The sequence below is a fragment of the Streptomyces sp. NPDC039609 genome (assembly GCF_055596705.1).
In genome coordinates this window covers 779,308-820,554 of record NZ_JBVIUJ010000002.1, presented here as the reverse complement: position 1 = coordinate 820,554, position 41,247 = coordinate 779,308, and the positions used below count along the sequence as shown (strand labels likewise).

At 71.2% G+C, this 41,247-nt stretch carries 37 protein-coding genes, 2 pseudogenes and 1 riboswitch; of the genes and pseudogenes, 18 read left to right on the top strand and 21 right to left on the bottom strand.

All coding sequences use genetic code 11. The features are described 5' to 3' along the window. Positions 1–293 (bottom strand): FAD binding domain-containing protein (locus ACZ561_RS09155; protein WP_470991281.1); only part of this gene is annotated, 293 nt, incomplete at its 3' end. Between the two features lie 354 nt (positions 294–647). Between ACZ561_RS09155 and ACZ561_RS09150 the strand changes: the two genes are divergently transcribed. The 3 genes from ACZ561_RS09150 to ACZ561_RS09140 all read left to right on the top strand — a co-directional run bounded on the left by ACZ561_RS09150 (position 648) and on the right by ACZ561_RS09140 (position 3,691). Next, positions 648–2,309: a PucR family transcriptional regulator gene (locus ACZ561_RS09150; protein ID WP_470991279.1), complete on the top strand. Its 1,662-nt coding sequence runs from the start codon at positions 648–650 to the stop codon at positions 2,307–2,309. A gap of 117 nt (positions 2,310–2,426) precedes the next feature. After that, positions 2,427–2,975 carry a cysteine hydrolase family protein gene (locus ACZ561_RS09145; RefSeq protein WP_470991277.1) on the top strand — a complete coding sequence of 183 codons (549 nt, stop codon included), beginning with the start codon at positions 2,427–2,429 and terminating at the stop codon, positions 2,973–2,975. A gap of 80 nt (positions 2,976–3,055) precedes the next feature. After that, positions 3,056–3,691, top strand: a complete 636-nt coding sequence (locus ACZ561_RS09140) for a class I SAM-dependent methyltransferase (RefSeq protein WP_470991275.1) — start codon at positions 3,056–3,058, stop codon at positions 3,689–3,691. Positions 3,692–3,734: 43 nt separating this feature from the next. Here the strand turns inward: ACZ561_RS09140 and ACZ561_RS09135 are convergent, their stop codons facing one another. Continuing rightward, positions 3,735–5,315 (bottom strand): hypothetical protein, encoded by a 1,581-nt coding sequence (locus ACZ561_RS09135; RefSeq protein WP_470991273.1) that lies wholly within the window; start codon positions 5,313–5,315, stop codon positions 3,735–3,737. 441 nt (positions 5,316–5,756) lie between these two features. On the opposite strand from ACZ561_RS09135, the gene ACZ561_RS09130 reads away from it, so the two are divergent. From ACZ561_RS09130 to ACZ561_RS09120, 3 genes are all read left to right on the top strand, one after another. Then, a complete protein-coding gene (locus ACZ561_RS09130; protein WP_470991271.1) occupies positions 5,757–6,629 on the top strand; it encodes an N-acetylmuramoyl-L-alanine amidase in 873 nt (290 codons plus the stop codon). Between the two features lie 90 nt (positions 6,630–6,719). Beyond that, a complete protein-coding gene (locus ACZ561_RS09125) occupies positions 6,720–7,535 on the top strand; it encodes a DUF5336 domain-containing protein (protein ID WP_470991269.1) in 816 nt (271 codons plus the stop codon). A 95-nt stretch (positions 7,536–7,630) separates the two neighbouring features. Next, on the top strand, positions 7,631–8,641 hold the full coding sequence (locus ACZ561_RS09120; RefSeq protein ID WP_470991267.1) for an LLM class F420-dependent oxidoreductase: 1,011 nt from the start codon (positions 7,631–7,633) through the stop codon (positions 8,639–8,641). A 49-nt stretch (positions 8,642–8,690) separates the two neighbouring features. Here ACZ561_RS09120 and ACZ561_RS09115 read toward each other — a convergent pair whose 3' ends face one another. Then, positions 8,691–9,233: a hypothetical protein gene (locus tag ACZ561_RS09115; protein WP_470991265.1), complete on the bottom strand. Its 543-nt coding sequence runs from the start codon at positions 9,231–9,233 to the stop codon at positions 8,691–8,693. Positions 9,234–9,623: 390 nt separating this feature from the next. Here ACZ561_RS09115 and ACZ561_RS09110 point away from each other — a divergent pair, with 390 nt between their 5' ends. Beyond that, positions 9,624–10,880, top strand: coding sequence for an IS701 family transposase (locus ACZ561_RS09110; protein ID WP_470991263.1), 1,257 nt, complete (start codon positions 9,624–9,626; stop codon positions 10,878–10,880). Positions 10,881–10,963: 83 nt separating this feature from the next. Here ACZ561_RS09110 and ACZ561_RS09105 read toward each other — a convergent pair whose 3' ends face one another. Beyond that, positions 10,964–12,916 carry a helix-turn-helix domain-containing protein gene (locus ACZ561_RS09105; RefSeq protein ID WP_470991261.1) on the bottom strand — a complete coding sequence of 651 codons (1,953 nt, stop codon included), beginning with the start codon at positions 12,914–12,916 and terminating at the stop codon, positions 10,964–10,966. Between the two features lie 282 nt (positions 12,917–13,198). Between ACZ561_RS09105 and ACZ561_RS09100 the strand changes: the two genes are divergently transcribed. After that, positions 13,199–13,846, top strand: a complete 648-nt coding sequence (locus ACZ561_RS09100; RefSeq protein ID WP_470991259.1) for a methyltransferase — start codon at positions 13,199–13,201, stop codon at positions 13,844–13,846. Between the two features lie 139 nt (positions 13,847–13,985). Beyond that, positions 13,986–15,545, top strand: coding sequence for a class I adenylate-forming enzyme family protein (locus ACZ561_RS09095; protein ID WP_470991257.1), 1,560 nt, complete (start codon positions 13,986–13,988; stop codon positions 15,543–15,545). Positions 15,546–15,617: 72 nt separating this feature from the next. Here the strand turns inward: ACZ561_RS09095 and ACZ561_RS09090 are convergent, their stop codons facing one another. The 8 genes and pseudogenes from ACZ561_RS09090 to ACZ561_RS09055 form a co-directional block, all read right to left on the bottom strand. Next, positions 15,618–16,151 (bottom strand): thiamine pyrophosphate-dependent enzyme, encoded by a 534-nt coding sequence (locus ACZ561_RS09090; protein WP_470991355.1) that lies wholly within the window; start codon positions 16,149–16,151, stop codon positions 15,618–15,620. A 33-nt stretch (positions 16,152–16,184) separates the two neighbouring features. Beyond that, positions 16,185–16,691, bottom strand: a pseudogene (locus tag ACZ561_RS09085) (thiamine pyrophosphate-binding protein); the annotation flags it as partial. Between the two features lie 197 nt (positions 16,692–16,888). After that, positions 16,889–18,100 (bottom strand): MFS transporter, encoded by a 1,212-nt coding sequence (locus tag ACZ561_RS09080; RefSeq protein WP_470991255.1) that lies wholly within the window; start codon positions 18,098–18,100, stop codon positions 16,889–16,891. Between the two features lie 97 nt (positions 18,101–18,197). Further along, a complete protein-coding gene (locus ACZ561_RS09075) occupies positions 18,198–18,680 on the bottom strand; it encodes an RrF2 family transcriptional regulator (RefSeq protein ID WP_385142655.1) in 483 nt (160 codons plus the stop codon). Between the two features lie 38 nt (positions 18,681–18,718). Continuing rightward, positions 18,719–19,261, bottom strand: a complete 543-nt coding sequence (locus ACZ561_RS09070) for an SRPBCC family protein (RefSeq protein WP_470991253.1) — start codon at positions 19,259–19,261, stop codon at positions 18,719–18,721. A 138-nt stretch (positions 19,262–19,399) separates the two neighbouring features. Beyond that, positions 19,400–20,476: a prenyltransferase/squalene oxidase repeat-containing protein gene (locus ACZ561_RS09065; protein ID WP_470991251.1), complete on the bottom strand. Its 1,077-nt coding sequence runs from the start codon at positions 20,474–20,476 to the stop codon at positions 19,400–19,402. Beyond that, positions 20,473–21,225 (bottom strand): class I SAM-dependent methyltransferase, encoded by a 753-nt coding sequence (locus ACZ561_RS09060; RefSeq protein ID WP_470991249.1) that lies wholly within the window; start codon positions 21,223–21,225, stop codon positions 20,473–20,475. Before ACZ561_RS09060 ends, ACZ561_RS09065 begins: the two co-directional genes overlap by 4 nt. A 108-nt stretch (positions 21,226–21,333) precedes the next feature. Continuing rightward, positions 21,334–22,677 (bottom strand): glycosyltransferase family 4 protein, encoded by a 1,344-nt coding sequence (locus ACZ561_RS09055; RefSeq protein ID WP_470991247.1) that lies wholly within the window; start codon positions 22,675–22,677, stop codon positions 21,334–21,336. A 207-nt stretch (positions 22,678–22,884) separates the two neighbouring features. Between ACZ561_RS09055 and ACZ561_RS09050 the strand changes: the two genes are divergently transcribed. Then, positions 22,885–23,559: a TetR family transcriptional regulator gene (locus tag ACZ561_RS09050; RefSeq protein ID WP_470991245.1), complete on the top strand. Its 675-nt coding sequence runs from the start codon at positions 22,885–22,887 to the stop codon at positions 23,557–23,559. 8 nt (positions 23,560–23,567) lie between these two features. Here the strand turns inward: ACZ561_RS09050 and ACZ561_RS09045 are convergent, their stop codons facing one another. The 5 genes and pseudogenes from ACZ561_RS09045 to ACZ561_RS09025 form a co-directional block, all read right to left on the bottom strand. Next, on the bottom strand, positions 23,568–24,104 hold the full coding sequence (locus ACZ561_RS09045) for a hypothetical protein (RefSeq protein ID WP_470991243.1): 537 nt from the start codon (positions 24,102–24,104) through the stop codon (positions 23,568–23,570). A 102-nt stretch (positions 24,105–24,206) separates the two neighbouring features. Next, positions 24,207–24,794 carry a hypothetical protein gene (locus tag ACZ561_RS09040; protein WP_470991241.1) on the bottom strand — a complete coding sequence of 196 codons (588 nt, stop codon included), beginning with the start codon at positions 24,792–24,794 and terminating at the stop codon, positions 24,207–24,209. A gap of 63 nt (positions 24,795–24,857) precedes the next feature. Further along, positions 24,858–25,091 carry a ferredoxin gene (locus ACZ561_RS09035; protein WP_470991239.1) on the bottom strand — a complete coding sequence of 78 codons (234 nt, stop codon included), beginning with the start codon at positions 25,089–25,091 and terminating at the stop codon, positions 24,858–24,860. Then, a complete protein-coding gene (locus ACZ561_RS09030) occupies positions 25,091–26,560 on the bottom strand; it encodes an aldehyde dehydrogenase (protein ID WP_470991237.1) in 1,470 nt (489 codons plus the stop codon). Before ACZ561_RS09030 ends, ACZ561_RS09035 begins: the two co-directional genes overlap by 1 nt. Before the next feature lie 133 nt (positions 26,561–26,693). Next, a pseudogene (locus ACZ561_RS09025) lies at positions 26,694–27,299 on the bottom strand (tyrosine-type recombinase/integrase); the annotation flags it as partial. 163 nt (positions 27,300–27,462) lie between these two features. Here ACZ561_RS09025 and ACZ561_RS09020 point away from each other — a divergent pair. Further along, entirely contained in the window at positions 27,463–27,696 is a 234-nt protein-coding gene (locus ACZ561_RS09020) for an HAD family hydrolase (protein ID WP_470991235.1), read from the top strand. Between the two features lie 100 nt (positions 27,697–27,796). Here the strand turns inward: ACZ561_RS09020 and ACZ561_RS09015 are convergent, their stop codons facing one another. Beyond that, positions 27,797–28,636 carry a macro domain-containing protein gene (locus ACZ561_RS09015; protein WP_470991233.1) on the bottom strand — a complete coding sequence of 280 codons (840 nt, stop codon included), beginning with the start codon at positions 28,634–28,636 and terminating at the stop codon, positions 27,797–27,799. A gap of 26 nt (positions 28,637–28,662) precedes the next feature. Further along, positions 28,663–29,595: a TIR domain-containing protein gene (locus ACZ561_RS09010; protein ID WP_470991231.1), complete on the bottom strand. Its 933-nt coding sequence runs from the start codon at positions 29,593–29,595 to the stop codon at positions 28,663–28,665. Positions 29,596–30,310: 715 nt separating this feature from the next. On the opposite strand from ACZ561_RS09010, the gene ACZ561_RS09005 reads away from it, so the two are divergent. Next, positions 30,311–31,348 carry an MBL fold metallo-hydrolase gene (locus ACZ561_RS09005; protein WP_470991229.1) on the top strand — a complete coding sequence of 346 codons (1,038 nt, stop codon included), beginning with the start codon at positions 30,311–30,313 and terminating at the stop codon, positions 31,346–31,348. 21 nt (positions 31,349–31,369) lie between these two features. Here the strand turns inward: ACZ561_RS09005 and ACZ561_RS09000 are convergent, their stop codons facing one another. Continuing rightward, positions 31,370–32,989, bottom strand: coding sequence for a serine/threonine-protein kinase (locus ACZ561_RS09000; RefSeq protein ID WP_470991227.1), 1,620 nt, complete (start codon positions 32,987–32,989; stop codon positions 31,370–31,372). Between the two features lie 180 nt (positions 32,990–33,169). Continuing rightward, positions 33,170–33,250, top strand: a riboswitch (cobalamin riboswitch). Between the two features lie 95 nt (positions 33,251–33,345). On the opposite strand from ACZ561_RS09000, the gene ACZ561_RS08995 reads away from it, so the two are divergent. From ACZ561_RS08995 to ACZ561_RS08970, 6 genes are all read left to right on the top strand, one after another. Next, a complete protein-coding gene (locus ACZ561_RS08995) occupies positions 33,346–34,602 on the top strand; it encodes a prenyltransferase/squalene oxidase repeat-containing protein (protein ID WP_470991225.1) in 1,257 nt (418 codons plus the stop codon). Further along, positions 34,599–35,336 (top strand): SCO2322 family protein, encoded by a 738-nt coding sequence (locus ACZ561_RS08990; RefSeq protein WP_470991223.1) that lies wholly within the window; start codon positions 34,599–34,601, stop codon positions 35,334–35,336. Before ACZ561_RS08995 ends, ACZ561_RS08990 begins: the two co-directional genes overlap by 4 nt. Further along, positions 35,333–36,430, top strand: coding sequence for an energy-coupling factor transporter transmembrane component T (locus ACZ561_RS08985; protein ID WP_470991221.1), 1,098 nt, complete (start codon positions 35,333–35,335; stop codon positions 36,428–36,430). Before ACZ561_RS08990 ends, ACZ561_RS08985 begins: the two co-directional genes overlap by 4 nt. After that, positions 36,427–38,178, top strand: a complete 1,752-nt coding sequence (locus ACZ561_RS08980) for an ABC transporter ATP-binding protein (RefSeq protein WP_470991219.1) — start codon at positions 36,427–36,429, stop codon at positions 38,176–38,178. The genes ACZ561_RS08985 and ACZ561_RS08980 overlap by 4 nt, the downstream gene beginning before the upstream one ends. Next, a complete protein-coding gene (locus ACZ561_RS08975) occupies positions 38,142–39,041 on the top strand; it encodes an ECF transporter S component (RefSeq protein WP_470991217.1) in 900 nt (299 codons plus the stop codon). Before ACZ561_RS08980 ends, ACZ561_RS08975 begins: the two co-directional genes overlap by 37 nt. Before the next feature lie 285 nt (positions 39,042–39,326). Further along, positions 39,327–39,734: an aggregation-promoting factor C-terminal-like domain-containing protein gene (locus ACZ561_RS08970; RefSeq protein WP_470991215.1), complete on the top strand. Its 408-nt coding sequence runs from the start codon at positions 39,327–39,329 to the stop codon at positions 39,732–39,734. Positions 39,735–39,870: 136 nt separating this feature from the next. Here the strand turns inward: ACZ561_RS08970 and ACZ561_RS08965 are convergent, their stop codons facing one another. Beyond that, positions 39,871–41,040, bottom strand: coding sequence for a steroid 3-ketoacyl-CoA thiolase (locus ACZ561_RS08965; RefSeq protein ID WP_470991213.1), 1,170 nt, complete (start codon positions 41,038–41,040; stop codon positions 39,871–39,873). Positions 41,041–41,247 lie beyond the last annotated feature (207 nt).

Below are 41,247 nucleotides of genomic sequence, written 5' to 3'. Positions count from 1 at the left end.
ATCTGCGGGGAGGCCACGGTGTGCGAGGCGAGCGCGAGGCCCGGCAGCTCGGCCCGCAGGTTCTCCATGATCCGGGTGTACGGAACGGACGCGCCCAGTTGGACGCTCTCCTCGCCGACGTGCCACTCCTGGAGTTCGGTGATGCGGTTCAGGTCAAGTAGGTACTCGGGTCGCCGGTGGTCGAAGTTGATCTCGACCATCACATCGGTGCCACCCGCGATCGGTACGGCGGTGGGGTGCTCGGCCTTGGCGGCGAGCGCCTCCTCCCAGCCGGTGGGGCGAAGGAAGTCCATGGATGGCTCTCCTCTTCGTGTCGGGTCGTTCATGGCGAGTGGTTCGTGGCGACTCGTTCGTGTCGGGTCGTCCATCGCGAGGCGTTCGTGGCGCGTGGTTCGTGGTGAGTCGTTCGGCCGGGGCGTGCGGCCCGGGGCCCGAAGCCCTCGATCGACTCGTCCAGGCGCTGTCGGCCGGACTCGTAGAAGTAGACCGAGCGACCAAGTGGACGCGGCAGTCACCGATCCCCCAGAACCGGCTGCCGCATCGCCTGTGGACCACCGTGCCTTCCCACCGCGGCACGCCCATGACCTGCGGAAACTCACGTCATGGAGAACGGATCGACCCGGTGCGGACATGAGAAGGTGGCGACCATGCGGATACGCGAACTCCAGGACGAACTGGGGCTGTTCCTGCTCGTGGACCAGGACGCCGACGACAGCGCTCTCGATCGAGAGGTACGCGCGGTCCTGACCACCGACCTGGCGGACCCCGGCCGCTTCCTCGCCGGCGGCGAACTCGTCCTCACCGGGCTCGCCTGGTGGCGGGAGGACGGAGACGCCGAGCCGTTCGTGCGCATCCTCGACCGGGCGGGCGTCACGGTCCTCGCCGCCGGCGAAGCCGAACACGGCCTCGTCCCGGACGACCTCGTGCGCGCCTGCCGACGCCACGGCCTTCCGCTCATGGCCGTCGACCCGGACATCTCGTTCGCCTCGATCACCGAACACGTCCTGCGTCGTCTGCAACCCCGGCCCGTGGGCAGCCTCGCCGCCGTGGTCGAACGCCATCGACGGCTCCTCACCGGGCAGGGCGGCCCGGATGCCGTACTGGAGCTCCTGCAGCGCAGTCTCGGCCTCGATGCCCACCTCCTGTCCCCGACCGGGCGTCAGATCGCCGGGGCCCGCCCTCCACTGCGTGCCAGGACGGCGGCGGCGCTGGCCGGGAGGTACCTCGCCGCGCGCCGCTCACGCGAGCCCGCTCCCCACGAAGTCACGATCGGGGACCGGCGCTACTCGCTCGTGCCGGTTCGCAGCGCGACAGACCCGTCGACGCCCTCGACCGCGACGGGGGAGGCGGCCGAACTGGGCGACTGGCTGCTCGTCGTGGCGGCCGACACGTCGCACCGGCCCGCGAGCGATGGGCAGCTCCTCGACCGGATCGTCGAACTGGCCGTCGACGCGCGGTCCGCACACGAGCGGACGAAGGTGGCGCTGAACGATCTGGCCCGTCAACTCGTCGACCTGCTGCACAGCCACGTCCCACCCGCCGAGATTCCCGTCCGGCTGAGCAGCACCGCCCAGGCCGTCGTCAGCCGGAAGGACACCTGGCAGCGCTGCCAGTTCGTGGTTGCCGAGGGAGAGTGGCGCGGCACCGGCCCCATCCCCGCGCCGGCCCTCCGCGTACTCCTGGAGGAGGCCCTGATCCAACCGGACGGCCCCGTGCCCGTCTCGTCGCAGGACATCGCCGCCACCGTCGACCACGAGCAGGCCGTCCTCTTCGTCCTGGTGCCCGAGCCGACGGACGGACTCCCCGAACCGGCCCTCGACTGCGTCGCCCTGCAGCAGAGACTCACCGCGGTGCTCACACGCTGGCTCGGCCCCACGGGCAGTGTCTCCATCGGTGTCAGCTCTCCGGTGGCGGCAGCCGAACAGGCACGCCGAGCGTTCGACGCGGCCCGCACCGCGCTGCGGATCGCCCATGACCACCCGGACCGAGTGGCCGTGCGCGGCTCCGACGACCTCACCTCGCACATCCTGACTCTGCTGCCGCTCATCCCTGCCGAGACCCGGCGCGCCTTCGCCTCCCGTCTGCTCGGCCCCCTGCGCGATCACGACAGCCGCCACCGGACCGACCTGCTGCCCACACTGGAGAGGTTCCTCGACTGCGACGCGTCCTGGACCACCTGCGCAGCCCAACTCCACCTGCACGTCAACTCGTTGCGTCACCGCATCGCCCGCATCGAGCAGATCACCGGCCGGGACCTGACCCGGCTGGAGACCCGGCTGGACTTCCTCGCGGCCCTCAAGGCCTGCTGAGCCGCCGTCCTCGCCGGGATCGCGGAGGCGGGCGTCTCGCGACCGGCACGTTCCCGCCTCCCGCTCCCACGAGCCGCACCATTTCGAACGGGACGCCCCGGCCGCTACCGTGGCCGCATGCCGAACGCCTCCGCGCTTCTCGTCATCGACATGCAGAACGCCCTGATGGCCATCGCCCACCGCCCCGAAGAAACCGTCGCCGCCATCGCGGGTCTCCGCGCACGGGCCAAGGCGGCCGGGGTGCCGATCGTGACCCTGCAGCATCAGGACGACACCGAACTGCCGGCCGGGACGGAGGGGTGGCGCATCGTGGCCGGCCTCGAACCCGGGCCCGGCGAGACCGTCGTCGCGAAGAACAGCGCCGACAGCTTCCTGGACACCGGCCTCGACGCGACCCTGCGGGAGCTGGGCGTCACCGAGGTCGTCGTCACCGGCTTCGCCACCGAGATGTGCGTCGACACGACGGCCCGGCAGGCGCTGAGCCACCGCTACGACCTGGTGCTCGTCGAGGACGGCCACACCACGTCCTTGCGCCCCGACGGCGGCGACCCGTTCGCGCCGGCCGATCAGTCGATCGCCCACCACAACGAGATCTTCCGTCACATCCGCTTCGCAGGCCGTCGCACCCGCGTCCTGCCCGCGGCCGAGGTGGACTTCTCCGTCTGACGGGAAGCGGGTGTGGTTCGCGTGCGGGGCGTAGGGCACCATGGCTGCCCGTACGTGCGTACCGACCAGTAGGAGCATCCATGCCCGCGCCCGAGATCCTCGCCGCCTTCGAGGCCGCCAAGGGCTTCATGCCCCTCGACGAGGGGCGCGCGCTGTACGCCGCAGCCACCGAGGCCGCGAAGCTGGGGCTGCCGCTGCTCGAGGTCGGCACGTACTGCGGGCGCTCCACCATCCTGCTCGCGGACGTGGCCCGGGAGGCCGGGACGGTCGCGGTGACCGTGGACCACCACCGGGGCAGCGAGGAGCAGCAGCCGGGGTGGGAGTACCACGACCCGACCGTCGTGGACCCCGAGGTCGGCCTGATGGACACCCTGCCGACCTTCCGCCGGACGCTGCGCAAGGCAGGTCTGGAGGAGTACGTGATCGCGGTCGTCGGCCGGTCCCCGCAGGTGGCGAAGGTGTGGGCGGGCGAGCTGGGGTTCGTCTTCATCGACGGCGGTCACACGGACGAGCACGCGACGGCGGACTACGAGGGGTGGGCGCCGAAGGTCGCCGAGGGCGGCCTCCTCGTCATCCACGACGTCTTCCCGAACCCGGAGGACGGGGGGCAGGCGCCGTACCGCATCTACCTCCGGGCCCTGGAGTCCGGCGACTTCGAGGAGGTCTCGGTGACCGACTCCCTCCGCGTCCTGAGGCGTGCGGAGCGCGCGGCCTGAGGCCGCCCGCCCCCGCACGCCCCGCTCCCGCGCGGCCCGGCCGCTAGAAGCCGAATCCCGAGGTCACGTACAGGCAGTTCGTGTAGCTGTAGCCCGGTTCGATCTTGGCCGTGCTCGCCTTGTCCGCCGCGGACGCGGAGGAGCCCGTCGTCCTGTCCCGCTTCTGGAGGAAGTGGTAGTTGCCGGCGGGCAGCAGGAGCGTCACCTTGGGGTACTTCGACGACGGTCCCGAGCACGCCTTGATCTTGGGTGCGTTGCGGGCGAGGCTGCCGGGATACGCCGTGCACGTGCCGCACGCCGTGAGGGTGACGCGGCCCGTGGTCGGTCCCGTGTAGAGGAGTTCGACCGCTCCCGGGCCGTCGTTGCTGACGACCATGACCATCCGGGAGCCGCCGGGAGCCGTGGCCGGGGGCAGCTGCTTCCCGGCCGCCGGGGCCTCGTCGGCGATCTCGGCGGCGATGGCTATGTTCCGCGCGTGCGCGGCCTGCGGGCTGCTCGGGTGGTCCTTGGCGTACTGCGTCATCGTCTCGACGGCCCGGGTGTACTCCTTGTCCTTGAACTGATCCACCCCGCAGGCGAAGTCGCCCTTCTGCACCGCCTCGCCGTGCTGCTGCGAGACTCCGGCGAAGCTCGCCTTGGGCAGCAGGTCGACCGTGGTGCCGTAGCGGCGCAGTTCGGCCACCCCGGCGCACGGGTCGGTGGTCCCGCCCGAGAGCGCGGCGGAGCGTGTCCTGATGCCCTCCGCGACCTTGGGCTCGACCTGCCGCGCGTACGACGACTCGGGGAAGGTCGACAGGAGCGCGTTCAGGTGCTCGCCTGCCGCCGTCTCCACCCCCGCGACGCCGAGTCCGCCGATCCCGCACTCGTACCAGGAGTGGGCGAGCGGGTCGTCGGCCTTGCCGATCAGCCCGCCGAGCAGGCCCCGGTCCACCGTCTCCGGCAGCGCCCGCAGATGCTTGAGGGCCGGGACGGCCTCGCAGTACTTCTTCTGCTCGTACGGCGCGGAGACCGCCTGGTAGTACTCCCCGAGCCGGTCGGGGACGAGCCGGCCCGCCCGCGATCCCGCGTGCGCGGTGCCGAGGTCCTGATAGACGGCGAGCGCCTTGCGGTAGGTGTGCTCGGCGCCGCCGAAGCTCTGGCCCGCCACGGACTTCACCTGGGTGTCGGCCGCGGCGAGCCGGTCCAGGAGCGACTGCTCCACGGCCTCGTCACGCGCCACGCCATAGGCGACCGAGCCGCCCACCGGCACGACGAGCAGGACGAGCGCCAGGGCCAGCGGGAGCGCGAGGCGCCGGGGCGCGGCGCTCGATCCCGAGCCGAGGGCGAGCGGGGCGCGCAGCCCGCGCCGCGCGCCGTCGGCGGCCGAGGCCAGCAGGAACACGCCGTAACCGACGAGGAGGCCGGTGGGCACGCCGTCCACGTCGGCGGGCAGCGCGACCAGCAGCAGAACGGCCGTGGCGACCCAGCAGACGGCCGCGAGGACCCACTGCTTGAGCAGTGCGTACCCGAGCCCCAGGCAGGACAGGTTCAGCAGCCCGACCAGGACGGCCTGCGCGGGGTTCGATTCGGGCGGCGGCGCGGGCGGTCCGGGGTCAGGCGCCCCGTAGGGCTGCGCGGGCGGCATCCCGGGCGGCTGCGCGGGCGGCGGCGGTATCGACGCCCCCGGCCACGCTCCCTGTCCGGCTTCCCACCCTGCCCCGGCGGGTGTGCCCGAGGCCCCTGCAGTCCCCGGCGCCCCGTACGCCCAGGGTGTCTCCGACACCCCGGGCCACGTCGGCTCCCCCGGGTGCGCCGGCCGGGTCGGCTCCGCTGCCCCTCCCGGCCACGTCGGCTCTCCGGGCCGCGTCGGCTCGCCCGGCCCAGTCGGCCCTCCGGGCCCCGTCGGCTCCCCTCGCTCATCCGATGGACGTGCGTCGTTCGGCTCTTCCCCCGCCACAGTGCCCCCCGTGGTCCGTGCGCGGTGCCCCTCACCGACGCACTCACCTTCCTCATACCCGCCACAGTCCCTTCACAGTCGCCCCGCGTCGGCGGACCGTTCGGTGGTGCCTCCCACTAGAGTCGCAAGGTGCCGTACGACCACCGGAAGATCCCCGCCCGCGCGAGTGCCCTCACCTGCGCCCTCGCCGCCTGCGCCGTCCTGGCCGGCTGCGGCGGGGCGTCGCAGCCTCCGAAGGCCGCCAACGCCAAGGCGACCGGCTCGCCCACCCCCACGCTCGCCCCCACCGCCGCCCCCGAGCCGACGCGGGACAAGCCCCGGGCCACCCGGCCCCTCTCCGGACGTACGGTCGTCATCGACCCCGGTCACAATCCCGGCAATTTCCAGCACTCCCGGGAAATCAACCAGAAGGTCGATATCGGCACAACACGCAAGGAATGCGACACCACTGGCACGTCCACGAACGCCGGCTACACAGAAGCCGCGTTCACCCTCGATGTTTCACATCGACTGCGCGATCTCCTCAAGAGCCAGGGCGCGAAGGTCGTCCTCACCCATGACGCCGAGCGTCCCTACGGCCCCTGCATCGACGAACGCGCCCGGATCGGCAACGAGGCCCACGCCGACGCCGTCGTCTCCGTGCACGCCGACGGCTCCGGCACCGGCAACCGCGGTTTCCATGTGATCCTGCCCGCACGCGTCAGCTCCGGCGCCGCAAACACCTCGAAGATCGTCGGCCCCTCCCGTACGCTCGGCGAGGCGGTCGCCCGCCACTTCGCTCTCGCGACCGGCACGGCGCCCGCCAACTACCTTGGTTCCGGCAGCGGGTTGGACGTGCGCAAGGATCTCGGGGGACTCAATCTCTCAACCGTTCCCAAGGTCTTCGTCGAATGCGGCAATATGCGTGATCCGAAGGACGCCGCACTCCTCACCGATGCGGCGTGGCGGCAGAAAGCGGCGCAAGGGATCGCGGACGGCATCGGGACCTACCTCAAGGGGTAGAACCCGCGGGCGATAGATTCGCTCCGTACGATGGGGCCGCCCCCGTGCTTCGCGCCACCCCGACGAGACGACCCGACGAAGGACTCTTACGTGAATATCCGCTCCCTCACTCGAGGCGATGGCGTGCTGATCGGTGCAGCGGTGGTGCTGTTCATCGCCTCGTTCCTCGGCACCAGCAGCTGCGAAGGCAGCTTCTGTGGCAACGTCGACTCCCCGAACTCCTGGGAGTTCTCCCCGCTCGGCTGGGGCGCCTTCCTTCTCGGCATCGCGGGCGCCGCCCTGGTCGTCCTCTCCCGCGCGCTGCCGCAGCCGCGCAAGGTCGTCGGTCTCGACCTGGGCCAGGTCGGTGTCGCGTTCACCGTGGCGGCCGCTTGGAACATCCTGATGTGGATGTTCGAGTCGGAGAACGCCGGCGCCGGCCTCATCCTCGGCCTGATCGCCTCCCTGGTCCTGGCCGGTGCCGCTGTCGCCGCGCCGCTGGTCCCGGCCCTCAAGGCCCCGCTGATGCCCGCCCCGAGCCCGCAGACCCCGCAGCCGTACGGCGTCCAGCCGGGTCAGCCCGGCGGCTACGGCTACCCGGGCGCCCAGCAGCAGCCGTTCGGCGCGCAGCCCCAGCCGTACCCCGGCCAGCCGCAGCCCGACCCGCAGGCCGCTGCCGCCCCGGCAGCCCCGCAGCCGACGCAGGCGCAGGCGCAGCAGCCCGTCGGCGACTTCGCACCGTTCTGGTTCGCAGTCCCGGTGGCCCGCCCGCTGTACGCGGAGGACGGCTCGCCGACCCCGATCGCCGAACTGGCCCCCGGCACCTGGTACCTGGCCGTGGAGCAGCGCGGCCCGGGCCTGATCGCCCAGACCCAGGACGGCCGCCGCGGCGTCCTCCAGGACACGACCGGCATCCAGCGCGGCTGACGTTCCACCTCAGCGGCCCCTCGCCCTTCCGGGCGGGGGGTCGTTGTCGTACAGTCCCGGAAGTATCTGACAGACCGTCAGGAAGGCTTCCCGCCATGCGTCTCGGACTCGCCCTCGGCTACTGGGGACGCGGCCCCTCGCCCGCTCACCTGGAACTCGCTTGCGAGGCGGAGCGGCTCGGGTACGACTCCGTGTGGACCGCCGAGGCCTGGGGGTCCGATGCGTTCACCGCGTTGACCTGGATCGCCGCGCACACCTCGCGCATCGGACTCGGGACCGCCGTCGCGCAGATGGCCGCCCGGACGCCCACCGCCACCGCCATGCACGCGCTCACGCTCGACCACCTCTCCGGCGGCCGGATGATGCTCGGGCTCGGGCTCTCCGGGCCGCAGGTCGTCGAGGGGTGGTACGGACGGCCCTTCCCGCGCAGTCCGCTGACCGCGACCCGCGAGTACGTGGACGTGATCCGCCAGGTACTGCGCCGGGAGGGGCCCGTCGCGCTCGACGGCCGGTTCCACTCCCATCCGTACACCGGAGCGGACGGCACCGGGCTCGGGAAGGCGCTCAAGCCGATCACCCACCCCCTGCGGGCCGATCTGCCGGTGCTGCTCGGGGCCGAGGGGCCCAAGAACATCGCGCAGACGTTCCGGATCGCCGACGGCTGGCTGCCGCTCTACTGGTCGCCGACCCGTTACGCGGAGGTCTACGCGCTCCCCGACCGGCTCCCGGAGTCCTTCCTCGTCGCCCCCATGGTCCGCGCCCAGCTCTGCGACGACCCGGCCGAGGGGCTGCTGCCCGTCAAGGCGATGCTCGGCTTCTACATCGGCGGCATGGGGCACACCGCCCGTAACTTCCACGCCGATCTGATGGCGCGCATGGGGTACGAGTCGGAGGCCCGGCACATCCAGGAGCTGTTCGCGGCCGGTCGGCGCGAGGAGGCCGTGCTCGCCGTGCCGGACGCCTTCGCGGACGAGATCTCGCTCGTCGGGCCCAGGGAACGGATCGCCGAACGGCTGGAGGCCTGGCGGAAGGGTCCGGTCACGGACCTGCTGGTCACGGCACCGGACCTCGCCACGCTGAGACTGCTCGCGGAGCTCAACTCGTAGTCCTCGGCAGCCCTTTCACCACCCGGCTCCGCGCCGTGTGGCGCCGGTCTCAACCGCCCAGCTGGGACGTGCTGGGCACCTTGTCGGTCACCACGGCGCCCGCGCTCCTCCCGGCGTCCTTCACGTCGTTGATGACGTCCTCGAACGCCCCGACATCCGCGTCGCTCGCTTCACCCTTACGGAGCTTGGTGCCGAGGTCCTTGAGTTTCTCGATGCCCGCCGACAGCGGCGCGACTGCCTTCGAGAGCAGCTCGTCACCCTTGGCGTTGTTCACCGCCGCCTTGAGCCGGTTGTACGCGAACGCTCCGGCGAGACCCGCCTTGACCAGCGCGAACTTCTGACCGTCGGCGCCCTTCTTGAACTTGCCCTCGCGGTACGGCTTGATGATCCACTGGTACGTCGCGCCGGCCGCCAGGCCCGCGTTGGCGACGAACCGGGTCTTGGCGAGCCGCTGCTGCTCGGCCGTGCCGGACGGCGAAGCGGTGCCGCTCGCACTCTCGTCGTCACCGCCGCAGGCGGCTGTCGTCAGGAGCAGGGCGCAGGCCAGGAAGACCGCCACGACCCCGCGGCGTATCGGAACGGGACTGGGCACGACGTGACCTCCCTCGGGGCTTCGGCCTCAGCCTCGCGTCGGCCCCACGGCTCCGCCACTCGGGCGACTCCGTCCGGGCGATGGGACCCGTTCCGGGGGCCCTGGCTTGTGGCGAGGTCACCCCTCGGCCACCGCAGGGCCGGACGGGGCCGGCCCGAGCCGGTCCCCAGGGAGCCCGGCCACCACCATCCACGGCCGCCGCACTGTGGTCCGGGCACACTGCCCGGGACCCGTGCCGGTGGAACGTGCTGACGGCATCCGAGCCGACGAAGGGGTCACCCTGAGAGACCGTCGGTCGTGTGACCGGCGCGCCTTGTGCCGGATCGTCGTCAGCCGGAAGCGTCTGAGGTGCGAAAACTCATTCGACGAGTGGCAGGAGGCCGGTCCGGCATGTATGCCATCGCTACGCACAGTGATGAGGACCTTTTCATGGATCTGAGCCGCGAGGTGTTCGCCTCGCTGCGAAGAAGCGACCAACGGCGCACCGCGGACCAGTACCTGCGCGGCATGCTCACGGTGCCGGGCCGCAAGACGGCGCGGAACATCGCGACGCACTCCGGGGAGCCGGCGGCCGAGCAGCGCTTCCACCACTTCATCGCCAGCTCCGGCTGGGACTGGCGGCCCGTTCGCGAGGCGCTGGTCCACTTCCTGGAGCGGACCGCCCCGCCGACGGCGTGGGTGGTGCGACCGATCACCCTGCCGAAGACCGGGGGGCGGCTCGTGGGGATCGACCGGCGCTGGGTACCGGAGCTCGGACGGACCGTGAACGGCCAGTTCGGCTACGGCTTGTGGCAGACCTCGTCGAGCGGCGAGATCCCGGTCAACTGGCACCTCGACCTGCCCGAGAGCCTTCTCGGTGACCCGGCCGAACGGGCGCGGGCCGGAGTCCCGGCGGACTACGCGGCGCCGGTGTCCCCGGAGGACTCGACGGTGACCACCGCCCTGGAGCTGCCGCTCCGGCGGGCCTCGGCGGCCCGCCCGATCGTCGTCGACGCGCGGCGCGCCGCGCTGGTGACGCTGCTGCGCCGGTTCGAGGCGGGGCGGGTACCCCTGCTGGCCCGGATCAGCGGGGCCACCCGGGTGCTGGCCGGCGACAGCGGGCACGCCGGGACACGTCAGCAGTCCGTCATGGCACGGCAGTTGCTCTCCTCGGCAGGGGTGCGGCGCCCGGTGACCCGGGCCGACGGGTGCCGGATGGCGGTGGCGCTGCGGGTGAGTCTGCCGACCGGGACGGGTGAACAAGGAGGTCGACGGCACCACGGACAGCTGGGTGAACGGCTTCTGGTCGGGGAGTGGTTCGGGCCGCAGGCGGCGCCGGACCGGTTGTGGCTGACCGATCTGACGACCGCGCCGCTCTCCGCCTTGTTGCGGCTGACGGAACTCGCGGGCGGCCGCTCGTCGACGCCGACGTCGGAGGACTCGCCGGAGAGCGGATCGGTCGGTCGCTCGGGGTTGCACGACTACGGCGGCCGGTCCTTCGCCGGCTGGCACCGGCACATGACGATGGTGTCGGTGGCCCAGGCGGTGCGGACGCTCGCACCACGGGAGCCGGCCGGGCCGGACGGAGGTCGTGCCGTGGCGCCTGGGCGGCCGCAGGAGCAGCGGGTCGGGCCGCGGCCGCGCCGACGGACCGCCGTGCCGGTATGAGGCTCCGCGGACCACCGTTGTCACCGAAGCTCGAGTCGGCCGACGGCCCGCTCGAGCCGACGGTCCGTCAGCGGTCGGCCCGCTCAGCGGTCCGAGGACTCCGGGCAGGGTGCGAGGGACTCCCGTGTCCGGTGGAGGCGCAGGGCGAGCTGGATGTCGAGGCCTGCGGTCAGGTCCTGCCACTGGGGGCCGAGGAGTTCGGTGATCCGCTCGAGCCGCCGGGAGACGGTGTTGGGGTGGAGGTAGAGGCGGCGCGCTGCCCGGGTGGGGCTGCCTCCCGCCGCGTAGTATGCCTCGAGGGTGACCGCGAGATCGGCGGAGCGCCGAGCGTCGAACTCCAGGACCCGGCCGATCGTCGCCCGGATGAAGCCGTCGACGTCCCGCTCGTGGGAGAGCAGGGTCATCACCGGGCCGAGTTGCTGCGCGGATGCCGCCTTGCCGGTGGCACCGAGCGCCGTGAGGGTGCCCAGGGCCCGTACGGACCGGTCGTACACGGCGGGCAGGGTGCCCGGGCCCTCCGTCACCGGACCCGCGGCGCCCACGGTGGCCGGGCTGCCCATGCCACGGGCGAACGCCTCGACCGTACGGGCCGCTTCGGCCGGGTCATCGCCCGGCAGCAGCAGGACGAGGTGGTCGTCGATCCGGACCCGCAGGCCGCCGTTGTCGCGGGTGTACGCGGCGGCCCAGGCGAGGGCCCGGTCGGTGAGTCCTGCCACGGGCCGGGCGGCCACCACGACGAACGGTGCCGTGAAGTCGAGGCCGACGGTCCGGCCATGGGCGAGCAGCCGCTGCCCGATCCACTCGCCGCCGATCAACAGGGCCTCGGCCAGTTCCTCGCGCAGAACGGTCTCCTCGGTGGCCGCTCCCGGCCGCACCAGCAGGGCCACGGCCTGGCCGCAGAGCCGCAGCAGGCCGGCGTCTTCGGCCGTCGGCGGCTCCGCTCGGTGCAACACCAGATGGCCGAGCCGGTCGTCCGCGCCACGGACCGGAGCGATCCACACTCCGGGTGCCGACTCCACCAGGGTGTCCGTCGCCCGTGCCGCCAGGGCCGCCGCCGTGAACGTCTCGGGAGCCGGCTGCGCCTCGGCGGCGCCGTGCCCCACCACCGTACGGCCCGCCGCGTCCGCGAGCAGGACGCTCCCGCCCAGCAGGTCTCCGGCGGCGGCCAGGAGCTGCGGCAGCGAACTGCCGTCCAGGGTGCGCTCCATCAGCGCGGCCTGTGCCTCGGCGAGCCGGCGAACGGAGCGCAGCTCCTCGCCGACCCGCACGGCCTCGGTGGCCCGCGCGGTGGTCTCGGCCCTCAACTCGTCCAGGAGTCCGGCGTTCTCCAGGGCAGCCGCCGCCATCTCGCTCAAGGTCCCGAGCAGCGCCACCTCGTCCGGGGAGAAGTGGCGGACCGTGCGGTGTCCCGCGTACAGGACCCCGAAGTGGGTGCCGTTGCCGCCGAGCGGGACGGCGATGATCGCGCGCAGCCCCTCCGCCCGTACCACCTCGTCGATGGAGGCGGAGTGGTTGATCCGGGCGTCGGCGAGGTAGTCCTGGCTCCACACGGGCGCCGCCCGCCGGGTGGCGGGGTTGGCGAGTCCCGCGCCGGGCGGCACCACGAAGCCCGGTGTCAGATCGGAGGAGTGGCCGTCGACGGCCTTGACGACATGGCTGTCGGTCTTCTGGTCGTACAGGCAGAGGTACGCGATGTCGAGGCTGAGGAGCGTCCGCGCCCGGCGGCAGGTCAGCCGCAGCAGCTCGTCGACACCGTGGCTGGCAAGGAACTCGCGGGCCACGTCGAGAAGAGCGGTGCTGCCCATGTCGCGGCGCTGCTGCCGCTCGAACTTCCCCCGTATCTCGCGGGCGAGCTGCCGTGCCCGGTCGGAGGTCGCGCCGTCGCCCTCGGCGGTGGCGTCCGCCCCGGGGACGGGCGGGACGTGGAGCAGCGGCTCGTCGAAGTGGGCGGCGGGCGCCTCGCGCGCGAGCAGCTCCAGGTATGCAAAGGCGTCGCGGGTGGCGGCGACCGGCCCCTCGTCCACGGTTCCCCCCACGACTGTGGTTCTCTCCATCACTACTGGTCAGGCGCCTCATCGTAGGGAAGTTCGACCGAGGTCACGAATGCGTCTCAACAGGCGTGCAGCGATGGTTCCCCGGAAATGGCCTGATCGTTTCGCCGAAACCGGTGGACGGGAGAGAGTGGCATCCTCTGCCGCCCTCGGGCGGCACCGTTCCTTCCAGCCGAGGTTTCCGTGCGACAGACGCAGAGTTACGAACGATCGCTGGCCCGTTGTGCCGAGTCGCGCACACGTGCCGACCGCCCTCGGGTCTTCTCGATGCGGGGGTACGAGTGGGACCTGCTGGACGAGGTGTTCGCGCCGGTCCACTCCCCCTCCACGGAGACCGCGCTCGACTTCCTGGGCCTCGGCGCCCCCGGTCCGGACGCGCCTGCCGCGCGGCTGGGTGCCTTCCTGGAGATCGGCTGTGGTGCGGGCGTGATCTCCGTGCTCGCCGCGCTCGCGGGCTGCGACCGGGTCGTGGCGGCCGACATCAACCCGAACGCCGTACGGAACACCGAACTGAACGCGGCCCGGCACGACATGACCGGGCGGATGCGGGTCGTGCACAGCGACCTCTTCCAGGCGCTGGACCCGCAGGAACGATTCGACACCGTGTTCTGGAGCTCCAACTACGTCCTCGCACCGGACGGTTACCACTACGGCAACGACCACGAGCGCGCCTATGTCGACCCCGGCTACGCCGCCCACCGGCGCTTCCTCGCCGAGGCGACGGGCCGCCTGACACCCGAAGGCCGGGCCCTGCTGCACTTCAGCAGCCGGGGGAACCTGCCTCTGCTGCGCGGGCTCGCCGAGGAGTGCGGGCGCGAACTGCGGCAGGTGGGTGCGGTGGACGTGCCGGAGGGCGACGGGCCGGTGGAGCACCTGCTCCTGGAGATCCGGGAGGCCGTGCCGCGCGCGACATGACGGACATCGGGATCACTTGACGTGATGGCCGCGCCCTCGTTGCCGCATGCGCACCCCTTGAGGATGCTCGACCGGGCAGCGCGGGCCGGACGTCGACGCCGGTCCCCGCGGACGCCCCGAGACCGAAGGGTTTTCCCGCATGTTCCTGCAACGCATCGGCAACAAGGGCATCCGGCTGGGCACGGTCTTCGACCGGGCCGCCGCGCGCCATCCCGCGAATCCGGTCTACCTCGATCACGACCTGGACATCGCACCCGGCCTGGGGCGTCGGCCGACCCTCACCGAACTCGCCGATCTCGTGGACGATTTCGCCTCCCGGCTGTGGGCCGCGCATGTTCGGCCCGGGCAGCGGGTCGCCGTGTTCAAGACGGACAACTTCGACATCTCCCTGCTCGCCTACGCCGTGGCCCGGGTCGGTGGCGTGCCGGTGCTCCTCTCGCCCAAGCTCGACGGCGGGACGGTGGCCCGGCTCCTGGAGCGGCTCGACCGGCCGGTCCTGCTGACCGACGCGGCGAAGCTGGACGGCGAACTGCCCGAGGAGGTGTTCACGCTCGCCGAGCGCGTGGTGACGGCGGTCGGCGACTTCCCGGGCGCGGTGGGGCTCGAAGGGCTCGCGGGCGTCCCGCGGGTCGCCCCGGTGACCATGCCGCAGGACGGCCCGGCGCTGGTCACCCACACCTCGGGCACGACCGGGCTGCCGAAGCTGGCGGTGCAGACGGGTCTCACGATCCAGGCCCGCTGCCGCCCGCAGTCGGCGGTCCTCGCGGCCGTCGGCCGACACGAACCGCTCGCCCTGCACGTCTCCTTCGCGCACTCCCGGATGATCAGCGGAGTCGCCCTGTTCGCGCTCCGCGGGCACCCTCTGATCGTGCTGCGGGACGACGACCCGGAGTCCGTGGCCGAGTTGTTCACGCGGATACCGCCGGGGGTGATCGAGGCCCACCCCAACACGCTGCTCGCCTGGGAGGTCCTCGCGGACCACCCGGCCCGCCCGCTGGCCCGGGTCACCTGCTTCAGCAACACCTTCGACGCCATCCATCCGAGGACCGTCCGCACCCTGCTCGCCGCCTCGCGGCGCCGGGCGCCGTACTTCGCCCAGACGTACGGTCAGAGCGAGACCGGCGCCATCGCCGCCCGCACCTACACGCGCCGGCACCGTACGGGCGAGGAGGGCCGGTGCGTGGGGACCACGTTCCCCGGCATGACACGCGTTCGGGTGGTCAGCCGCGACGGGCGACCGGTGAGCCGTACCTCCCCCGGACGCATCGAAGTCCGCAGCGGAGGACGGATCCTCACCTATCTGGGTGAGGAGGAGCGGTACGGCGAGCAGGTCACGCCGGACGGCTGGTGGCGGATGGGCGACCTCGGCTACCGGACGAAGTACGGCTGTCTGCATCTGCTCGACCGCGAAGTGGACGAGATCCCGGGCATCAACAGCACGCTGGAGATCGAGGACCGGCTCTTCAGCAGCATCCCCTCGCTCGTCGAGGTCATCATCGTCCCCGGTCCTGACGGCAGGGCCGTCCCGGTGGTGTGCACCCGGGACGACGCGCCGCTGGACCCGCTGGTGTGGCAGCGGGCGGTGGCCGATCTGCCGATGCTCGCCCGTCCGGTGCAGCGTCGGCTCGACGAACTGCCGCACACGGCGACGACCAAGGTGAAGCGGCTGGAGCTGGCCCGGCAGCTCGCGGAGAGCTGACGGTACGAAGGACGGCACGCAGCAGGGGAGGGGCATCCGCCCGGTCGCGGATGCCCCTCCCCCGTGGCCCTTTCAGGCCGCTTCGGGTGCGACCACTTCAGGCCATGTTCGCTGCGTGCCCGGTTCGGTTCCGCCCGGAACGACGCACTCCACGAGCACCGGCCGGTCGTGCACGGTGTGCGCCCGCTCGACGGCGGCGGCAAGACCGGCCGGATCCGTACGGCCGAGGGCGCGGCAGCCCATCGCCTCGGCCATGCCGCCGAGATCGGCGACGGCCCCGCCCGCGTCCCGCAGGACGAGGACCTTCAGCGGCACCTTGTTCAGTGCGGCCGTGACCAGCTCGCGCCCGGTGGCCAGGAAGCAGCCGGGGTCGGTGACCACCCAGACGTTCCGGTCCGGCAGGCCCATCCGGGCGCCCAGGGCGGCCGGCAGGGCGTAGCCGGGGGTGCTCCACTGATGGGAGGCGAGCGCCGAGTCGTCGCTCCCCCGCCACAGATGGTGGAGTTCGCCGCCGAGGACGTGCAGCGTCTCCGGGCCGGTGGCGCGGGCCAGGATGGCCAGAACGGCCCCCAAGGGGGTGTCCGCATCCGCCGGATCACCCTGCACCACCGCAGGGGCGGGCCTCGGGCGGACCGGGGCGGGCCGGTACGGCAGGACCGGTTGCCGTACCCGCCGCTGGAGCGCGTCCTTGGTGATGTCGACGACGACCGGGCCCGGGTACTCGCCGCCGGCGATGCGGAAGGCGTCCAGGACGCACTCCGCGATCTCGGCGGGGTCGCTGACGAGGTAACTGTGCCGGGTCACGGGCCGGGTGACGCCGCAGAAGTCGACCTCCTGGAAGGCGTCGGTGCCGACGAGTTCCTTGGGCACCTGACCGGTGATCACCACCAGGGGCACGTCGTTGACATGGGCGTCCGCGATGGCCGTGACCAGGTTGGTGGCGCCGGGCCCCGAGGTCGCCATGCAGACGCCGACCCGGCCGGTGGCCTGGGCGTATCCGGCGGCGGCGTGCCCGGCGCCCTGTTCGTGCCGGACGAGGACGTGCCGGATCGACGGAGCGTCGAGGAGGGCGTCGTACGCGGGGAGGATCGCTCCGCCGGGCATGCCGAAGACGAGGTCCGCTCCGGCGGCCTCCAGGGCGCGCATCAGACAGTCGGCGCCGGTGATCTCGGGCGGGAGGTCTGCTGCCGAGTTCGATGCGGAGTCCGGTGTGGGGTCCGACACGGAGTCCAGCGCGGGATCTAATGCGGAGTCAGGTGCGGGCTCCAGCGCGGGATCCACTGCGGACTCCCGTGCGGAGTCCGGTGTGGGGTTCGGTGCGACGGTCATCGTGGTGGCCCCTTTCACGGACGCTTCATGAGGAACGCGCCGGCGCGGAGCCAGACGAGCGAGGCGAGGGCGAGGATCCCGCCGATCAGATAGACCAGCCAGACGCCGGTGGGCAGGGCGAGTCCGCCGATGACCGTGCCGAGGCCGACGCCGAGGTAGATGCCGGAGGAGTTGAGCGACACCACGAGGGCCGCCTCCTGCGGGGCGGCGGAGATCAGGCGGTGCTGCTGCGGGGGCGTCTGGCACCAACTGCTCGCTCCCCAGGCCAGGGCGAGCACGCCGACCAGGACGGGAAGGTGTGCCGAGGCCCCGGCGAGCCAGGTCAGGATGCCGAAGGTGGCGGTCATGACGACATAGCCGACGGTGAGCACGCGGACGGAGCCGACCCGGTCGGTGGCCTGTCCGGCGACGAAGTTGCCGACGACGGCGCCCACTCCGTACAGGAAGAGCATCAGCGTCACGCCGGACTGCGGCACACCGACGGCCTTCAGGGTGGGCACGCTGTAGGCGTACGCGGTGTAGCAGGCGGCCATCCCGAGGACGGTCAGCGGCAGCACGGCGATCACTCCGGGCTTGCGCAGGACGGCGAGCCGCGTGGCGAGCGGGACTCGGGGGCCGCCGGGCAGGTGCGGCATGACGAGCAGGACGCCGATGGCGCAGATCAGGCTGAGTGCGGCGACGGCGCCGAGCGCGACACGCCAACTCGTCCACTGCGAGGCGGCGTTGCCGAGCGGAACGCCGAGCGCCGTGGCGATGGTGAGGCCGCCGATGACGACGGCGAGGGCGCGGGCACGCAGTTCGGGGCGGACCAGGGCGGCGCTGACGGCGCCGGCGTTGGGCGTGTACGCGGCGGCACCGGCTGCCGCGAGGACCCGGCTGATCAGCAGAGTGGGGTAGTCCTGGGCGAGTGCGGAGAGCAGGTTGGCCAGGGCGAGGACGACCAGCGCCGACACGAGCAGGGTGCGTCGCGGGATGCGCGCGGTGAGGGTGGCGAGGACGGGCGACAGGACCGCGTAGGCCGCGGCGAAGAGGGTGACGGACTGGCCCGCCGCGGACGTGGACACGTCCAGCGACTGGGCCATGGAGGGCAGGAAACCGGCCACGACGAAGGCGTCGGTACCGACGGCGAAGGTGCCGAGCGCGAGGACGAAGGTAGGGCCGAGTCCTCGGCCTCCCGCCTTCTGGTCCGTCGGGTTCTGCCGTTCCTTATTCAGGATAGTTTTCATCTCGAATCTCCCGCTGGGAGGGTCAGGTCAAGGGGTCGGGGGCGAGTCGGGGGCGTAGGGCAGCCTGATGCGCCCACGCCGGACGTGCTCGCGAGACTCAGGTGGAGATGCGGTCGTAACTCCTGCGGATCCTGCGCGGCGTGGTGGCCGGGGCGGATGCCATCAGATCGGCAAGGGTCTGGCCGGCGAGTTCACGTCGCCATGCCATCTCGGCCCGGCGCATCACGGTGGCGATGCCGCACGGTTGCAGGGACTCGGATGCGGGGATCTCCGCACCGCCCGCCCCCCGCTGCCTCAACTCCGAGCAGCGGAAGAGTTCGTCACGGCCTTCCAGCGCCGAGACGATGTCCATGACTGTGATGGCTTCGGGGGCCCTTGCCAGGCGCACGCCCCCGCGGGGTCCGGGGGTGGAGGTCAGAATCCCCGCCCGGACCAGGCGTTGCAAGCACTTGTTGAGGTACGAGGGCGACAGGTCGAACACCGCCGCCAGCTTCGCCGACGGCGCCGGCTGCTTCTCGTCGAGCCAGGCCAGCGTCAGACAGCAGTGCAGGCCCCACTCGACGACTTCACCCGTACGCATAATCCTGGAGTCTAACTATCCAGGTTCTGTCGCGCCAGTCACCCTCGCTCGACGATGTCCTTGATGCGCAGCACCGTGGTCGCGAGGTCGTCGGCCACCTTGGCCTGCCACTCCGCGAAAAAGCGTGCCCGGGTGGGGCCGTCCATTTCAGCGGTGATTCCCTGGATTCCCTCGGTGGGATTTCCCATGCGGAAATGGTGCGTCAGGAGGCTGCCGGATCCCGACGGTTCGACGTCGAATCCCCAGACGCTGTCCTGACGTTCTCCGGAACTGTTCCGCATCGACCAACGAAACGTCACCGCGGGCTCGGCCGCGACGACTTCGGCCTCCGTGTGCCAGGCCCCCCGCACCACAGGTGCCCAGGCCACGACCTCGACACCGCGCTCGTTCTCCCCCCGGAAGACCGAACCGACCGCACCCGGCTCACCGGACACCCATTCGCCCCCGACGCATTCCGGGCTCCATTCACCACTGCGCGGGAGATCACTGACGACGGAATAGACGACATGCGGCTCGGCGGAAATCACGACGGCCGATCGCGCTTCGAGCAGCACACTCCGGGAGTTCTCTGTCTGAGGCATGTCCAGAGCGTCCTCCGGACGACTGGCACGCGTCAAAAAACCCGCGGACCGATGTGTCACGTTACGACGCGCCGGCGCCGGGCCGGCCCGTGGACCGGTCCGCCCGGCCAGGCGGACCGGGCCGCCCGGAGCCGACGACTACCCGCAGCAGTCCGGCTCCAGGCCCTTCGGCAGCCGTTCCCCGCCGAAGACCGCCACCGTCGCCTCGTCGCCGCCGAGGGCCGCCACGGCGAGCAGCAGGGAGCCGGCGGTCCAGGTGGTGAGCTCCTCGGGCCACACGGCCTTGTCGCCCTCGAAGACGTACCCCGTCCAGTACATGCCGCCCTCGGCGCGCAGGTGCTGGATGGACTGGAGGATCTCCAGTGCCCGGTCGGACTCCCCCATCGCCCAGAGGGTGAGGGCGAGTTCGCAGCTCTCGCCGCCGGTGACCCACGGGTTGGGCAGCACGCACCGCACGCCGAGCCCCGGGACCACGAACTCGTCCCAGTGCGCGTCGATACGGGCCTGTGCGGCCGCGCCCGTCAGCGCGCCGCCGAGGACCGGGTAGTACCAGTCCATCGAGTAGCGGGACTTGTCGAGGAAGCGCTCGGGGTGGTTGCGGATCGCGTGGCCGAGCGCGCCCGCGGCGAGCTCCCAGTCGGGCTGGGGCTCCTCGCGGGCCTCGGCGATGGCGAGCGCGCAGCGCAGCGCGTGGTGGATGGAGGAACTCCCGGTGAGGAGGGCGTCGCTCACCGGCGTGCCGTCCTCCTCGCGCTTCCAGCCGATCTGCCCGCCGGCCTGCTGGAGGCCGAGGACGAACTCGACGGCGGAGTAGACGACCGGCCACATCCGGTCGAGGAAGGCGTCGTCGCCGGTCGCGAGGTGGTGGTGCCAGACGCCGACGGCGACGTAGGCGACGAAGTTGGTCTCGCGGCCCCGGTCGGTGACGTCCGTGTGGTCGCCGTCGTGGTAGGCCGCGTACCAGGAGCCGTCGGCGTTCTGGTGGCGGGCCAGCCACTCGTAGGCGCGGGCGGCCGCGGCATGCTCGCCTGCCGTGTCCAGGGCCATGGCGGCCTCGGTGTGGTCCCACGGGTCGAGGTGGTGGCCCCGGAACCACGGGATCGCCCCGTCCTCGCGCTGGACGGCGAGTATCCCGGCGACGGTCTCGGCGGCCTGCTCGGCGGTGAGGACCCCGGGCAGGAGCAGGTGCTCCGCGATCTGCTCGGGAGAGGTCACTTGGCGGCGTCCACTGCGTCCGCGTCGGCCTTCGGCAGATGCGGCTTGGTCGCGTACGCCACGAAGCTCTTGCCGACGACCGGGTTGAGCAGCTGCTCGGCGACCCGGGTGAGGGCGGGCTTCTTCATGATGTCCCAGACCAGGAGCTTGTGGTACGCGCGCACCGGCAGGGCCTTGTCGTTGTCCACGCCGAAGGCGCACTTCAGCCACCAGTAGGGCGAGTGCAGCGCGTGCGCGTGGTGGGTGCCGTACGGCTTGAGGCCGGCCTGGCGGATCTTGGTCAGGAGCTCGTCCGCCTTGTAGATGCGGATGTGGCCGCCCTCGACCTCGTGGTACTCGTCGGAGAGCGCCCAGCAGATCTTCTCGGGGCCGTAGCGCGGGACGGTGATGGCGATCCGGCCGCCGGGCTTGAGCACCCGGACCATCTCGGCGAGGACACCCTTGTCGTCCGGAATGTGCTCCATGACCTCGGAGATGATCACGACGTCGAACGACTCGTCGGGGAACGGCAGGTTCAGCGCGTCGCCCTCCATCGCGGTGGCGGTCGCGCCGGCCGGGGCCTCGCCGGCCTCCTTCATCGCCGCGAACCACTTGGCGACCTCGCGGATCTCCTCGCCGTTCTGGTCGAGGGCCACGACCTGGGCGCCGCGCCGGTAGCACTCGAAGGCGTGCCGGCCCGCACCGCAGCCCAGGTCGAGCACGCGGTCGCCGGGGGCGAGCGGGAAGCGGGTGAAGTCGACGGTCAGCACGGGGTCTGCCCTTCCGGATGGGTGGTGGTGCGGGGGTGGAGGCGGCGAAGCGGAGAGGTGGTCACCTGGGGGCGGTCCCGTCGGGTCCCCGGTGACGCCGGGAGGCGGTCACCTGTGGGCTCTCTGCCGTACGGCGCTCCCCCGCGAGGCGATGGCCTCGCGGTACAGGTCGGCGGTGCCCTGGGCGGCCCGCGCCCAGGTGAAGTTGGCGAGGACCCGGGCCCGCCCCGCGGCGCCCAGCCGGGTCCGCAGGTCCGCGTCGCCGAGCAGCCGCGCGAGGGCGGCCGCCAGGGCGCCCGCGTCGCCGGGCGGCACGGCCAGGCAGGTCTCGCCGTCACGGCCGGCGACCTCGGGGATCGCGCCGCCGGTGGTGGCGACCAACGGGGTCCCGGTGGCCATGGCCTCGGCGGCCGGCAGCGAGAACCCCTCGTACAGCGAGGGCACGCAGGAGACCTGGGCGGAGCGCACGAGGTCCACGAGCTCGGCGTCCGAGATTCCCTTGACGAACTCGACGGCGTCCTCGAGTCCGTACCGTTCGATGGCCTGCGCGACCGGCCCGTCCTCGGCGCGCCTGCCGACGACGACGAGGTGGGCGGCCGGGTTCTCGGTGCGGAGCTTGGCGAGGGCCTCGACGAGATGGATGAGGCCCTTGAGCGGGACGTCGGCGCTGGAGGTCGTGACGATCCGGCCGGGGATCTCGGCGACGGACGGGTCGGGGGACCACAGGTCGGTGTCGGCGCCGATGTGGACGACCCGGATGCGGTCGTCGCGTACGCCGAGGTGCTCGACGATCTCCTGCCGGGAGGTGCCGGAGACGGTCAGCACGGACGGCATTCGGCGGGCGACGCGCTTCTGCATCCGGGTGAAGCCGTACCAGCGCCGGACGGAGGCGCGGCGCTTCCAGTCGGCGGCGGCGTCGAGTTCGAGCTGCCGGTCGACGGTGATGGGGTGGTGGATCGTGGTGACGAGCGGGGCACCGAGCGCCTTGGTGCCGCCGAGGAGCCCGTACCCGAGGGTCTGGTTGTCGTGGACGACGTCGAAGTCCCCGCGGCGGGCGGCGAGCATCCGCCGGGCGCGCAGGGAGAAGGTGAGAGGCTCGGGGAAGCCACCGGTCCACATGGTGGCGACCTCGAGGGCGTCGATCCAGTCGCGGTACTCGTCCCGCTTCGGCGTGCGGAAGGGGTCCGGCGAGCGGTAGAGGTCGAGGCTGGCGATCTCGGTGAGCGGGACACCCTCGTCGAGGGTGGGGTACGGCTGCGAGCCGATGACCTCGACATGGTGTCCGAGGCGGGCGAGCTCGCGGGAGAGATGCCGGACGTACACGCCCTGGCCGCCGCAGAACGGATTCCCCTTGTACGTGAGGAGAGCGATCCGCAACGGACTGTCACCGGCGGTGGGAGCGTCTGGGGCGGTGCCCCGGCGGGGGCCTGCTTCTATGGCCTCAGCGGTCACTCGCGGCCCCCTTCGAGCTTGCGTTTCGCGGGAGCGTAACCGCTCGCGCTAATCTAGAACAAGTTTCAGACTTGATCGTTCTTGATCGTTCAAGGAGCACAGAATCTACCGGCAGGTAGCCCCGCCGTAAGAGCCGGATCAGGTGATTCGCGCCACGGCCGGAGCCCCGCCATACTGTCGCTCCCTCACCGCACGGAACGGGACCTCATGACGTCGGAAGACAGACCCGCCTCGCCGCCCCTGACAGAGCGCCAGGAGGCGCGTCGCCGCCGCATCCTGCACGCCAGCGCGCAGCTCGCCGGGCGGGGCGGTTTCGACGCCGTACAGATGCGCGAGGTCGCCGAGGCGGCCGGGGTGGCGCTGGGCACGCTGTACCGCTACTTCCCTTCCAAGATCCATCTGCTGGTCGCGACGATGCAGGACCAGCTCCAGCACATGCACACGACGCTGCGGAAGCGTCCGCCGGCGGGCGAGACCTCGGCGGAGCGGGTCGCGGAGACGCTGATGCGGGCCTTCCGGGCGCTCCAGCGGGAACCGCAGTTGGCGGACGCGATGGTGCGGGCGCTGACGTTCGCGGACCGGAGCGTGAGCCCCGAGGTGGACACGGTCTCGCGGCTGACGACGGCGATCATCCTGGACGCGATGGGCCTGGAGCACCCGACGCCGCAGCAGCTGTCGGCGGTGCGGGTGATCGAGCACACCTGGCACTCGGCTCTGATCACCTGGCTGTCGGGGCGGGCCTCGATCGCCCAGGTGAAGATCGACATCGAGACGGTCTGCCGGCTGATCGACCTGACCGTGCCGAACGGGCCGGCGGCCGCGCACCCCGTGGCCGCCGCGCCGACCGTGTCCGCGGCCCCGGAGGGCCGCGGGACGGTGTGAGCGAGCCGTTACGGCTTCTTGTTCTTCTCCAGGTCGGCCTTGAACAGGGCTTCGCACTTCGCGGTGTTGTCCGTGCCGATGAACATCACGATCGAGAAGCCTGCGGCGCCGTGGTTGCTGGCCTTGAGCGACCAGGTGCCCTTGTTCAGCGTCTTGATGGTGGACCCGGCCTGCTCGGTGCCCTGGCCCTCCTTCCAGCCGCCGCCGGACAGCGTCTTCACCGTGGCGTCGTAGGACGTCTTCGGGTCGGCGACCTTCTTCGTGTCGGCCGTCCAGGACACCATGCAGTCCTTCAGCTCCGCCGGTACGTCCTCGCCCGAGGCGTCCTGGACGAAGCCCGCCGCCGTGGCAGCGGCCTCGATCTCCTTCTCCACCGCGGCCGCGTCCGGGCTGTCGCCGCCGCCCGCCTCCGCCCCACCGGTCGTGGAACCGGAGGAGGAGGACGACGAGCCGCCCTTGTTCTTGCCCGAGCCGGCCTCGCCACCGCAACCCGCGACCAGCAGCACCACACCGGCGGCCGCGGCCACCCACTTCGCCTTGCGCACAACGCTCCCAATCCTGGGTGCACGCGGGCCTGTTGCCCCCGTGATCAGGTGAAGATTTTTGCACGTGAGAACGGTTGGCCGAAGCACCTCCGGCCCGCACCGCTACTCGTCGGCGCTCATCATCAACTTCCACTCCGCTTCGGTGAACTCGTTCATGCAGGCGTCCTCCGTCGCCTGGAAGGACACCATCTCCAGCGCCCCCGTGCCATGGCGGCCCATCAGCGACCAGCCGGACTTCTTGAGCCAGATGGTGACCAAGGCGCCCTCCTTCCCGAGCTCGTCCGCCCGCCGGTCCGTCGTCACCCGCCAGCCACGCTCCTTCAGTTCGGCGAGCGTGGCGTCGAACTTCGCCCGGGGATCGCCGCCTTCGCCCACTTCCCGACCGACGCCCATCCAATGGGCCGAGCAGGCCGCGGCCCGCGCCTTGAGCCTGTCCTTCTCCGTGGCCCCGGCCGGGGTGGTGGACGGCAGCGGCCCGGGCCGTCCGGAAGCCGGCAGACCGGCGGCGGAGGTGGCCGCGTCGATGTCGGCCTGCGCCGCGGCCCTGCCGAACCCCTTCCCCTGGCCCGGAGGGGACGCCGAGGCGGAGGACGCGGGCTGCCCGGCGTCCTCCGCCGCGCCGCAGCCCGTCATCGACATCGACAGAATCGCCGCCGCCCCGCAGACGGTCGCCCGCCAGGTCCTTCGCATGTGTCCCACCCCTGTTGTCCGTGTGCCGGAGGAGTGTCACACACGCCCGGGAATCCGGGGACATCACTCCTCGGGCGGGAAGACCGGCTCCCCGCCGGCGAGGAGAGTGATCAGGATGGCCTCCACCGGGCACCCCTCGGCCGCCGCGAGCACCTTCTCGTTCGCGTCCGACTCCGGTTCGCGCGGGTGGGACTGGCGGGCCGTGTCGAGGCGGAAGCCGTCCGGGGCGTGGTTCACGCACATGCCGGAACCGATGCACACCCCCCGGTCGACCTCGACGTGCCAGCGGTCGCCCATCAGGCGCCACCCTGCCCCTCGTAACCGGCCGGCAGGTGGATCATCTTGTGCTCCAGGTACTCGCCGAAGCCCTCCGGGCCGAACTCCCGTCCCAGGCCGGAGTTCTTGTAGCCGCCGAACGGCCCCAGCATGTCCAGGCTGAAGGTGTTCACGTTGAACGTGCCCGTGCGCACCTGCCGGGCGAAGTCGATGCCGTGCTCCACGTCCCCGGTCCAGACGCTGCCGCTGAGCCCGTAGTCGGAGTCGTTCGCGATCCTGAGCGCCTCGTTCTCCTCCCCGTACGGAAGGAGACAGATGACCGGCCCGAAGATCTCCTCTCGGGCGATCCGCATGGTGTTGTCGACGCCTCCGAAGAGGGTCGGCTCGACGTACCAGCCGCGGTCGAGGCCGGCCGGACGGCCGCCGCCGGCAAGGACCTTGGCTCCTTCCTCCTGGCCGATGCCGATGTATTCGAGGGAGCGCTGCTGCTGCCTCCTGGCCACCAGCGGACCGACCTGGGTCGCCGGGTCGAGCGGGTCGCCGACCACGAGCGCACCGGCGGCCGCGGCGAACGCCTCGGCGATCTCGTCGTAACGGCTGCGGGGGGCGAGGATGCGGGTCTGGGCGACGCACGCCTGGCCGTTGTTCATCCAGGCGGCCGGCACGATCCCGGCGACCGCCGTCGCCACGTCGGCGTCGGGAAGGATCACGGCCGCGGACTTGCCGCCGAGTTCGAGGGTGACGCGGGTGAGGTTGCGGGAGGCGACCTCCATCACGCGCTTTCCGGCCGCGACCGATCCGGTGAAGGAGACCTTGTCGACGCCCGGGTGCCCCACCAGGTACTCGCTGACCTCGCGGTCGGCGGGCAGGATCGACAGGACGCCCTCCGGGAGTCCGGCCTCGGTCGCGATGTCGGCGAGGATGTACGAGTCGAGCGGGGACTCGGGCGACGGCTTGAGGACCACGGTGCAGCCGGCGAGGAGCGCGGGTCCGAGCTTGGCGGCGGCGGTGAACTGCGGGACGTTCCAGGGCACGACCGCCGCCACCACACCCACCGGCTCGCGCCGCACGAGGATCGGTCCGAGGACACCGGCGCGTGGGGTTTCGTACGGGTAGTCGCGCGCGACGGTGATCGCCGCGTCCCACACCATCATCGCACCGAGCGCCTGGGCGAGCACGCTCCAGGAGTACGGGGAGCCGTTCTGCGCGCTGATCGAGCGGGCGATCTCCTCGTGGCGTACGGCGATGGCGTCCTTGATCCGGGTGACGACCTCGATCCGCTCCTCGACGCTCATCCGGGGCCAGGGTCCGCGGTCGAAGGCCGCGCGGGCGGCGGCGACGGCCCGGTCGACGTCGGCCTCGGAGGCGTGCGGCACACGGCCGATGACCTCCTCGGTGTGGGGCGAGATCACCTCGATGACGTCGCTGCCGAGCGGATCGGTCAACTCCCCGCCGATGAACAGCTTTCCGTGCTCCACAAGCTCGGTCATGACCGACTGCCTCCCGGGAACCCGCAATGTTTCTGACTGTGTATCAGAACTGATATCAGTTCTAGTTATAGGGAGCAATGGCACGGACAGAATGGGCCCCCACCAGCCGTTTTGCGGCCGGTGGGGGCCCTACTCACGCGGCCTGGGCCGTCTCTGGGCCGTCAGCCGTTCCGGCGGCCCGCCGATACATGTCGTCAACGGCCTTGCGGGTACGGCTCTCACTGCTCGGCATGAGGTGGGTGTAGACCCGCAACGTGAACCCGGGGTCGGCGTGCCCGAGGTACCCGCTCAGGGCCTTGATGTTCTCCCCCGCGTCGAGCAGCACAGAGGCGTAGAAGTGCCGGAGCGCGTGCATGCCGTCCTCGCGCGACTCCTGGGGCCGCTCCCCCGGCTCGGGCTCCGGAAGGACGCCGGCCGCCACCAGGGCGGGCTTCCAGGAGGCGGTGTTGAAGTAGTGCCGCCCCACCGCTTTGCCCTCCTCCGTGGTGAAGAGCAGCCGCTTGGTCACGGGCGGCCCGTCCGGCGTCTCCCACGGCAGCGTGACGTCCTCGGGCGGGAAGCGCTCCATATGTGCCGCGAGCGCGCGGCCCACGTGCTCGGGCAGCGGCACGTCGCGCACCTTGCCCCTCTTCGGGGGCGCGAAGACGGCCCGGCCGCCGATCATCTTCACTTGCCAGCCGACGTGCAGCCACCCCGAGGGGAACCCGACCTCGTCCACAGGAAGTCCGAAGATCTCGCCGGTGGGGCTGTCGAGGCCATGACGGCCGCACGCGCCTCGGGGCGCCGCGTGGCCGTCGTCAGCAACAACTCCGCCGACTGCGTGCACGCCTACCTTTCAGCGCAGGGACTATCCGGAGCTGTCGAGGCTGTGGTCGGCCGACCGGGTGCTGCGACCGGATCTCATGAAGCCGTCCCCGCATCCTCTGCTCGAAGCCGCGGCGACGCTCGGTGTATCCCCCGAGCGTTCGACGCTGGTGGGCGACTCTGTCACCGACATCGAGGCAGCGCGAGCGGCAGGCGCGGGCAGTATCGGCTTCGCCAACAAGCTCGGCAAGGAGGCGGCTCTCGCCGCCGCCGGCGCGGGTGCAGTGGTCACTGATATGCGATCCATCGCCCGCGCCTTCACGGCACCATAACTGATTGTGCGACGCAGGTCGGCGGTAATATCTTCCCTACCCCTTCAAGGCACCTGCCGCGCAAGGCTCGGCGCACGGCCCGTTGCCTGGTCTCCATTCCTTAAAGCGATGCCATGAAGGCCCGAACCTCGGCTATGTCAACCTTGTCCAAGTTCTCGGGGTGTATCACGATAGTTAGCTCACTCGCGATTACAGAGCGCCGAGATCGCGCCACAAAGGAAAGGATGATCAACTTTATCAGCGTCTCATGGTCGACGTTGTCTATTCGTGCGAGGTCCCCGCCTATTACTGGCATGGCCAGACCCTGCCGGCGCCCATTCACAGCAACAGATTCCCATAGGCTATTCAAGCTTTTCCAGAGCAGATCTACGCTGGATTGCGCGACCAAGGAATTACTCATCCTGGAGTAGGCCAGACCGTAAATATTCTGCCCGCCTTCTCGCATGAAGGCTACTGTGCCAAGCGGGTATCTGATACGCTTCCCCTTGGGTTTATCTTGAATACCTTCTTCTGAATTTGGAGCTATTCCAGCGAGACTTTCCGACAGTTTCACATCCAGGATTGAGGAATCGCCGCCGAATAGCTTGTCCGCGAGCTGAGCCTGAACGCTGTGCGAAGAGATGACGTCCCCGATATGTGTGGACGTATCGAAAACATCAGTAAATCCGACCACCCAACTGCCCGACTCCGAGAAGAGATCTCCCCTCTTAACCGTCACGACGAAGTCGGGATTAGCGAAATCTCGACTTGCTTTCGCCCGCGAGAGCGACGACAGCACCCCCCAAGTGAAGGAAAGAAGCAGAAGGCCTGCCAGTACGCGGAAACCAGGCATCGCGAGATCAGGGAAAACGGCAGTCGCCAACTGGACGATTCCCGAGAGTGCCGCAAAGGCGATCGACGCGTTTCGCAGAATTCGCTCGATTCCTCTGCGGGAACGCATGACACCCCGACTCCTACGAGCCTGTGTCACGAAATGCTCTCTTCAGGTGTCCAGCTAAGTCGAGTGTTGTCTTTCGTCGATTCGACAGTGATCAATACACTGTACCGATTGGCGAGAGCGCCGATGGCACCCGCATTGGCGCGCGCCTGTGCCACCCCTTCCACCGTGCAGAGAACTTCCACCTCGGGCGACTTTCTATGGAGAGCATGCCATCTGACAATATTGTCGGATCCAATTAGCTCACTAAGCTCACTTTTCGTAAATTCGACGCGATCGCTCAAGCGCGGCCGGGTGGATGATTCGGCCTCGATCACCACTTCACGGGGCTCATTTATGGTGTAATTAGAGGTGAAATTGCCAACCTTCTTGTTAATGGCACCTTCCAGTCTCTGAATTCTCCCACTTTGCTCCCTGATCAATGCCACGAGTTCGTTCAGGATGTCAGGAGTTTCTCGAATCGGGGCCTCGCTTTCAGGTGCAGCCTCCCTGATCGCGGAGAGTTTTTCGTCGAGGTCTCCCCAGAATCGGTCAAAGGTTACGAGCAGCCTCGCGGCGTCAACGCTGGTATCGCTTTTTTCGTTAATGCTTTTTACGAGTTGCCAAACCTCGTCCCTATGGCGGCTATCGGTTGCCTGGAATTGAGTGAGTGGCCCCTCTAGGTCCTTTACATCGAGATCCAGCAAGAAGGGCGCAAGCATCGATTCCCCCAACTCTCGCGATAATGCCCCAGATTCAAAGTTGATCCACGGAGCCGCTTGATTGTCGCGAGTCACGCAAACTATCCCGAAGGCGCAGTCCTTGAGCTCACTGGCGATCTTCGGCAATCCCCTCTCGCCTTTCGAAATATCTCGGGAGGAGACGAAAGGTGAGAGTGTCGGATTTATGTATGGGAGCCAATCGCGAAGCTCCTCAGCGCACTTCGCTCCTGCCGCTCCAGACCAGCTGATGAAGATTTTCATTGTCTCGTACCCCGCCCCGAACACCTGATGACGACAACATTCTGCCGACGAAGTGGACTGCTGTCTGGCGATCCCGCAAAGAGTGGCCTGGTGAGGAGGGCTGGATGGGGACTCGAGGAGGGCACGGATGGCATAGGGAGGGCGGGTCATGGCACGTCTCCACAAGAAGCGCGGGCCACCCGCAGACACCTCGGCATGCCGATGAGCTGCGGCGCGGTGGCCGTGCGAGACACCTGGAGGCATCGGGACATGCGGTGCACGCTTCGCAGCACAGTGGGGCTTCGGAGTCGAAGGCGGCTGCTGGCAGCCCAGGTTGGGAGGTGCGCGCGGCCGGTGCTGGCAGGTCACTCTTGGCCATCGGCGGAGCCTGAACGTCAATTAGGTCCCGGGCCTTCCCCGGGCCGCCTCAGACAGAGTCAGGAATGCAGCCGTACTACAGAGCTGGACACCTCGGGACCCGGCCGCGCGCAAGCGGACTCTAGCCAGCAGCACTGACAACGGCTGCCGGGGCCCCGAGCACGGTTCGGCTGGGCCGTCTGTGGGCCGTGCGAGGGCGCGCGACGACAACCACCAACGGCCAACCATGACAGCTCCATCGCAGGTCAGCGGCGCCCCAAAGGCACTGCACTGCAAACCACTCTGACGCCCCGTCAGTTCTAGTTATAGTGGGCAATGGTCGAGCAAGCGCCTTGCCGTCGCGGAGAGATGAGGGCTCATGAGCCAGGTGACCGAACACGGCGGAGGCGTCTGGTCGATCCAGGTCCCCATCCCCGACAACCCGCTCGGCCACACCCTGGTCCACGTCCTCGACACCGACCGCGGCCCCGTGCTGATCGACACCGGCTGGGACGACCCCGCCTCCTGGACCGAACTGTCCGACGGGCTCACCGCGTTGGGCACCTCCGTACGGGACGTCCATGGGGTGGTCATCACCCACCACCACCCCGACCACCACGGTCTGTCCGGGCAGGTCCGCGAGGCGTCCGGCGCGTGGATCGCGATGCACGCCGCCGACTCCGCCGTCGTCCGCCGCACCCGCGAGTCCGAGCCCGCCACCTGGCTGGAGTACCTCGCCCGCAAACTGACCACCGTCGGCGCCCCCGAGGAACACATCGCCCCGCTCCTCGCCGCCCGCTCGGGCGGCCGGACCCGGACGCTGCCCGGGCTCCGCTCGGCCGTCCCCGACCGCGAGATCGTCCCCGGCGAGCTCCTCGACCTCGCCGGGCGGCGGCTGCGCGCGATCTGGACCCCGGGCCACACCCCCGGCCATGTCTGCCTCCACCTGGAGGAGGAGCATCCCGCGCGGCTGCCCGGCCATGGCCGGCTCTTCTCCGGCGACCATCTGCTGCCCGGGATCTCCCCGCACATCGGCCTGTACGAGGACCCGGACGACGCCACGGTGACCGACCCGCTGGGCGACTACCTGGATTCGCTGGAGCGGATCGGGAGGCTCGGCGTCGCCGAGGTGCTCCCCGCCCACCAGTACGCCTTCGCGGACGCGGCCGGCCGGGTACGGGAGCTGCTCGACCACCACGAGGAGCGGCTGACCGGCCTCCTCGGCCTGCTGGCGACCCCGCTCACGCCGTGGCAGCTCGCCGAGCGCATGGAGTGGAACAGGCCCTGGGAACAGATCCCGTACGGCTCCAGGAACATCGCGGTCAGCGAGGCCGAGGCCCATGTGCGACGCCTGGTGAAGCTGGGCCGCGCGGAGGCCGTCGAGGGCACCGACCCGGTGGCGTACGTGGCGGTCTGACGCGCCGGCGCGGCGGCGGGCTCAGGCCTTGGCGATCCGGACGCAGGACATCACCAGGATCAACGGAGCGGTGCCGCCGCCGAAGATCATCACGGGAAGGGCCACCCACCACAGGAAGTGCTGGCCGCCGGCGGCCGAGTAGTTCGTACCGCTGTGCACGAACATGAACCACAGCACGTGCAGGACGCTCACCGCGCACAGCGCGATCCAGTAGACGCCGACCCCGGCCGCCCACAGCCGGACCCTGCCGGGCGGAACGGTCACGAGACGCCGCCGGTAGAGGTGGAGACCCACCATCGCCGCGAACAGCAGCAGTGTGCCGGGGACGCGCCACCAGTCGTTCATCGCCCACTGGTAGGGGCCCTGCTGCTGGTCCGAGAGCGACGGATACCGGACCGCCCGGTCCATGAGGTCGATCCCGCCGATGAGGAACGCGAACATCGGCACCAGGAAGAACAGTCCGTACAGCGGTCTGCCGAGCCCTGACGTCAGCGCCTTGACGGCGCGCACACGGGCGAGCGGGCGACCCGACTCGGCCCGGGCGCGCGGCACCCTCGCCGTCCCGGTCCCGGTCCTGGCGCGCCCCGGCAGGACCGCCGTGGGAGGCGGGGTGTGCGGGGGCAGGACGGTGGTGACCGCCTCCACACCGTCCACAGCCGCATCCGCACCCTTCACAGCCGCGCCCGCACCCTCCACGGCCGCGCCCGTCCCCTTGTCCGCCACGACCCCCGGTGTCTCCGCCTCGGTCAGCTCCTCCTCCGCCTCCGCGTTGAGCAGCTCCTCCGCCTTCTGCGCGATGGCGGCGACGACCGGCGCGGGCAGCCATGATCCGTGTCCGGCGCGATGCACGTCGGCGTCGGCGGCGAGCTCGGCGACCGTCGGACGGTCCTCGGGCCGCTTGGCCAGACAGTCCCGCGCGAGCTCACCGAAGCGGCCCCCGACCCCGTCGAGGTCCGGCTCGTGGTGCACGAGCCGGTAGAGCAGCTCGGCCACCGACCCTCCGCCGAACGGTCCGCGCCCCGTCGCCGCGAAGGCGAGGACCGCGCCGAGGGAGAAGACGTCCGCGGCCGAGCCGATCGTCCTGCCCTCCGCCTGCTCGGGCGACATGTAACCGGGCGAGCCGACCACGAGACCGGTCCCGGTCAGCGCCGTCTCGTCGGCCGAGCGCGCGATGCCGAAGTCGATGAGCAGGGGTCCTGACTGCGAGAGCAGGACATTGGACGGTTTGACGTCCCGGTGCACCAGGCCCGCGCGGTGCACACCGTCGAGGGCGTGGGCGAGCCCGGAGAGAAGTCGCCACAAGGCGTCCTGGGGCAGCGGCCCGTACCCGATCACGGCCTCGGAGAGCGCGGGGCCGGGAACGTACGCGGTGGCCAGCCAGGGCACCGTCGCCTCGGGGTCGGCGTCGAGGACGGGCACCGTCCCCGCTCCCCGTAACGACTGGGCGGCCCTGACCTCGCGGGCGAACCGCCGGCGAAAGCCGGAGTCGCCGGCCAGTGCGCCGTGGACGACCTTGAGGGCGACCGTCCGCCCGCCCGGCGAGCGGCCCAGATAGACGCAGCCCATGCCGCCTTCCCCCAGGCGGTACAGCAAGCGGTACGCGCCGACCCGGCGCGGATCGGTCTCGGTCAACGGCCGCATTCAGCACACCCCCGTGAGATGCCGTCCACGTCGCACACGTGAACAGCGGTCACGTGAGCAGCAGTCAGCATGGCACAGCGTCCGGTGCCCCGTGCAGGCTGTGTGTGAGGCGCCTCGCACCCGCCGGTCGCAAGGGGTACGGGCCGGTAGAGTGTGCGAGTCGTCATCATGCCCGTACGGGGGGAAGCCGGTGCAATTCCGGCACTGACCCGCAACCGTGAACCGTCGCCCTCAAGCCGTCGACGGTGAGTCGGAATGCCCCGTCGGGACGTGACCGCCGGCACCGTCGAGGAATACGGAGCCGAGCCTGGTGCCTTGTGCGTGCCGGTGCCCGGCCGCAGGAGAGGCCAGCACGCATGACCACCGTCCGCCGCGGCGCCGCCGCGTTCGCCACCGCCGCCGTGCTCTGCACCGCGCTGGCCCCCGCCGCGTCCGCCGCGCCCTCTCCGACCCCCACGCCCGCACCGGTGATCCCCGCCGGTCTCTACGGCACGAAGGACCCGACGTACGACGGTGTCTGGCGCCAGTCGGTCGCCTTCATCGCGCAGCGGATCAGTGGTGTGCAGCCCGCCGAGCAGGCCGTGACCTGGCTGAAGGGGCAGCAGTGCGAGAGCGGCGCGTTCTCCTCGTACCGGCCGGACCCCGCCAAGCCGTGCACCCCGGCCACGATGCTGGACACCAACGCCACCGCCGTCGCCCTGCACGCCCTCGCCGCCGTGCAGAAGCAGAGCGCCGACCCCGAGGCGGTGTCCAAGGCCGTCAAGGCGGGCTCCGGCTGGCTGAAGGGCATACAGAACAAGGACGGCGGCTGGGGCTACAACCCCGGCAGCCCCAGTGACGCCAACTCGACGTCCATCGTGGTCAGCGCGCTCGCCGCCCTGGGCGACAAGCCCGGTGAAGTGAAGTCGGCCGAGGGCCGGACGCCGTACGACGCACTGCTCACCTTCGCCACCCCCTGCTCCACGAAGGACGGCCCGGGCGCCTTCGCGTACCAGCCGGACAAGGACGGGCGGCTGTTCGCGAACGCCGACGCCACCGCGGCGGCCACCATCGCCGGACTCGGCAAGGGCATCACCGCCGGCGGGGTGAAGCCCGAGCAGTCCCCGACCTGCAAGGACCTGCCGAAGCCCACCGCCGAGCGGGCCGCGCTCAACGGCGCCTCCTACCTGGCCGGAGCGCTCGCGAAGACCGGTCACCTGAACACCCCGCCGATGCCCGGCGCCACCGACCCGACCGAGCTGCCCGACTTCGGTAACACCGCCGACGCCGTCGTCGCGCTCGCCGCGACCGGTGCCACCAAGGAGGCGACCGGGGCGCTGACCTGGCTGCAGCAGAACTCCGCGACCTGGGCCAGGGAGAGCGGCCCCGCCGCCTGGGCGCAGCTGGTCTTCGCCTCGAACGCGATGGGTGTCGACCCGCGCGCCTTCGGCTCGACCGACCTTGTCAAGGAGCTGAACGCCACCGGCCCCGCGCCGCAGAGCACGCCGTCCCCGAGCGCGTCGCCGGGTGAGGGCGACGGGGACTCCGGCTCCTTCGACCTGTGGTGGATCATCGGCATCGGCATGGTGGTCGGCGTCGGCATCGGCTTCCTGCTCAGCGGGCGCAAGAAGTGAGGACGCCCCGGCTCTGGACGCCCCGGGTTCCCGGCGCCGTGGCCGGGGCCGCCGGCCGCCGCACGGTCCGGGTCGCGGCCGGAGCGGCGGCAGGTGTCGTACTGACGCTGACCGCCGCCGCTCCCGCGCACGCCGCGGGATACCGGTACTGGTCGTTCTGGGAGAGCGACGGCGGCGGGACGTGGACGTACGCGACGCAGGGTCCGGCGTCCGCCCGTCCCGGGGACGGGGACGCGATCGGCTTCCGCTTCGCCCTCAGCAACGACAGCAGTGACGCCTCCCGGCCCTCCGCCGCTCCCTCCTTCACGACGATCTGCGCCGGTGTCGAGGAGAAGGCGGACACCAAGCGGGTCGCGGTCGTCGTCGACTTCGGCGGACCCGAGGACGCCCCGCCCGGCGAGACCCCGCCGTCCCAGCGGCTGAAGGTCGGCTGCGCGCAGGTCCGTGAGGACGCGACGGGCGCGGAGGCGCTGGCCGCCGTGGTGAAGCCGCTGCGGTACGACAGCGCGGCCCTGCTCTGCGGGATCGCCGGGTATCCGGCGAAGGGCTGCGGTGAGCAGGTGGCGGAGACGAAGCCGTCGTCCCCGGCGGGGACGACCACCGCGAATCCCACGTCGTCGGCCGCCCGGCAGGACGGCGACGACGACGGTCCCTCCGCCGGGATCGTCGTGGGCGGGGCTGCCGTACTCGCGATCGGCGGCGCCGCGATCTGGAAGGCACGCCGCCGCGCATGATCCGTGCCCCCGAGGCGAACCGCTCCAACGCCTTGCACGCCGGTGCCTGGTGGCTCTGGGCGCTGGGGCTCGCGGTGGCCGCCTCCCGTACCACCAACCCGCTCCTCCTCGGCCTGATCGTCGCTGTCGCGGGCTATGTCGTCGCGGCCCGGCGTACGGACGCCCCCTGGGCGCGCTCGTACGGGGCGTTCGTGAAGCTGGGCCTGTTCGTCGTGGCCCTGCGGGTGGTGTTCTCGATCGTGCTCGGATCGGCGATCCCGGGAACCTACGAGCTGTTCACGCTGCCCGAGGTGCCGATGCCTGACTGGGCGCAGGGCGTGCGGATCGGTGGCCGGGTGACGGCGGAGCAGGTCGTCTTCGCGGTGTACGACGGGGCGAAGCTGGCGACCCTGCTGATCTGTGTGGGCGCGGCGAACGCGCTCGCCAACCCGGCGCGGCTGCTCAAGTCGCTGCCGGGCGCCCTGTACGAGGCCGGGGTCGCCGTGGTCGTGGCGATGACCTTCGCGCCGAACCTGGTCGCGGACGTGATGCGGCTGCGGACGGCCCGGCGGCTGCGGGGGCGGCCGACCGGCGGGGTGCGCGCGGTGCTCCAGATCGGCTTGCCGGTGGTGGAGGGCGCGCTGGAGCGGTCGATCGCGGTGGCCGCTTCGATGGACGCGCGTGGCTACGGGCGTACGGCGCAGGTGCCGGCGGCCGTACGGCGGACCACGAACGTCCTGACGCTCGGCGGGCTGCTGGGGGTGTGCGCCGGTTCGTACGGTCTGCTGGCGGCGCAGGGCGCGGGGTACGGGCTGCCGCTGGTCGTCGCCGGTCTCGTCGCCGCGATGGCCGGACTCCGGCTCGGCGGGCGCAGGACGGTACGGACCCGGTACCGGCCGGACCGGTGGGGGGTGCGGGCGTGGCTGGTCGCCGGTTCGGGGGTGGCGGTGGCGGCGCTGATGATCTGGGCGAACGTCTACGCGTACGAGGCGCTGCATCCCGGCGTGGTCCCGCTCGTCGCACCGGAGCTTCCGGTGTGGCCCGCGGTATCGATCCTGGTGGGCCTGGTGCCCGCGTTCGTGGCCCCTGTGCCCGTCTCCAAGGAGTCTTCGTGATCCGGTTCGAGAACGTCTCGGTGCGGTACGGGGAGGAGTCGGAGCCCACGCTGCGTGACCTGGACCTGACGGTCCCGGAGGGCGAACTGGTCCTGCTGGTGGGCCCGTCGGGGGTCGGCAAGTCGACGCTGCTCGGCGCGGTGTCGGGGCTCGTCCCGCACTTCACGGGCGGCACACTGACCGGCCGCGTCACGGTCGCGGGCCGGGACACCCGGACGCACCGGCCCCGAGAACTGGCGGACGTGGTCGGCACCGTGGGACAGGACCCGCTCGCGCACTTCGTCACGGACACGGTCGAGGACGAGCTGGCGTACGGGATGGAGTCCCTGGGCCTCGCACCCGAGGTGATGCGGCGCCGGGTCGAGGAGACCCTGGACCTGCTGGGCCTCGCGGAGCTCCGCGACCGTCCGATCGCCACACTCTCCGGCGGCCAGCAGCAACGGGTGGCCATCGGCTCCGTGCTGACCCCGCACCCCGAGGTCCTGGTCCTCGACGAGCCGACGTCCGCGCTGGACCCGGCGGCGGCGGAGGACGTCCTGGCGGTGCTCCAGCGTCTGGTGCACGACCTGGGCACGACGGTCCTGCTGGCGGAGCACCGCCTGGAGCGGGTGGTCCAGTACGCGGACCAGGTGATCCTCCTGCCGGAGGGCACCATGGGTCCACCGGCCGAGATCATGTCGATCTCGCCGGTACACCCACCAGTGGTGGCGCTGGGGCGGCTGGCGGGCTGGAAGCCGCTGCCCTTGACGGTCCGCGACGCCCGCCGCGCAGCGGGTGACCTGCGCGAACGCCTGGAGACCCGGCTCACGGAGACGGCCTCCGCTGGGCCCGGCGCCGACGCGCCCACGGGGGCGGCCGGCCCCCGGCGGCCCGCGGCGGAGCCGCTCATGGACGGCGCCGGGACAGGGGGGTCTGCCGGGCGGAGCTCCGGGGGAGGCCGCGGTGGGGGAATCTCCAGGCTCTGGCGGCGCGACACCGCCGCCCGGGTCCCCGGGTCCGACCACCTCGTCGAGGTCGACGCCCTCGGCGTCCGGCGCGGGCGCGTCGAGGCGCTTCGGCGGGTGGACCTGAAGGTCCGGGCAGGCGAGACCGTCGCGCTCATGGGGCGTAACGGCGCCGGCAAGTCCACCCTGCTCAACGCGCTCGTCGGCACCGTCACCCCCACCTCCGGCGCCGTTCTCGTCTCCGGCCGCGTCCCCCACCGGACCGACCCCCGCGAGCTGATCCGGCAGGTGGGGCTCGTACCGCAGGAGCCGCGCGATCTGCTGTACGCCGACACCGTCGCCGCCGAATGCTCCGCCGCCGACACCGACACGGGCGCCGCGCCCGGGACCTGCCGGGCCCTGGTGTCCGAGCTGCTGCCGGGTGTCGCGGACGACACCCACCCCCGTGACCTGTCCGAGGGCCAGCGCCTCGCGCTCGCCCTGGCCGTCGTGCTCACCGGGCGCCCCCCGCTGCTGCTCCTCGACGAGCCGACGCGCGGTCTCGACTACGCGGCCAAGGCCCGTCTCGTCGCGCACCTGCGCGCGCTGGCCGCCGACGGGCACGCCATCGTGCTCGCCACGCACGACGTGGAGCTGGCCGCGGAGCTGGCGCACCGGGTGGTGATCCTGGCGGGCGGCGAGGTCGTCGCGGACGGTCCGACGGCCGAGGTCGTCGTCTCCTCCCCCGCCTTCTCCCCTCAGGTCGCCAAGATCCTCGCCCCGCAGCCGTGGCTCACGGTCGAGCAGGTCAGGGAGGCGCTGTGAGCGGCCGAGGACCCGTTCGGCTCGGTCCGCGTTCGGTCGCCGCCCTCGTCCTGGTCTCCGTCATCGGGCTGATCGCCATCGGCTGGCCCCTCTTCGCGGACGCCTCCTCGGCCGTGACCACGCACGCCGCCGACGCCCCCTGGTTCTTCGCCGCCCTCCTCCCTCTTCTGATCGCGGTGGTGGTCGCCACGATCGCCGACTGCGGGATGGACGCGAAGGCGGTCGCGATGCTGGGCGTGCTGGCCGCCGTGGGCGCGGCGCTGCGCCCGCTCGGGGCGGGGACGGCGGGCCTGGAGCCGATGTTCTTCCTGATGGTGCTGAGCGGCCGGGTCCTCGGGCCGGGGTTCGGTTTCGTCCTCGGCGCGGTGACGATGTTCGCGTCCGCCCTGCTCACGGGCGGTGTGGGCCCATGGATGCCGGTCCAGATGCTGGCGATGGGCTGGTTCACCATGGGCGCGGGTCTGCTGCCGGGGCCGGGGAAGGTCAGGGGCCGGGGCGAGCTGCTGATGCTGTCGGCGTACGGGTTCGTCGCGGCGTTCGCGTACGGCACCGTCACCAATCTGTACGGCTGGGTCACCGTGGGTGGCCTCGGGACGGGGATCTCCTTCGTCCCCGGCGACCCGGTCCACGAGAACCTGGTCCGCTTCCTCGCGTACGTCCTCGCCACCTCCCTCGGCTGGGACCTCGGCCGGGCCGCCCTCACGGTGGTGCTCACGCTGACCGTCGGCCGGACGCTTCTCAGGGCGCTTCGGCGGGCCACGCGGCGGGCGAACTTCGAGGCCCAGGTCACATTCGAGGCGCCGGATGGGCCCCCTCGGGGTGAGGCGCCCCACAGGACCTACGTCACGTACGAAGCGGAGTAGGAGAGGGTTCAGACCCTCCCAAATCACCCCATAGCCCAACGTGAGCTGCGAAAACGTCACAGTCCTCCGCCCGGGACGTTCGGCGCGGGTCCGATTCCGCGTCGTATTCGGGGTCGTTGCGTCGGCGTTCCGGCCCTGGTTGTCTGGTGGACGTCGCCAGGCAGCAGCGCTCAGCGCAGCGCCTCGGACAGGCCGATTCCCCACGGGATCCGGGTTCCCCGGGCTCTGGTTCCGGCTTGCCGAAAACGCCCGGCGCACCCCATGTCCCCGACGTTAGGTCGCGCTTTGTTCCGCTCCATCGCCACCCGTGCCAACTCCCGCAAGAAGACCCTGGCCGTCTCCGCAGCCGTGCTGCTGGGTGCCTCGGGCGCGGTTCTGGGCACGTCGGCTTCGGCCTCGGCCGCTCCCAGCGACGCCAAGGCGATCGCCAAGCAGATCGTTCCGGCTTCGCAGTTCGCGTCGTTCAGCAAGATCGTGGAGCACGAGTCCGGCTGGAACCCCTCCGCCACCAACTCGTCCAGCGGCGCCTACGGCCTGGTCCAGGCCCTCCCGGCCTCGAAGATGTCTTCGGCCGGCTCGGACTGGAAGACCAACCCGGCCACCCAGATCAAGTGGGGCCTCGACTACATGAACGACCGCTACGGCTCCCCGAACGGCGCCTGGGCGTTCTGGCAGGCCAACGGCTGGTACTAAGAGTCACCCCAGCCGGCCCGCAGCCGCGCACGCACCCGCAAGGCCCCGCCCTCCTCACGGAGGCGCGGGGCCTGCGGCGTTTCGGGCACGGCTCGCGTCACCGGACCCCCGGCCCCGTAGCCGTTCCTTCCGCGCGCTACAGCCGCTGGATGATCGTGCCGGTCGCCAGCGCCCCGCCCGCGCACATCGTGACGAGCGCGAACTCCTTGTCCGTACGCTCCAGTTCGTGCAGGGCCGTGGTGATCAGCCGCGCCCCGGTCGCGCCGACGGGGTGACCGAGCGCGATGGCACCGCCGTTGACGTTGACCTTGTCGAGGTCCTGGTCGAAGACCTGGGCCCAGCCCAGGACGACCGAGGCGAAGGCCTCGTTGATCTCGACGACGTCGATGTCCTTCAACGACATCCCGGCCTTGCCGAGCACGGCGCGGGTGGCGTCGATGGGCCCGTCGAGGTGGAAGTGCGGGTCGGAGCCGACGAGGGCCTGGGCGACGATCCGGGCGCGCGGCCTGAGCTTGAGGGCACGGGCCATGCGCTTGGAGGCCCACATCAGCGCGCAGGCGCCGTCGGAGATCTGGGAGGAGTTGCCCGCCGTGTGGACGGCGGTCGGCATGACCGGCTTGAGGCGGGCGAGCGCCTCCATGCTGGTGTCGCGCAGCCCCTCGTCGCGGTCGACGAGCCGCCACATGCCCTGTCCGGCGGCCTGCTCCTCCTCGGTCGTCGGGACCTGGACGGCGAAGGTCTCGCGCTTGAACCGCTCCTCGGACCAGGCGTTCGCGGCCCGTTCCTGGGAGAGCAGGCCGAGGGCGTCGACCCGTTCGCGGGTGAGACCGCGGTGCCGGGCGATGCGTTCGGCGGCCTCGAACTGGTTGGGCAGGTCGACGTTCCACTCGTCCGGCCAGGGCTTTCCGGGCCCGTGCTTGGATCCCGAGCCGAGCGGGACGCGGGACATGGCCTCGACTCCGCAGCTGATGCCGATGTCGATGACGCCCGAGGCGATCATGTTGGCGACCATGTGGCTCGCCTGCTGCGAGGAGCCGCACTGACAGTCGACGGTGGTGGCGGCCGTCTCGTAGGGAAGCCCCATGGTGAGCCAGGCGTTGCGCGCCGGGTTCATGGACTGCTCGCCGGCGTGGGTGACGGTGCCGCCGACGATCTGCTCGACGCAGTCGGCGTGGATACCGGTGCGTCCGAGGAGTTCGCGGTAGGTCTCGCCCAGGAGGTAGGCGGGGTGCAGATTGGCGAGCGCGCCTCCGCGCTTGCCGATGGGGGTGCGTACTGCTTCGACGATGACGGGTTCCGCGGCCATGAGCTCGTCCTCTCCTCGCCCGGCGGGGTGTCCCGGCACTCCGCGACGGGGGCGGTACGGGGAACTAGTACGCGTTCTAGTTCTGAGTGAAGTCTTATGACTGCTACCGCCGGTACGCAAGGGTTGTGCACGCACCCGCGTGCGCCGATTACCGGCAACAGTTCCCGTCGCATCCCTTGCGACTTGTAGAACCCGTTACTACCTTGC

Coding starts and splice junctions, on each gene's coding strand:
- ACZ561_RS09035 (WP_470991239.1), bottom strand. CDS start 25,091: ATGGGCGACCGCTGGCACGTCGAGGTCGACCGGGGGGTGTGCATCGGT.
- ACZ561_RS09020 (WP_470991235.1), top strand. CDS start 27,463: ATGAAGCCGTCCCCGCATCCTCTGCTCGAAGCCGCGGCGACGCTCGGT.
- ACZ561_RS09030 (WP_470991237.1), bottom strand. CDS start 26,560: ATGACCGAGCTTGTGGAGCACGGAAAGCTGTTCATCGGCGGGGAGTTG.
- ACZ561_RS09100 (WP_470991259.1), top strand. CDS start 13,199: ATGCGGGGGTACGAGTGGGACCTGCTGGACGAGGTGTTCGCGCCGGTC.
- ACZ561_RS09075 (WP_385142655.1), bottom strand. CDS start 18,680: ATGCGTACGGGTGAAGTCGTCGAGTGGGGCCTGCACTGCTGTCTGACG.
- ACZ561_RS09080 (WP_470991255.1), bottom strand. CDS start 18,100: ATGAAAACTATCCTGAATAAGGAACGGCAGAACCCGACGGACCAGAAG.
- ACZ561_RS09095 (WP_470991257.1), top strand. CDS start 13,986: ATGTTCCTGCAACGCATCGGCAACAAGGGCATCCGGCTGGGCACGGTC.
- ACZ561_RS09110 (WP_470991263.1), top strand. CDS start 9,624: ATGTATGCCATCGCTACGCACAGTGATGAGGACCTTTTCATGGATCTG.
- ACZ561_RS08965 (WP_470991213.1), bottom strand. CDS start 41,040: ATGGCCGCGGAACCCGTCATCGTCGAAGCAGTACGCACCCCCATCGGC.
- ACZ561_RS09000 (WP_470991227.1), bottom strand. CDS start 32,989: ATGCGGCCGTTGACCGAGACCGATCCGCGCCGGGTCGGCGCGTACCGC.
- ACZ561_RS09050 (WP_470991245.1), top strand. CDS start 22,885: ATGACGTCGGAAGACAGACCCGCCTCGCCGCCCCTGACAGAGCGCCAG.
- ACZ561_RS09015 (WP_470991233.1), bottom strand. CDS start 28,636: ATGCGTTCCCGCAGAGGAATCGAGCGAATTCTGCGAAACGCGTCGATC.
- ACZ561_RS09005 (WP_470991229.1), top strand. CDS start 30,311: ATGAGCCAGGTGACCGAACACGGCGGAGGCGTCTGGTCGATCCAGGTC.
- ACZ561_RS09120 (WP_470991267.1), top strand. CDS start 7,631: ATGCGTCTCGGACTCGCCCTCGGCTACTGGGGACGCGGCCCCTCGCCC.
- ACZ561_RS09070 (WP_470991253.1), bottom strand. CDS start 19,261: ATGCCTCAGACAGAGAACTCCCGGAGTGTGCTGCTCGAAGCGCGATCG.
- ACZ561_RS08995 (WP_470991225.1), top strand. CDS start 33,346: ATGACCACCGTCCGCCGCGGCGCCGCCGCGTTCGCCACCGCCGCCGTG.
- ACZ561_RS09010 (WP_470991231.1), bottom strand. CDS start 29,595: ATGAAAATCTTCATCAGCTGGTCTGGAGCGGCAGGAGCGAAGTGCGCT.
- ACZ561_RS09150 (WP_470991279.1), top strand. CDS start 648: ATGCGGATACGCGAACTCCAGGACGAACTGGGGCTGTTCCTGCTCGTG.
- ACZ561_RS08985 (WP_470991221.1), top strand. CDS start 35,333: ATGATCCGTGCCCCCGAGGCGAACCGCTCCAACGCCTTGCACGCCGGT.
- ACZ561_RS09135 (WP_470991273.1), bottom strand. CDS start 5,315: ATGCCGCCCGCGCAGCCCTACGGGGCGCCTGACCCCGGACCGCCCGCG.
- ACZ561_RS09040 (WP_470991241.1), bottom strand. CDS start 24,794: ATGCGAAGGACCTGGCGGGCGACCGTCTGCGGGGCGGCGGCGATTCTG.
- ACZ561_RS09145 (WP_470991277.1), top strand. CDS start 2,427: ATGCCGAACGCCTCCGCGCTTCTCGTCATCGACATGCAGAACGCCCTG.
- ACZ561_RS09140 (WP_470991275.1), top strand. CDS start 3,056: ATGCCCGCGCCCGAGATCCTCGCCGCCTTCGAGGCCGCCAAGGGCTTC.